This window comes from Nitrospira sp. Nam74 (genome assembly GCF_965152615.1).
In genome coordinates, this window is the sequence record NZ_OZ224220.1 from 4,514,125 (window position 1) to 4,569,747 (window position 55,623).

56 protein-coding genes and 2 pseudogenes (2 of these 58 cut by a window edge) are annotated in these 55,623 nt (G+C 56.0%); 29 read left to right on the plus strand and 29 right to left on the minus strand.

The window, feature by feature from the left end:
- Nucleotides 1-57, minus strand: partial view of a hypothetical protein gene (locus ACWHYZ_RS21245; protein ID WP_447984662.1) — the 5' end (the start) only. The gene continues 972 nt to the left of window position 1, outside the view; 57 of the gene's 1,029 nt are visible here — the first part of the coding sequence; it begins with the start codon at nt 55-57; its stop codon lies off the left edge, out of view.
- A gap of 354 nt (nt 58-411) precedes the next feature.
- On the opposite strand from ACWHYZ_RS21245, the gene ACWHYZ_RS21250 reads away from it, so the two are divergent.
- Together ACWHYZ_RS21250 and ACWHYZ_RS21255 are read left to right on the plus strand one after the other, a co-directional pair.
- Entirely contained in the window at nt 412-753 is a 342-nt protein-coding gene (locus ACWHYZ_RS21250; protein WP_447984663.1) for a hypothetical protein, read from the plus strand.
- Nucleotides 754-917: 164 nt separating this feature from the next.
- Nucleotides 918-1,325, plus strand: a complete 408-nt coding sequence (locus tag ACWHYZ_RS21255) for a hypothetical protein (RefSeq protein ID WP_447984664.1) — start codon at nt 918-920, stop codon at nt 1,323-1,325.
- A 583-nt stretch (nt 1,326-1,908) separates the two neighbouring features.
- Here ACWHYZ_RS21255 and ACWHYZ_RS21260 read toward each other — a convergent pair.
- A complete protein-coding gene (locus ACWHYZ_RS21260; RefSeq protein ID WP_447984665.1) occupies nt 1,909-2,628 on the minus strand; it encodes a YsnF/AvaK domain-containing protein in 720 nt (239 codons plus the stop codon).
- A 460-nt stretch (nt 2,629-3,088) separates the two neighbouring features.
- Between ACWHYZ_RS21260 and ACWHYZ_RS21265 the strand changes: the two genes are divergently transcribed.
- Both ACWHYZ_RS21265 and ACWHYZ_RS21270 read left to right on the plus strand, forming a co-directional pair.
- Complete coding sequence (locus ACWHYZ_RS21265; protein ID WP_447984666.1) at nt 3,089-3,466, plus strand: hypothetical protein; 378 nt, start codon at nt 3,089-3,091, stop codon at nt 3,464-3,466.
- Nucleotides 3,463-3,930: a YsnF/AvaK domain-containing protein gene (locus tag ACWHYZ_RS21270; protein WP_447984667.1), complete on the plus strand. Its 468-nt coding sequence runs from the start codon at nt 3,463-3,465 to the stop codon at nt 3,928-3,930. The genes ACWHYZ_RS21265 and ACWHYZ_RS21270 overlap by 4 nt, the downstream gene beginning before the upstream one ends.
- A 74-nt stretch (nt 3,931-4,004) precedes the next feature.
- Here ACWHYZ_RS21270 and ACWHYZ_RS21275 read toward each other — a convergent pair whose 3' ends face one another.
- Nucleotides 4,005-7,634, minus strand: coding sequence for an SNF2-related protein (locus ACWHYZ_RS21275; protein WP_447984668.1), 3,630 nt, complete (start codon nt 7,632-7,634; stop codon nt 4,005-4,007).
- Between the two features lie 177 nt (nt 7,635-7,811).
- On the opposite strand from ACWHYZ_RS21275, the gene ACWHYZ_RS21280 reads away from it, so the two are divergent.
- From ACWHYZ_RS21280 to ACWHYZ_RS21305, 6 genes are all read left to right on the plus strand, one after another.
- Nucleotides 7,812-8,456, plus strand: coding sequence for a hypothetical protein (locus tag ACWHYZ_RS21280; RefSeq protein WP_447984669.1), 645 nt, complete (start codon nt 7,812-7,814; stop codon nt 8,454-8,456).
- Complete coding sequence (locus ACWHYZ_RS21285) at nt 8,450-8,671, plus strand: hypothetical protein (protein ID WP_447984670.1); 222 nt, start codon at nt 8,450-8,452, stop codon at nt 8,669-8,671. Before ACWHYZ_RS21280 ends, ACWHYZ_RS21285 begins: the two co-directional genes overlap by 7 nt.
- Before the next feature lie 116 nt (nt 8,672-8,787).
- Nucleotides 8,788-9,081, plus strand: a complete 294-nt coding sequence (locus ACWHYZ_RS21290; RefSeq protein ID WP_447984671.1) for a hypothetical protein — start codon at nt 8,788-8,790, stop codon at nt 9,079-9,081.
- A gap of 58 nt (nt 9,082-9,139) precedes the next feature.
- Entirely contained in the window at nt 9,140-10,153 is a 1,014-nt protein-coding gene (locus ACWHYZ_RS21295; protein ID WP_447984672.1) for a phosphotransferase, read from the plus strand.
- A complete protein-coding gene (locus tag ACWHYZ_RS21300; RefSeq protein ID WP_447984673.1) occupies nt 10,150-11,157 on the plus strand; it encodes a nucleoside hydrolase in 1,008 nt (335 codons plus the stop codon). Before ACWHYZ_RS21295 ends, ACWHYZ_RS21300 begins: the two co-directional genes overlap by 4 nt.
- A gap of 332 nt (nt 11,158-11,489) precedes the next feature.
- A complete protein-coding gene (locus ACWHYZ_RS21305; RefSeq protein ID WP_447984674.1) occupies nt 11,490-12,197 on the plus strand; it encodes a response regulator in 708 nt (235 codons plus the stop codon).
- Between the two features lie 841 nt (nt 12,198-13,038).
- On the opposite strand, the gene ACWHYZ_RS21310 is transcribed toward ACWHYZ_RS21305, so the two are convergent.
- A complete protein-coding gene (locus ACWHYZ_RS21310; RefSeq protein ID WP_447984675.1) occupies nt 13,039-13,680 on the minus strand; it encodes an NADPH-dependent F420 reductase in 642 nt (213 codons plus the stop codon).
- Between the two features lie 323 nt (nt 13,681-14,003).
- Between ACWHYZ_RS21310 and ACWHYZ_RS21315 the strand changes: the two genes are divergently transcribed.
- Together ACWHYZ_RS21315 and ACWHYZ_RS21320 are read left to right on the plus strand one after the other, a co-directional pair.
- Nucleotides 14,004-14,399, plus strand: coding sequence for a DUF3597 domain-containing protein (locus tag ACWHYZ_RS21315; RefSeq protein ID WP_447984676.1), 396 nt, complete (start codon nt 14,004-14,006; stop codon nt 14,397-14,399).
- Nucleotides 14,400-14,421: 22 nt separating this feature from the next.
- Nucleotides 14,422-14,546 (plus strand): annotated as a pseudogene (locus ACWHYZ_RS21320) (short-chain dehydrogenase); the annotation flags it as partial.
- A gap of 323 nt (nt 14,547-14,869) precedes the next feature.
- Here ACWHYZ_RS21320 and ACWHYZ_RS21325 read toward each other — a convergent pair.
- The gene (locus ACWHYZ_RS21325; protein WP_447984677.1) at nt 14,870-15,775 is read right to left on the minus strand and encodes a hypothetical protein; all 906 of its coding nucleotides are present in this window, start codon (nt 15,773-15,775) and stop codon (nt 14,870-14,872) included.
- Nucleotides 15,776-16,003: 228 nt separating this feature from the next.
- A complete protein-coding gene (locus ACWHYZ_RS21330) occupies nt 16,004-17,038 on the minus strand; it encodes an IS481 family transposase (RefSeq protein WP_447982970.1) in 1,035 nt (344 codons plus the stop codon).
- Between the two features lie 136 nt (nt 17,039-17,174).
- Between ACWHYZ_RS21330 and ACWHYZ_RS21335 the strand changes: the two genes are divergently transcribed.
- Nucleotides 17,175-18,221, plus strand: coding sequence for an IS110 family transposase (locus ACWHYZ_RS21335; RefSeq protein ID WP_447982971.1), 1,047 nt, complete (start codon nt 17,175-17,177; stop codon nt 18,219-18,221).
- Between the two features lie 212 nt (nt 18,222-18,433).
- Here the strand turns inward: ACWHYZ_RS21335 and ACWHYZ_RS21340 are convergent, their stop codons facing one another.
- The 3 genes from ACWHYZ_RS21340 to ACWHYZ_RS21350 all read right to left on the minus strand — a co-directional run bounded on the left by ACWHYZ_RS21340 (nt 18,434) and on the right by ACWHYZ_RS21350 (nt 21,434).
- The gene (locus ACWHYZ_RS21340) at nt 18,434-18,775 is read right to left on the minus strand and encodes a hypothetical protein (protein WP_447984678.1); all 342 of its coding nucleotides are present in this window, start codon (nt 18,773-18,775) and stop codon (nt 18,434-18,436) included.
- 181 nt (nt 18,776-18,956) lie between these two features.
- Entirely contained in the window at nt 18,957-19,928 is a 972-nt protein-coding gene (locus tag ACWHYZ_RS21345; protein WP_447984679.1) for a restriction endonuclease, read from the minus strand.
- Between the two features lie 36 nt (nt 19,929-19,964).
- Nucleotides 19,965-21,434 carry a hypothetical protein gene (locus ACWHYZ_RS21350; protein ID WP_447984680.1) on the minus strand — a complete coding sequence of 490 codons (1,470 nt, stop codon included), beginning with the start codon at nt 21,432-21,434 and terminating at the stop codon, nt 19,965-19,967.
- A gap of 530 nt (nt 21,435-21,964) precedes the next feature.
- Here ACWHYZ_RS21350 and ACWHYZ_RS21355 point away from each other — a divergent pair.
- Together ACWHYZ_RS21355 and ACWHYZ_RS21360 are read left to right on the plus strand one after the other, a co-directional pair.
- The gene (locus tag ACWHYZ_RS21355; protein WP_447984681.1) at nt 21,965-22,354 is read left to right on the plus strand and encodes a hypothetical protein; all 390 of its coding nucleotides are present in this window, start codon (nt 21,965-21,967) and stop codon (nt 22,352-22,354) included.
- Between the two features lie 181 nt (nt 22,355-22,535).
- Nucleotides 22,536-23,084 (plus strand): hypothetical protein, encoded by a 549-nt coding sequence (locus ACWHYZ_RS21360; protein WP_447984682.1) that lies wholly within the window; start codon nt 22,536-22,538, stop codon nt 23,082-23,084.
- Between the two features lie 223 nt (nt 23,085-23,307).
- Here the strand turns inward: ACWHYZ_RS21360 and ACWHYZ_RS21365 are convergent, their stop codons facing one another.
- On the minus strand, nt 23,308-24,957 hold the full coding sequence (locus tag ACWHYZ_RS21365) for an FAD-dependent oxidoreductase (protein WP_447984683.1): 1,650 nt from the start codon (nt 24,955-24,957) through the stop codon (nt 23,308-23,310).
- 577 nt (nt 24,958-25,534) lie between these two features.
- Here ACWHYZ_RS21365 and ACWHYZ_RS21370 point away from each other — a divergent pair.
- Nucleotides 25,535-25,963 (plus strand): VOC family protein, encoded by a 429-nt coding sequence (locus ACWHYZ_RS21370; RefSeq protein WP_447984684.1) that lies wholly within the window; start codon nt 25,535-25,537, stop codon nt 25,961-25,963.
- Nucleotides 25,964-26,424: 461 nt separating this feature from the next.
- On the opposite strand, the gene ACWHYZ_RS21375 is transcribed toward ACWHYZ_RS21370, so the two are convergent.
- The 5 genes and pseudogenes from ACWHYZ_RS21375 to ACWHYZ_RS21395 all read right to left on the minus strand — a co-directional run bounded on the left by ACWHYZ_RS21375 (nt 26,425) and on the right by ACWHYZ_RS21395 (nt 30,809).
- Nucleotides 26,425-27,138: an MgtC/SapB family protein gene (locus ACWHYZ_RS21375; protein ID WP_447984685.1), complete on the minus strand. Its 714-nt coding sequence runs from the start codon at nt 27,136-27,138 to the stop codon at nt 26,425-26,427.
- A gap of 9 nt (nt 27,139-27,147) precedes the next feature.
- A pseudogene (locus ACWHYZ_RS21380) lies at nt 27,148-27,489 on the minus strand (magnesium-translocating P-type ATPase); the annotation flags it as partial.
- A 42-nt stretch (nt 27,490-27,531) separates the two neighbouring features.
- On the minus strand, nt 27,532-28,752 hold the full coding sequence (locus ACWHYZ_RS21385; RefSeq protein ID WP_447984686.1) for an FAD-dependent oxidoreductase: 1,221 nt from the start codon (nt 28,750-28,752) through the stop codon (nt 27,532-27,534).
- Between the two features lie 184 nt (nt 28,753-28,936).
- Nucleotides 28,937-29,551 (minus strand): hypothetical protein, encoded by a 615-nt coding sequence (locus tag ACWHYZ_RS21390; RefSeq protein ID WP_447984687.1) that lies wholly within the window; start codon nt 29,549-29,551, stop codon nt 28,937-28,939.
- A gap of 664 nt (nt 29,552-30,215) precedes the next feature.
- Nucleotides 30,216-30,809, minus strand: a complete 594-nt coding sequence (locus tag ACWHYZ_RS21395) for a hypothetical protein (RefSeq protein ID WP_447984688.1) — start codon at nt 30,807-30,809, stop codon at nt 30,216-30,218.
- Between the two features lie 308 nt (nt 30,810-31,117).
- Between ACWHYZ_RS21395 and ACWHYZ_RS21400 the strand changes: the two genes are divergently transcribed.
- Nucleotides 31,118-31,942 (plus strand): formylglycine-generating enzyme family protein, encoded by an 825-nt coding sequence (locus tag ACWHYZ_RS21400; RefSeq protein WP_447984689.1) that lies wholly within the window; start codon nt 31,118-31,120, stop codon nt 31,940-31,942.
- Nucleotides 31,943-32,105: 163 nt separating this feature from the next.
- On the opposite strand, the gene ACWHYZ_RS21405 is transcribed toward ACWHYZ_RS21400, so the two are convergent.
- On the minus strand, nt 32,106-32,996 hold the full coding sequence (locus ACWHYZ_RS21405) for a hypothetical protein (RefSeq protein WP_447984690.1): 891 nt from the start codon (nt 32,994-32,996) through the stop codon (nt 32,106-32,108).
- Nucleotides 32,997-33,050: 54 nt separating this feature from the next.
- Here ACWHYZ_RS21405 and ACWHYZ_RS21410 point away from each other — a divergent pair, with 54 nt between their 5' ends.
- A complete protein-coding gene (locus ACWHYZ_RS21410; protein ID WP_447984691.1) occupies nt 33,051-33,401 on the plus strand; it encodes a hypothetical protein in 351 nt (116 codons plus the stop codon).
- A 93-nt stretch (nt 33,402-33,494) separates the two neighbouring features.
- On the opposite strand, the gene ACWHYZ_RS21415 is transcribed toward ACWHYZ_RS21410, so the two are convergent.
- Together ACWHYZ_RS21415 and ACWHYZ_RS21420 are read right to left on the minus strand one after the other, a co-directional pair.
- Entirely contained in the window at nt 33,495-34,139 is a 645-nt protein-coding gene (locus ACWHYZ_RS21415; RefSeq protein ID WP_447984692.1) for a PEP-CTERM sorting domain-containing protein, read from the minus strand.
- Nucleotides 34,140-34,183: 44 nt separating this feature from the next.
- Complete coding sequence (locus ACWHYZ_RS21420) at nt 34,184-34,423, minus strand: hypothetical protein (protein ID WP_447984693.1); 240 nt, start codon at nt 34,421-34,423, stop codon at nt 34,184-34,186.
- A gap of 316 nt (nt 34,424-34,739) precedes the next feature.
- Here ACWHYZ_RS21420 and ACWHYZ_RS21425 point away from each other — a divergent pair, with 316 nt between their 5' ends.
- Entirely contained in the window at nt 34,740-35,606 is an 867-nt protein-coding gene (locus tag ACWHYZ_RS21425; protein WP_447984694.1) for a C1 family peptidase, read from the plus strand.
- 131 nt (nt 35,607-35,737) lie between these two features.
- On the plus strand, nt 35,738-35,947 hold the full coding sequence (locus ACWHYZ_RS21430; protein WP_447984695.1) for a C1 family peptidase: 210 nt from the start codon (nt 35,738-35,740) through the stop codon (nt 35,945-35,947).
- A gap of 110 nt (nt 35,948-36,057) precedes the next feature.
- On the opposite strand, the gene ACWHYZ_RS21435 is transcribed toward ACWHYZ_RS21430, so the two are convergent.
- Nucleotides 36,058-36,342, minus strand: a complete 285-nt coding sequence (locus tag ACWHYZ_RS21435; RefSeq protein WP_447984696.1) for a DUF427 domain-containing protein — start codon at nt 36,340-36,342, stop codon at nt 36,058-36,060.
- A 367-nt stretch (nt 36,343-36,709) separates the two neighbouring features.
- Between ACWHYZ_RS21435 and ACWHYZ_RS21440 the strand changes: the two genes are divergently transcribed.
- A complete protein-coding gene (locus ACWHYZ_RS21440; protein WP_447984697.1) occupies nt 36,710-36,892 on the plus strand; it encodes a hypothetical protein in 183 nt (60 codons plus the stop codon).
- A 100-nt stretch (nt 36,893-36,992) separates the two neighbouring features.
- On the opposite strand, the gene ACWHYZ_RS21445 is transcribed toward ACWHYZ_RS21440, so the two are convergent.
- From ACWHYZ_RS21445 to ACWHYZ_RS21455, 3 genes are all read right to left on the minus strand, one after another.
- Nucleotides 36,993-37,295 (minus strand): hypothetical protein, encoded by a 303-nt coding sequence (locus ACWHYZ_RS21445; protein ID WP_447984698.1) that lies wholly within the window; start codon nt 37,293-37,295, stop codon nt 36,993-36,995.
- 244 nt (nt 37,296-37,539) lie between these two features.
- Nucleotides 37,540-37,692: a hypothetical protein gene (locus ACWHYZ_RS21450; protein ID WP_447984699.1), complete on the minus strand. Its 153-nt coding sequence runs from the start codon at nt 37,690-37,692 to the stop codon at nt 37,540-37,542.
- A gap of 291 nt (nt 37,693-37,983) precedes the next feature.
- On the minus strand, nt 37,984-38,694 hold the full coding sequence (locus tag ACWHYZ_RS21455) for a helix-turn-helix transcriptional regulator (protein WP_447984700.1): 711 nt from the start codon (nt 38,692-38,694) through the stop codon (nt 37,984-37,986).
- 162 nt (nt 38,695-38,856) lie between these two features.
- Here ACWHYZ_RS21455 and ACWHYZ_RS21460 point away from each other — a divergent pair, with 162 nt between their 5' ends.
- Nucleotides 38,857-39,495, plus strand: coding sequence for a hypothetical protein (locus tag ACWHYZ_RS21460; protein WP_447984701.1), 639 nt, complete (start codon nt 38,857-38,859; stop codon nt 39,493-39,495).
- A 101-nt stretch (nt 39,496-39,596) separates the two neighbouring features.
- Here ACWHYZ_RS21460 and ACWHYZ_RS21465 read toward each other — a convergent pair whose 3' ends face one another.
- From ACWHYZ_RS21465 to ACWHYZ_RS21475, 3 genes are all read right to left on the minus strand, one after another.
- A complete protein-coding gene (locus ACWHYZ_RS21465) occupies nt 39,597-40,625 on the minus strand; it encodes a M12 family metallopeptidase (protein WP_447984702.1) in 1,029 nt (342 codons plus the stop codon).
- 140 nt (nt 40,626-40,765) lie between these two features.
- Nucleotides 40,766-42,754: a C1 family peptidase gene (locus tag ACWHYZ_RS21470; RefSeq protein WP_447984703.1), complete on the minus strand. Its 1,989-nt coding sequence runs from the start codon at nt 42,752-42,754 to the stop codon at nt 40,766-40,768.
- A gap of 1,106 nt (nt 42,755-43,860) precedes the next feature.
- Nucleotides 43,861-44,481, minus strand: a complete 621-nt coding sequence (locus ACWHYZ_RS21475; protein ID WP_447984704.1) for a hypothetical protein — start codon at nt 44,479-44,481, stop codon at nt 43,861-43,863.
- Nucleotides 44,482-44,984: 503 nt separating this feature from the next.
- Here ACWHYZ_RS21475 and ACWHYZ_RS21480 point away from each other — a divergent pair.
- The gene (locus ACWHYZ_RS21480) at nt 44,985-45,569 is read left to right on the plus strand and encodes a PAS domain-containing protein (protein ID WP_447984705.1); all 585 of its coding nucleotides are present in this window, start codon (nt 44,985-44,987) and stop codon (nt 45,567-45,569) included.
- Between the two features lie 68 nt (nt 45,570-45,637).
- Here the strand turns inward: ACWHYZ_RS21480 and ACWHYZ_RS21485 are convergent, their stop codons facing one another.
- Nucleotides 45,638-46,492, minus strand: a complete 855-nt coding sequence (locus ACWHYZ_RS21485; protein ID WP_447984706.1) for a DnaJ domain-containing protein — start codon at nt 46,490-46,492, stop codon at nt 45,638-45,640.
- A gap of 444 nt (nt 46,493-46,936) precedes the next feature.
- Between ACWHYZ_RS21485 and ACWHYZ_RS21490 the strand changes: the two genes are divergently transcribed.
- Entirely contained in the window at nt 46,937-49,339 is a 2,403-nt protein-coding gene (locus ACWHYZ_RS21490; protein ID WP_447984707.1) for a Tex family protein, read from the plus strand.
- Nucleotides 49,340-49,363: 24 nt separating this feature from the next.
- A complete protein-coding gene (locus ACWHYZ_RS21495; protein WP_447984708.1) occupies nt 49,364-50,551 on the plus strand; it encodes a THUMP domain-containing class I SAM-dependent RNA methyltransferase in 1,188 nt (395 codons plus the stop codon).
- Between the two features lie 31 nt (nt 50,552-50,582).
- On the opposite strand, the gene ACWHYZ_RS21500 is transcribed toward ACWHYZ_RS21495, so the two are convergent.
- Nucleotides 50,583-50,744: a histidine kinase dimerization/phosphoacceptor domain-containing protein gene (locus ACWHYZ_RS21500; RefSeq protein WP_447984709.1), complete on the minus strand. Its 162-nt coding sequence runs from the start codon at nt 50,742-50,744 to the stop codon at nt 50,583-50,585.
- 670 nt (nt 50,745-51,414) lie between these two features.
- Here ACWHYZ_RS21500 and ACWHYZ_RS21505 point away from each other — a divergent pair.
- Nucleotides 51,415-51,612, plus strand: a complete 198-nt coding sequence (locus ACWHYZ_RS21505; RefSeq protein WP_447984710.1) for a hypothetical protein — start codon at nt 51,415-51,417, stop codon at nt 51,610-51,612.
- 55 nt (nt 51,613-51,667) lie between these two features.
- Nucleotides 51,668-51,991 carry a hypothetical protein gene (locus ACWHYZ_RS21510; protein WP_447984711.1) on the plus strand — a complete coding sequence of 108 codons (324 nt, stop codon included), beginning with the start codon at nt 51,668-51,670 and terminating at the stop codon, nt 51,989-51,991.
- Between the two features lie 59 nt (nt 51,992-52,050).
- Here the strand turns inward: ACWHYZ_RS21510 and ACWHYZ_RS21515 are convergent, their stop codons facing one another.
- On the minus strand, nt 52,051-52,755 hold the full coding sequence (locus ACWHYZ_RS21515; protein WP_447984712.1) for an HAD family hydrolase: 705 nt from the start codon (nt 52,753-52,755) through the stop codon (nt 52,051-52,053).
- Between the two features lie 97 nt (nt 52,756-52,852).
- Entirely contained in the window at nt 52,853-53,866 is a 1,014-nt protein-coding gene (locus ACWHYZ_RS21520) for a methyltransferase (protein WP_447984713.1), read from the minus strand.
- Between the two features lie 201 nt (nt 53,867-54,067).
- On the opposite strand from ACWHYZ_RS21520, the gene ACWHYZ_RS21525 reads away from it, so the two are divergent.
- On the plus strand, nt 54,068-54,925 hold the full coding sequence (locus ACWHYZ_RS21525; protein ID WP_447984714.1) for a class I SAM-dependent methyltransferase: 858 nt from the start codon (nt 54,068-54,070) through the stop codon (nt 54,923-54,925).
- 27 nt (nt 54,926-54,952) lie between these two features.
- A protein-coding gene (locus ACWHYZ_RS21530) for an AEC family transporter (protein WP_447984715.1) crosses the window boundary here: on the plus strand, nt 54,953-55,623 show its 5' portion. The gene runs 244 nt beyond the window's last position; only the first 671 of its 915 coding nucleotides appear in the window; its start codon is at nt 54,953-54,955; the stop codon falls past the right edge of the window.

Here is a 55,623-nt window from a genome sequence, read left to right on the forward strand (position 1 = left end):
GAGATGTTGCCGTGCAATGAAGAGGCAACAACCCTGCCGAATGCGAAACATTAACATTTCGACTCCTAAGTCTATTCCTTCCACATCTGTAGAGACGTATGTAAGTGGGTATTCGAATATACATATAAATATCATTGATGATTCCAATGACAATCGTAGAGAACGTTACGAGAGGACACGTGGAGAAAACTTCTACCAATGCGGTTACTACGCAGACACCGATATCGATGCTACGCCGATCTAATGAAATAGAGTAACGTAACCGGCGGTTCCATACAGGTAGAGTATGTTCGATGAACACGTACGAGCTTGCATGATTGGCGCACACGTTTGATTCAAGTAATGTCGCGACAGCTGATCACGTGGGTTGTGCAGCCCAGACATTCACCGTATTAACTCTTTGGAGGCACCATGAAGAAATTACTTGGAGCAGGACTTGTCGCAGCACTCGCCATGGTCGGTGGACCAGCATTCGCGTCGGATAACGAGGGTTTTCGTGCCCTAGCCGGGCTGAACTCGGTTTCCGAACTCTCCGATGGCCAACTCGCGGCCGTTGAAGGAGCTGGCTATGAAGACAGTAACGGGAATGGGCATGCCTACGCCTACGGCCATGACAAGGATATTGTCGTCCGCGTGGACCAGGACGTGACCAATAGAAGCGCGATCAGCCTTGATGACGTGAAGGTTACCGGTCATTCGACCCTAACTATTAATGTAACCCAAACGGCCACGGCCAACGCCTTTACACGATAACCGAAAAGGGCTGCACATCCTTTGGTGAGAGATGAGTCCGGCATGCACCTAGGGGCGTGCCGGACTCAGTTTGTTTATGGCGGCACTGTCGAGAAGAAGAACGATGATCCGTATCCGGTGTGACGAGGCAGAATCATGGACGACTGATTGGACTGGAGGTCACGATGCGACAACTGAAGGTCGAACGCAAAGCTGAAAAAGCTGAATGCGGAATGGGCATTGCGATGGCATTGTTTTTGTTCTCCGTCCCCACTCCGGCATCAGGGCAAGATATAAGTGCTTTCCATGCGCTAGATGGAGTGGATGCACGAGAAGAGCTGACGGATTCACAATTGGCCGATGTGGAGGGAGGTCAGGCCGGGACATTTGCCGTGGCAGGGCAGCGGGAGTTCTTCTTGCCCAATAACGGAAATGTAGATATCAGCTGTACCCCGGCCTGTGTCGTGAGCATTCAGCCTGGAAGTCTCACGATCACAAGTACGAGCAGTTTTGCAAGCAACACGGTCACGACTTTTAGCAGCTCAGGGAGCAGTCAAGTCAATATCTCGAGCAGCATTTCAATCGGCAGATGATAGTGCTCCATGCTGCACGGTAGCGCCTATAAAAAGGAAGGCCAGCTCTTTGGTCTCGATCCAAGGGCTCGCGAGCCTCCTATAACTCTGCCAAGAGGTCGCATGGATACCCCCGGGACGAGATTTACTTACAGGTAGATATAGCGTGTCAATGCCTGCATGTATCCCACTCCATTCGGTGCCATGCAGCAGCATCAGTCCTTGCCAGTCCAGTCTCCATCGTCCTTTGCACTAGCTGAATTGAAAGGTGGTGATCGCGACCCTCCATCGCCTTCTCTCGCTATTGTTTGCAGGCACCCGAGAGTCAACTTTCCTTGCCGACACCTATGTCAAATGACTGAGCTGAAAAAGAAGCAGAGGCAATTGTCGAACACCGAACAGTAGAGTGGACGTCTTGGAGCTATGGTTGAATTGAATGCATGCAATTGGGCGGGCCTTTATCCAGCGGTCACAGGAAAGAGTGATGAGCGACGGGGAGAAGGCGTATCATGTGGCCAAGATCCTAATCGGCCAACTCGTACTGATAAGTGGAGGAGCGCACCCTTAAGCAGGCGTGCTCCTCTCTGAGCTCCGTTTAGTACCGCTAGGACGCTTCCTTCACATCGACGTCTTTGCGACGGACCGTGTCCTTAATATGTTCAGTCCGCTCCGTCGCCGTCTTATTGACGACGACCTCTTCGACGACTTTCGCTTGTTTGCTGACGACCGGCTCTTCCGCCGTCTCCGTCAACTCAATAGGATTCTCCGAGATCAGATCCGATGCCGTCGCGGCCCGGTCCGCTGGCCGGCGCGTGACCTCCACATGCTCTTCGCGGAGAGTCACGGCTTCCTCCACCGGAGTCTCGGTCACCGAAGTGTAGACCCGCACACCCCCCCGTCGAATGGTACGCTTGCCGATCGCCAGCTGCTCCTCGACGACCGGAATGGCGATCGACTCGTCGGGCTTCCACCCAGCACTCTTCCATTCAACCGCCCGCGTATCGATATCGACCGCATTGTGATCGGCGAAAATGCCGGCCACTTCCTGTTCCCTCCGCTCGTCGCTCCGTACGGTGAGCAGCGTGCCACCACGCCTCAACCCTTCATGGTAGTACGGGACGTCTTCATGATGAACGGCCGATCCGAACATCCTCTTAAGCCGGTCCCCCCATGTCTCATCCGATGAACCTTCGGTGGCAGCCTCCGAGCCGTCATGCTGTGTCATCGACATTTCGGTCGCCGGGATGCCGGACGCCTTCAATGCTTCCCGAGCATTCGCTGCCTCTTGCTGCGTATCAAAAAGACCCATCACGATAGTGGCCATCGTTGCCTCCTTTATGTGTGCCCATTTCAGCATTCATGCGTGATCACTTCCTGTCTGTTCACAGTCTATGCAGTCTAATAGTGGCCTAGCCAGACTTCATATCAGCAGCGTATGGGTTGTCATGTCATTCTTGGGGCAGGGCGACGTGATCAGCGTGCGGACGCAGCTATCCTCATGGAGTTATGCTCTAGCAAAGGCACGCAAGTGGTTGTGAGGTAACAATACGAATGGTCCCTGACGAAGGAAGGAGTACATGCCGGATACTCGTCCGCAAGCAAGGGCATGTAGACTCAGCCCCAGATCGATATATATGGAGCAGCAATATGAATGCAGGTACGGAATCCAAACTTTGACCCTGATTATCGCGTCCCTCATATTGACTTCTCCGCTGTCCGAATCTACGTCCTCCATGGTCCCGACCTCGGCGCGCGTGCCTGGCGCTATCGCGCTGATGAAGGACATGCAACAGCGGAATGAAACCATCCGGGATACGATGTGCAGCACCGATGTCGAAGTGACCAGGCCAGGCCCGGAACGAGCCAGTCTTTACGGGTCGTCTGACGCAGAGTCAGACTTCAGGGAGAATTATCAGTCCGTGTATGCCAATGCGGGCCTCGATTTTGAACAGGTGGAGCCGGCCTATCGCTACGGTTATGAGCTAGCTCGAGACCCGCGAGGCGGCAGCTCGGATTGGAGCGCGGTTGAACCACACGCTAAACAGACCTGGAAAGAACATCATCAAGGCTCCTGGGACCAGTACCGGGGTGCGATCAGGTATGGTTGGGAGCGGGCGCGCCGCGAGATAGGGTCGAAACGATCCAGACAGGCACAACCATGATGGCTGAAGAATCAAGTAACAGCACCCCGACACCTCCCTCTGCCTCGTCAGAAAAGCCTATTGTCGTTCCTGTCGTCCAGGAAGAGCTGCAGGTCGGTCTACAAAAGACAGAAACCGGACGGGTCCAGATCACAAAGTCGGTGCAGGAGCGTGATGTCCTCGTCCAGCAAGCGTCCATGCATGAGGAGATTGAGGTTGAACGGGTATCTGTGAATCGATTTATTGCAGAGCCGGCGTCCATCCGTTATGAAGGCGACACGATGATCATTCCGGTGATGGAGGAGGTCGCCGTCATTGAGACGCGGCTGCGGCTCAAGGAAGAGCTGCGCGTCACCAAGCGCCAGATTACGACTCCTAGGAGTCAGTCGGTTCGGCTGCGAACCGAAGAGGTTCACGTGGAGCGTGTCCCAGCGCAAAGCGACCAGCCTGGGCAGGCTACCTCTACCGACGCCTCCTCGGAATGAGGATGCCGTGCTTAGATGGCCGATTGTTCCGCATGCTCAACGGCCCCATTTTTCATACTGAACCATAATCGCATTTAGCCGGAGCCCGGCGACAACAAAAAGTCGAAGTCGGCTCTGGTCAGCACGCCCTGCCCGGCGCCCCGCACGGTCCCGCGCATGACGGCCTCATAGAGATCGAGTTTCTGCTGCTTGAGCGCAATCATCTTTTCCTCGATGCTATGGCGCATGAGCAGCCGCACAATCGAGACGGTCCGCTGCTGTCCAATGCGATGCGCGCGATCGGAGGCTTGGCTCTCGACAGCCGGATTCCACCAGGGGTCGAGATGAAAGACGTAGGTTGCTTTGGTCAGGTTCAGGCCCTGGCCTCCTGCCTTGAGGCTCAGGAGAAAGATCCCCGGGCGCTCGCCGCTCTGAAAGGCTCTCACACGGGCTTTGCGCGCCGTCAGCGACGTGGACCCATCCAGCCTCTGATAGGGAATGGCATGCCGGTCACAGGCTTCCTGCACGATATCCAGAAACTCGGTGAACTGCGAGAAGACCAGGGCACTGTGTCCCTCGTCCAACAGCATCGGCAGCTTCTCCATGAGGAAGTTCAGCTTGGGCGAAGGCTCCTCTTCTCGTTTCGTCAAGAGACGAGGCGAAAGACAGATTTGGCGGAGTTTGAGGATGGCGGTGAGCGCGATAATCTGCGCCTGAGCCGCCGTCCTTGTCTGATACGCCTCGTCGATGGTGGAGCGGATCTGGGCCACCGTCTGCCGGTAGAGCGCCTTTTGCCGATCGGTCAGATCGAGAAACACCTCGCTCTCGATCTTCGGCGGCAAGTCGTGGAGGACCTGGGCTTTCGTTCGCCTCAAGATGAAGGGCCGCGTCCGGCGAAGGAGCCGGTCCATGGCATCGCCCTGCATACGTTTCAACTCCGTCTTGAAGTCATCATAGTCTCCGAGGAGACCGGGCAAAGAGAGATCGATTACGGAAAAATATTCCCCCAGGTGGTTCTCGAGCGGCGTACCGGTCATCGTGATCGTAAAGCTGCCTTTGAGACGACGGACAGCGCTGGTCGTGTCGGCGTGAATGTTTTTGACGGCCTGTGCCTCGTCGAACACGAGGACGTGAAATGCCGTCCGTTCCAACGCTTCAATGTGCCGCCGAACCAACCCATACGTGGTCAGCACGACTTCGCCGCTTTCGGCATCAAGCACCCGTTCGCCGCGATAGACCCGTACCTTCAAGGCCGGCGCGAATCGCGCCAGTTCCTGCTCCCAGTTAAACAGCAGACTGGTCGGCACCACGACCAGATGGGGCCCTCGCGCAGGCTGTTGGATGAGGTTTTCCTTAATGGCGGCCAGCAGACAGATCACTTGGAGCGTTTTGCCTAATCCCATGTCGTCGGCTAAACAGGCGCCGAACCGATGTCCATGGAGAAACGCAAGCCAGCCATACCCGTCCTCTTGATAGGGGCGCAGCGTCGCGTGCAGACTGCGCGGGAGCGGCGGCGGCGTGATCCGCTGGAACCCCGCGAGCCGGGCCAGCACGGCCTCCTCATCAGCGGGCAGCGTCACCGTAATGCCCTGGTTGCGCAGATGCAGCCAGTCCAAAATTTGCAGCCGCGGTATGTGCACAATTTGCGCTGCCTCGCGCGCCGATGAGGCCTGATGGGCGAGACCGACAATTGCACGCAAGCGTTCCAGTGTCGAATCATCCAGCACGCGAAGACCGCGCTCCGTCTGGATGACCCCACCCTCCTCCAAGGCCCTCCGCCACTCCGCTTCATCCAAGACCACGCCGTCGCACCGGATCTCCGGCCGGATCTCGAACCAGTCGATCTCTGTTCGATAAGGCTCGGCCCCGTCTCCACCTTCACGCGCTACCTCCACTCCGCAGTCCCAATGGGAGCGCTGGATCGGCTTGTCCTGGTAGAGAAGGCGGATGCCCGCGGCGGTCAGTGTTTCCAATAACCGGGGCAGCCCCTTGAACAACACCGCGGCATCGACCTTCATTTCGTCACTGCGCTGCATGCCGCGAAAAATTTCCGGGCCGAGGACTTCACTCGGAATCCGATACAGCAAGGCTTCACGGGCCTTGTTCACCGGCCATAGCTCCCAGCGATCCGCCTGGATGCCGAGACGCACATCCTGACGGGAGAAGGTGTGCCACGTATTCCGCAGAATGCGCTGTGCATCAGTCATGACTGAACGGGCTCTAAAATCGCCTTCATACAATGCAACCTTGATGCATCGGTCCCGCTCCTGGGGATCTGGCACTGAGAGCAACTTGAAGAAGGTTTCATAGAGAACCGTCTTGCGTTTTCGGGCACGGAATGCGGTGGGTAACGTAGACGCCTGCTCCACATGAGGGAACAATCCGAAGACGGAGACGCTGGGCGCCATGCTGAGACTCCCCCACCGGCACTCAGCTCGCAGTGTGTATGGCGCGGCCGGCGCCCCGTCGGACGGCAATGGAGGAATCAGAACCAGTCGGTACGCCGGCTGCTCGGCGTCCGGTTCAGACTTTCGACGAGGAAACGCCTGCATCCGGCCATCCACCGTCAAGATGAGATCGGCCGCCACGTGATCGAGGTGCTCCTGCATGATGTCGATTTGCACGGCCTGAAATTCGCGCAAGGAGCAAGTGACGGCCCGAGTCTCGCTCCGCCTTTGCCATAAGCTCGCCTCAGACTCATCGGGCAAGAGCACCGCGCGGATGTCCTGACTAATAGTCCGCTCGGGGGTAAGAAACGGATGGCGGCTATCCATTCCGCGTTGAAACGCGAACCACACGTTCCATCCCTGTTCGTCTGTCAAGCGCAATAGTCGTCCACCATTCAGGTCAACAATGAATGACCGGAAGCGCACGAAACGCTCCAGTTCGTGGTCATCCGCCAGACAGACCGCACGGGCCGTGACCTGATCTCGGTTCACGTCCAGCGCGGTCTTGTAGAGGCACTTCACGGATGGTTCCCATTGAAGAGGAATTGATTCCTGGTGCGTTTCCACAATCAGGGGGTACGCATGTTTGTCCTGCCGCAGATAGCGGAGCAATGGATCCTCGCCATGCCCACGCACAAACGTAGAGGCATTGAGCAGAGGGGTCAGTTCGGACGGCACGGATCCCTTGGGCACCCATCCGAAGGACCAGCCGACCTTCGTCCCATCGCGGCGGAGAAACAGCGAAGGCTCGTGGTGGCGCGCATCGATGACGATTTCGAAGCCGGTCTTCACACTCACCGCTTCAGGTGACACGTCCCGCGGATGCGGACCGCCGAGGAGCTCACCCTTGAGTGTCTCGCGTGGCGCCTCTTGAGTCCGGGTGAATCCAAAGGCATCAGGCGACAACAGATTTTTGGTGGTGAAGCAGGCGCAGAGGACATGTTTACAGAGCGAGTCGGGGTCCCAGGCCGGACAATCGCACGTCGCGGTGAGGAAGCCACTCTCGATGGAAAAGCTCACGGCATAAGGTCGAGGCCTCTGCCCCTGCACCGACGCCGTCAGCGTCGCGCCGTCCGGACTCCACACATAGTGGTGAAGCCGCTCTTGCCGATAGTAGGCATATCCCCGGATGACGGACTCCTTCGGAGCCATCGTATAGAACTCATTAGGAGAAACGGCGCGAAACGCGGCGAGGAGTGGAGAAGTTCGTGAACCGACCCCGGAAGGGGGCTCGGGCGCAATCAACGGCATGCGATGGGACCACATCTTCCTGGGCATGGACAACCACTATAACGAGAGGCAGTGAAACCCTTCAACCTGCAGCGAGACCTTGATTGCCTTCATGGCGGAACGATTCAGTGGAGAAGAGTGATAGAAGATGACAAGTTTCTATTTGCTCAGCGATGAACCACCCTTCGACCCTCTCCAAGTAATATCAGAAGGAGGGAGTGACCTGTGCCGCCTGCCATGTGCGTGACGGCGTCATTCTCAGGCCCTTTGGAGACTCCGCCGCCCCGCACCCCCACGAAATTCGATCCGAATTTCCGCACGGTGCAATTCGGGTCTCGCTGTCACAATGTCGTCTCAGGACCGGCGCAATTCTATAACGTCGGGCCCTGTGGCACCTATGCCGAGTACGAGGGCAAATTCTTCATGAAAGAACGCGGCTTCATCTGCCAAAATTGCCATATGCCGGAGGTCGAGCGGCCGGTGGCGACCTGCGGACCTATCCGCCAAGGCCGTCAGCATCTCTGGCGAGGTGGGCACGATCCCGAAATGGTCAAGCGGGCCGTGGCGATTCAAGTCAGCGCGAACCCGGCCGAACCGAAGCCTGGTGAGCAAGTCCAAGTCACGCTGACACTCATTAATGCGGGAGCGGGCCATAAATTACCGACGGGCGATCCGGATCGGCATTTTACCGTCGAGTTTCTGGTGGAGGATCGCAATCAGCAGCCGCTGGAGAGCAAGCAGGAGACGATGGGCCGGTGGATTATGTGGCAGCCGGCGATTGTGGAATTGTATGACAATCGCCTGATGCCGCTGGCGAGCCGCGAGTACTCCTTTACCTATCGTCTCCCGAGGTGGACGGCCTCATGTTAAAGGCGCGCGTCCGCTACCACATTCAATCTGAGCGACAACATCAAATGCTGATCAACAAATATGTATTGACCGAGAAGGACCCATATTGGTTCACGGTCTATGAGCGGGATGTGCCATTGACCGGCAACCTCACCGCTGGTCTGGATCCGGGGCCTGATCCTCGTGTCAGTTGTATGGCCCCTCAGCACACCGGCAAGCAAGGGTTAGGGGGATAGACGAGAGGCACCCTGGGTCTTCCTGACTCTCCTATCATCACCTGACTTCTAGACACTCTTCTCCCTATTAGGTGAGAAGACCGTGGAGTATCATGTCGAACACCATGGAGGTGTAGATGTATTTGCATTGGAGCAAGAAACTGGCATGGGGACTGTTGGTTGGCTGTGGAATTCCCATGATTGTACTGGTCATCTCAGGACTCAGCGATATTGGCATCCTCACTCCTTATCTGATCGGCTGGATGGCGCTCAATTATGTTGGGCTGATTGTGTGGATCGTCATTTGGATGGGGGATCAAGCACGGATGCGGGGGAAAGCGACATGGGCCTGGCTCCTTCCGGTCATAGCCGCACCCGTACCAACTTTGATGATGTTTATTCTGTATCTACTCCGGCCTATGAAATCGTGAGCTGACATGAGACCGTGTTTCCTGCGAGAAAGCGACACACACGTCTAGGGCGTTTTGTATGACATCACCGACGCCCTTTGAAAACGGCTTTGCCTTGGATGCTAACGATAGCGGCGGACTCTCCGGGTACATGCACAGACGTGGTTGGCTAGCGGAGTCAGAGCGCATTGTCGCAACTGAACGGGCAGGCGACGGCAATATGAACTGTACGGTACGTGTGCGAACCTCAAGCCGTACGCTGATCCTCAAACAAGCGCGGCCCTGGGTCGAAAAGTATCCGCATATTGCCGCCCCATGGGACCGGGCCTGCATGGAAGCGCAGTTCTATCAGACCATCGCGTCTCAGCCTGTCCTTTCGGCCAAGATGCCGCGACTGCTCGGGTTCGACGCGAATGCTCGTCTTCTCATGCTGGAGGATTTGGAAGATGCCAAGGATCTGACAACGCTGTATCAAAGCGACCGGCTCAGCTCTCATGAGCTTCAGGACTTAGTGACCTATCTCGTTGAGTTGCACTACAGTTTCACAGGGATGGAAAGACGGGACCGGTTTGCGAATGCCGAGATGCGTACCCTCAATCATCAGCATCTCTTTCAGCTTCCCCTTGATCCTGACAATGGGATTGGGCTCGATGCCATCACGCCCGGGTTAGCACAAGCAGCGACGACATTGCTCTCGGACACCAGGTATCGCGCAACGGTCAAAAGTTTAGGGGAGCGGTATCTCAGTGAGGGCCCTTGTCTGCTGCACGGCGACTACTTTCCCGGCAGTTGGCTGCGCGCTCCCTCAGGCATCAAGATCATCGATCCCGAATTTTGCTTTTTCGGTCCCCCAGAATTCGATGTGGGGGTGCTCCTGGCACACCTGTATCTCGCGGCACAACCAGAGCACCTCTGTGCCGAGGCCGTTGCACTCTATCACTCCGCCACCCCGCTGGACGTTCGCCTCATGCGTCAGTTTGCTGGAGTGGAAATCATGCGCCGGCTCATCGGTGTCGCGCAATTGCCGTTCCGCCAAAACTTGCAGGACAAAGCGCGGTTATTGGCGCTGTCGAAGTCCTGGGTCCTTCAATGATCAGTCTCTGGAGCATTCATATCCCGCTCACGCTGACTATGGCCTTCGCGATGATTGGATTTTCCGCTGTGCTGAGCTTGGCCGAGAACGATCTAAGTAAGACCTCCGTATGGATCGATACGGACCCGTCAGTTATGCCGGGCGGTCATGAGGTCGATGATGGCTTCGCCCTCATCCAGGCCTTTCACTCACCGGAACTTCGGGTCCGTGGGGTCAGCGTTGTATTTGGCAATGCCGCCCTACATGAAGCTCTGCCGATCGCAGAAGAGCTCGTCAGGCGCTTCGGCCCCCCGGAGCTTCCAGTCTATTCAGGGGCTGACGGGCCTCAAGCATTTGGGCATGAGACGCCCGCTTCCCGTGCATTGGTCGCTGCCCTGAGACGGGAACCGATGACCGTGGTCGCTCTGGGGCCGGTAACCAATGTGGCTACCGTCATCATGCGACATCCCGAGGTGGTGCCGAAGATCAAACGGATCGTGGCAGTAGCCGGCCGTCGCCCGGGACAGCGGTTTCTTGCTGGACCGAAACAGGAAAGGCCGTTTCGGGATTTTAATTTCGAACTGGACCCTGAGGCGTTTCAAGTTCTCTTGGACTCGAGAGTGCCTGTTGTCCTTACGCCGTGGGAAATTTCATCTCGTGTCTGGATCAAGAAGCCGGATATCGCCGATATGGTCGCGGCCAATCCAGCATTAGCATGGCTCGCTCAGGCTACGCTGGATTGGCTGACGCTCTGGCAGAACCGTTTCGGAGCCGACGGCTTTAATCCCTTTGATACGCTGGCCATCGGGGTGGTGACCTCACCGTCCTGGTTCGAATGCGATCGGTTGCGCATGGAGATAGCACATCTACCTGACGATGATGCGAGCTCAGGAGTGGGGGAGGCCTCAAGAAAGCCGTATTTGCTTACATCCACACAGGAAGCTAGTAAGCTCGTGACCTACTGTTATCGAGTCTCTCCCGTCTTTACCCGTGATCTCTTGCTGCGGTTGACTACATCTAAATAGCCGTGGCGGGATACAGCCGCTACAGAGCGATGTGGCCGCCCCATGAAGATACCTCTTACGATTCGGTGATAGTAAAAGGTCCCAACGGAGAACACGACAGCACTTGAGTGTCAAATTCCACGAGCACGTAGCCATGCATTATAAGAGATTCTTAATGTCTCTTTCATTGGATTCTCATGTTACGGGCTTACTCTAGTTCTATGAACGATCTGCATGTCCTCCTGAAGCTGGTTTTCCTCTCGCCGACGACCTACTAAATGGGACTGACATCGCCCTTCGAAGGCGACCCCATTCACTGGTCATGAGACTCGAAAGGAAAATGGAGTAAGCATATGCACATTCGGGCTGCGATCATTGACGATCGGCAGCTGATTATCGATGCGGTGACGGCGCTCTTAGGCGACACACCGGATATCTCGGTCGTCGCGAGTACGACAGTTGCAAGCGACCTCTTTCAGTTGCTCGCACAAGCCCCTATCGATGTCCTCATCCTCGATTTGCACATGCCGGGGACTTCTTGGCAGGACATCTTGGGTCGCATCCGACAGGACAAACCCGATCTTCCGGTAGTCGCGTTAACCTCTGCACCAGCCGCCATCTTAAGGTCGCGCGTCTTGGCCGCCGGGGCGCGGGGGTATGTGGAAAAAGGGTATGCCGCGGAAGACCTTCCGCTGGCTCTTCGCGTCGTGTCCAATGGGGACCGCTACACTCCCTCTCATGCGTTCGTGGTGAGCCAAGTCGACGAGGGCCGACTACTGGACGTGAACCACCGCTTTACTAAAGTCTTCGGACACTCCCGAAACGATGTGCTCGGCCGGCGCGCGGAGGACCTCGGGTTGTGGGATGATCTCGCGGTGCGGCGAAAGCTGATTACGGCGGCGGTCAGGCATGGAAGAGTTCAGAGCTATGCAGCGTTTCGTACGAATCGCGCGGTCGTTTGGCAGTCGGAGGTGACGATTCGGACCCTGCGCCAGTCGGCCTATCCCCAGCCCGTGGTCCTCGGAGAAGTTGACGGTTCACCAGCCCCTTCTTCGGACTAATGTACCTGAAGCCGAACTGTTGAGGCATCGCTCGCGGGCTTACGCAACTCGACTATCCTCTGCATGTTTATCGTGCTCACATCGGCAATACCCCTGCTGTAAACCCTCATCGTACACCCGACAGGGGAGATGAATAATCAGCGTCGCGAGAGGATGGGCATGAGATCAGCAAGTATCGGAACACTGGCCAGACTCCATGCGATACAATAATTTGAGTAGCGGAGTGTGCCGCGACGGTGACGGGACCTACAGAGTCAGCGAATCCAGCATCGAAGAAGCCGAAGAAAGGACTCAGCATGATTTGTGAGAAGTGCCAAGGAACCGGGCGTCCGCCTTTGTCAGCATCCCGCGTCGAGATCTGCGAAACGTGTGGAGGGAAGGGATATGTAGATGATCCAGCACGAGTCGAAGACGCACCTCTCACTGGTGCCGGAGGGTTAGAAACGACGAAGCCGCCGCATGAAATCAAAGGCGCCAGGGGCCGTTCGGACGATCCCTTGGACAATGATGGAGGACATTGAGAAGCGCGCCCACCCTCAGCGGTTTGCCGTGGTCCTGCTGTACAGGGCTGTCGCCGGACCCGTCTCATCAAGTAGCGGGCGCTTTTCTATTTTGATTCTCGAGGGAAACCCATGGCTCACGACATTGTGATTGAGATATGGCACCACGGCGGTCATTGGTCCATCAAGAAGAGGGATGATCACTATTGGTATAAGGCCAAAGGCGACGCTGAATGGAAGTCTGGACTACCGCCAGGAATGAAACCTCGGGACGCGATAAGAGCGTTCCGAGCCGGTTAAGTACGGCACGCATGGTCCATGGGCTTTTCTTGTTTGCCCAATCATGCCGTCAGCAGCTTAAACGCATGCATCCATTCATTCCGAAGAAATCCAGGGATGCACCGCAGCATGCAGAGCGGCTCGATCGCGCGGGCCGCCTCCATCTGCCCCATGTCCGCCGTTTCCCAGCCGAACTGATCAAGAATGCCTCGCACGGTCTTCTTCGCCGCCTCGTCATTGCCGCAGATGAACATTGTCGGCGTACCCCCTTTGAACGTGGGATTCACCATTCGGGCATGACCGACGGAATTGAAGGCCTTCACAAAGCGTGCGCGTTCAAACTCGCGCTGGAGGCACTCCATCAATGACTCATCAAGAGTGGTGAAGAACCGCAAGACCCCATTTGTAGGTGGATCGTCTGTGATTGGATTCGTCGCATCGATAACGGGCTTTCCCGCCAGATTCACGGCACCGGCGTCACGCAAGACCTGAGACGCGACCTTTCCCTTGACCGCCAACACGACCACCTCGCCAAACTTCGCCGCATCGACAAAGCTGCCAGTCGTACCCGCAGGGTATTGTCTGATCCAGTCCGCCAGTTTGGCAGGCGTACGCGTCCCCATCATGATGTCATGGCCATGTTTCAGAAACCCGCCGGCCAATGCCTTCGCCACATCACCTGATCCAAGGATTCCGACTTTCATGTTGGTCTCCTCTCATGGCTTGCACCGTCGACCTAGTGCGTTTGTGACAATGACGGCATGCAACGTCTCGAATAATCGTGGATATCATGGCAACTAACTTGCCTTTCGGCAAGATGGGTTTGCGCCTAAGTAGTGGCCAAACACACCTGCCGCGTGGACTCAGGAGGTGAGGAAATCCCGTCAGTAAGAACTCCGCCGCTCCAGCAAGAGCCAACAGAACCGAGTAACGACGACTGACAGAAACACCGATCGTAGTGGATCAGGATGGATCGGGCCGTTCGCTGTATTCAACCCTTCAATCTGCAATGGAAAGGGAGGTCATCATGGGTCTCTTCGGCACAATCCTTGAGAAGCTCGGCTTTGGCGATTCCGCCGCACAGGCTGCTCCACAGGCCGCACCGGCGCAAGAACCGACGGCCCCTAAATCTACGGGACCTGCGCCATCCAATGAGATCGGCGCGGTCGATGTCGTCGCCAAGCTTGAAGGGCTGGCGGCCCAACATAAAGACAAGCTGAATTGGAAGGTTTCGATTGTCGATCTGCTTAAGCTTCTCGGAATTGACAGCAACCTTTCTGCACGAAAGGAACTGGCCACAGAACTCGGATGTCCCCCAGAGAAAATGGGAGATTCGGCGCAAATGAACATGTGGCTGCACAAGACAGTGTTGAAGAAGCTTGCCGAGAATGGGGGCAACATTCCGAAGGACCTCTTAGTCTAGTCGAAAGAGAAGGAGCAATGGGATCACGGACTCGCTGGGCGGCATCCCGATCGGACGCCCGGCCGATCGAGCGAAGTAGCGGATCTCGTCGCCTTTCTCGCCTCTCCGGGCGCCACCTCCATTACCGGCCCCGAATACGTCATTTAGGGCGGCACTGTCCCCACCATGTGATGGTAAGCGGCTGATCGTCGCGCAGTGCGATCTTCTCAAGTGCGCAAGGCATTTTCCGAAAAAAGGTGAGGCTGGATTTCACGCTGAGGTCGTGGAGGATGCGGGGGACCGAGATGCCGATGCCCCATCTCCACCTAAAATGCCGTGCAACCAGCAGGGTGGCTGACGATGGCTTCCACCGTGATCTCGTGTATCGGATCGCGGGGATGAGAGGCGGTGACTGGTTCATGGGGCGTGTGATTCGTAAAGGGACGGTCCCGGCTCTTCTTGTTTCTTCCGGCTCTTCTTGTTTCTTATTGTTAGATTTCCACTGTTGGGCTTTCTATTGGCTCAGCCTTTACCTCAGGTTGGGCCTTGCTGATCTCCGTCAAATCTCCAACACAAGCTGCTTCTGCCACTGCTTCGCCTTTTAATTCAGTAGCCTTTTCAATCTTCGCGAACGGCTCGCCAAAAACTTCCTCATACGTTCGTAAAAATTCATGTGATTTGCGCAATTCCCTAAATAGGGGCCAATCCCTATAGTCGGAAGCTGTTACGTTGCCGCTTTTCCCAATAGCTTTCATACTGTTGCATGCTAATTCGACCTTATCTAGCAACACGGCTACTGAGAGGTGGAACCTGGGATCACATGCACTCCAGTCCTCTGCGTTGAGAAGTTGTTCACAAAGGTCCTGCTGGCCAAGCCATTTATAAGCCTGAGCTCTGTTTATGACGAATGCTCTTCTGGTGACATCACTAGAATGTTTTTTTAGGGTAACGGTGGCAAAGTCTAGAAGAATAGCAGCCAATGTAAATTCTTCTCTTTTAAGAAGATCGAAAGCTATGTCGAGTAAATTATCATCTGCGTTTTCTAAATCCTCCTTCTTAGCCTTTCTCCATAGGACATGGGCAAGCTTTACTGCAATCTCAAATATACAGAGATAAGCTTTTTCGAAATACTCAGGGGTTGCATCGAGCGATGTACCGACACTTATGTTTTGATTCATTACTACAGAATGCTTATTGCAAACAGATAGATATTGATTTGAGACTATGCCGTCACAATGGACGAACAAGTTTCTTCGCTCTGTCAGTTCGATGAAAACAGGCCATACAGAAAGATCTTTTGTAAGGGGGATCTTAAACTTGGCTTGAAGCCATTCAATTTGATCTGCATGGCTAGTTCTAAGGACAGATTCAACTTCTGTTTCGACTATGTAATCCATAGCCTTCTGCAATGAATTCAATTCGACCAAATTTGCAAAGGAAAGACTTCGTTGGCACTCATTTAGTAGTCCTGGTTGAATGTAGAAAAGGCACTTTATAAGACGCCCTAAAAAGGCATCATATTGGCTGATAAGCGAAACGATGAAGCTGCGAGGTAGGATGGTTAGCGCAGTGGTTAAGTGTATAGCTCAAGACTTCATCGGACAGACAGCAAGTCCTCACCGGGTTTAGGCTGCTAACATTTTCTCCTTCGCCAGCGGCACACTGTCCCCAAACGTTTGCATCGGCGTTTTGCCGTAGCACCAGCGGCCTTGATGGGACCGCTGTTCGTTATACTCCCGCAGCCACACGTCCAAATCTGCCTGGAGTTCGTCGAGCGTCCGATAGATCTTCTTCCGGAACACCACACGGTAGAACTCGTTCAACATGGTCTTGTGGAACCGTTCGCAGATCCCGTTGGTCTGAGGATGCCGGGTCTTAGTCCGCGTATGATCGATGTTCTCCACGGCCAGGTACAGTTCATACTCATGGCGTTCGGGTGCGCCACAATACTCCGTGCCGCGATCGGTAAGGACCCGATTCAGCGGAATGTCGTGCTGCTCAAAGAACGGCAAGACCCGGTCATTTAGCAGTTCCGCCGCCATCACCGGTGTCTTGCGGTCGTACAGCTTCGCAAAGCCCACCTTGCTGTACGTGTCGATGAAGGTCTGTTGATAGATCCGGCCCACGCCCTTGAGGGTCCCGACATAGAACGTGTCTTGCGCGCCACAGTAGCCGGGACATTCGCTCTCAAATTCCCCATGGGCTTCTTTGTCCGCCTTTGCCCTCTCCAAGGCCACCACCTGGGCTTCCGTCAGCACCCGCCCGTCTTGGGCGACCTTGGCCTCCAACGCCTTCAGGCGTTTCCGCGTGGTCTCCAGGTCATGCCGCAGCCAGATACCCCGGACGCCGGCCGGTGAAATCGTCAGGGCCTGCTGGCGCAGTTCGTTCGCGACGCGGACTTGGCCCCACGCGGGTTGGTCAATTGCTATCTGGACGATGGCCTGCTCCACCTCCGGGGCGACGCGATTCTTGAGTAGCGGTTTCTGCCGGGAGATCTCTTGTAACGCCGCCTCACCGCCCGTCTCGTACAGTTCTTTGAACCGGTAGAAGCTATCTCGGCTATACCCCATCAGCTGGCAGGCCTTGGAGACGTTGCCCAGTTGCTTCGCCAGTTCCAATACACCCACCTTGGTCTTGATGATCTTCTGCTCCGTGGTCATCGTCCTCGCTCCTTTCTTGAAGGCGAGGACTCTATCTGACTGTCAGTCACTATGCTCTGGAGAGAGTATTGCCTGCAGTGAGAAGGATCAGTACTTCCTGGAAGTCTTCGTTCTACTCATTATGATGGAGGCTTCTATGGCGACCAAGAAAAAGCAGCAGGACGTGGGGCAAGTGCTCTTTGTTGGCATTGATCTTCACCGAAAGAATTGGCATGTCACGGTCAGAACAACGGAGGTAGAACTCTTCCACGGCACGATTCCCGGTCGATGGGATGCGTTGCAGGCCCTCCTCAGTCGTTACCGCCGTGCCGTGCTGCACGTCGTCTACGAGGCGGGATATTTTGGGTACTGGCTTCACGATCGGCTGGTGGCGGTGGGCGCCACCTGTATCGTCACGCCGCCCAGCTTGATTCCTCAGGAGGCGGGCAATCGAGTGAAAACCGATCGGAAGGATAGCCGAAAACTGGCCCTGCTGTTAGCGAAGGGGCTGCTGAAGCAGGTCTGGGTACCAGACGAAGAGGGTCGGATGCACCGACAGGTCATTCGGCGGCGCCGCCAGCTCATTGGCGATCGTGTTCGCACGCAAAATCGCATTAAAGCGGAACTCCGATTCTACGGCATTGAGCTTCCTGAGCCCACAGGGCCATGGACCCGTATTTACCTACAGAACTTACAGCGTCTCCGGTTCTCTACCGCGTGGTTGCAGGACAGTTTTCAACGGCTCTTAGAGGAGTACGAATTCCTCACGGGTCAGATCGTCAAGCAGACCAAATTGCTCCGATCACTCGCAGAAACGGACCGCTATCGATCGCAGGTTCAATGGCTCCGAACCATTCCGGGCATTGGTCTCATTGCGGCGATGGAGTTGCTGTTAGAATTAGGCGACCTGCACCGATTCAGGCACGGCGATCAATTGGCGGCGTATGTTGGGCTGACGCCCTCACAGCACTCCAGTGCGGACAAGGTCCGTATGGGCCGCATTACCCGGTCCGGCAAAAATGCGCTCCGCGGGACGCTCATAGAAGCCGCGTGGCGGTTTCTCACAAAAGATCCCGGGATGCGATCCATTTATGACCGATTGAAACTACGAACAGGTGCGAAGCGCGCTGTGGTCGCTGTGGCCCGTCGTCTGCTCCTGCACGCCAGACGCGTGGTGATCCTCCGGCAGCCGTACCCTGCGTAAGTCCATGGCGCCGAGAAGCCAACTGTGGATTCAGAGGACGGAAGGAGCGTGACTTTATCTGCCTCGTCGGCAGTGACGGGGCGTCTGTCAGTATGCTCCTTCTTCTCATCGATATCCCTCGAATTGATGACCTGTGGTCGGCGTTCCGATCACGAATAGCAGATTGGGAGGGCTTCTCAGGGACCTTGACCTTTGACATAGCAGATTAAGTTCTAGCTTTCACAGGTTAAGTTATCGTAGATTCTCTCGAGTTTATCAGCTGTAGGTGTCGCTTCTCCATTTACTACAAAAGTAGCGACCATCTTACCGTCCTTCTCTTTACTTCCCTTTAGCGTGGCGTGCCTGTGCAAGAACTCAAGAAAATCTGCCCTCGCTCGCTTCCGCGCTTTTTGCATTGTGCCAATTGTAGGATTGACAGATATTCTTAAACTTTCGATCCGCTGAATGAATTTCGAAAGTTCTTCTGCAATTTGGGCACGAGATGGGGTAGGAGAAGACTCTTCGGATTTATCGCTGCCCATTGCATTTGGTACGGGACTATGTTCATCAGCCAAGATGCACCTCACTTTGTACCAATCAGTTTTACCTACTCATGTTATGGCGCGCCTTGAATACGCTCAGATCTTCCGGAGGCGGACGAAGCCTTGGATGCAAGTCATAAGGCTCGAAACAAGGGATCGGATCCTTCTCTTGTTCTCAAAGTTTTCTTGTTTCACAGCCTAGAAGCTCCTGCGCCTATTCTTCTGTGAAGTAGTCGGAGTCAATGCGCTTGAGTTGGTAGGTGGCAGTCGTGGTCGTTCCCAGACAGTGATCTATCATCAACTCGGCAAGCAACCGTCCATCGATCAAAATAACCTTGGGATCTATGGTCTCGACATATCTTTTGGCATCATCTGAAAACTTTCCAGTTGTTATGAAGACTCCCTTCTTGGCTCTTTTGCCGTGCAGCGCGCCGACGAATTTCTGGACGTCGGGTCTTCCGACTGTGCCCTCCCAACGTTTGGCTTGAAGATACACAAGATCAAGTCCGAGTTTGTCTTCTTTTATAATGCCGTCAATTCCCTCATCCCCACTTCCACCGATTGACTTGCCAGCATCTGCACGTGATCCACCGTAGCCCATAGCTACCATTAGATCGACAACAAGCCGTTCAAAGAATTGAGGAGAATTACTGCCAATCCGCTGAACAACCTGGCCAGCAAGATCACTACGAATGCTTTCATATGACTTTTGTAGTGTTTCCTCTGGAGTTTCACCCGGCAATTCCTGTTCATCTTCCTTCGGCAGTCTTGCTTTACTGAACTCAACGAATTCCGGGTACTGATTAAGGATTTTTTTGTCGATGCGTTTATGCCCTACTTTATGAAAATCCAACCCGCGCTGTGTAATATGGAAGTAACCGCGGCGTGAAGATTCGAGGATCTTTGCCTGCACGAAGTAGCTTTTTGCCCAGGCAACGCGATTATCGAACTTCGTTTGAATCCCGCTCGGCAACAGTTCCTTCATATCTGATTCACTGAGGGCCATGGCTTTGGCGATAGCTTCTCGAGCTTCTTGTATAGAATGCTCTTTCCCATCTGCTGAGAAATCAAGCAACGGTCTAAAAAAACTCTGGAAATCTGGCACTGCCATTGACCACTTCCTTTCTGATTTCTGGAACGCAGTAGTCTTGCCAATGATAGCTGTGCTAATGCCGAGCGCCGCCATGTCCCCTGGAACACTTAATACCTTACAACAGCATCGCTATGCCTTCGACCCTGAGGGTTTGTTGTCGGCTCTTGCATCTACTAGAACAACGTCCTTGCATCCAACCAATTTGATTTCTTTTAGTATCCGATTCACCCTTGCAAATTCTTGTTTGGAAAAGTAGACGATGACTTTAATAGATCGACCAGCATCGCTGGCTTTTTCATATACCTGGGTCTGCTTTTCTAAGTTGCGTTTCAGTTGGCTATTTTTCGCAAGCTTAAACTCAACCAGCGTCTTATCCACACTCCCTCTCGATACTTTGAAGTCTACTGGACCACGGCCGTCATTTGCTTCTCTGGTTAAATTTGAGGGAGTTCCAAACCATGTCAATCTGTACATCACATGGAGATCTTCTTCACGTTCAATAGGCCGACCATTTACATAGAAGATGCGATGCCCCCCTTTGTTCTCAACTACATCCTTCAGAAAGGCGACTCTCTGATGAGCCTCATCATAAGTATCGCCTCTAAGATGGTAAAACAGGGTATAAAGTGAGAGGCTTCTTCGTAACTGCTTAAACTGCTCAACGTAAAGTTGCTGTGAGTACGCTACTTTCTCGCTACTAATGCTTTCGGCCTCATCGCCGTGATCCTCTTTGTAGCGGATAAAGACATCTATTAGCACAGGATACTTAAGGATGGTTTCAACGGCAGCCTTCTTCTCTTCTTCTTTCGTCGGAGGTTTGTCTTTGTGCTTTGGAAGGATCCGTTGGAAGTAATTATTAATCTGCGCTCTTAGTTGGTCGTTTGGAATGGCAGCCGGCAGCCGATCGAATTCTTCGATCAAGTCAGTCTTATTAATCCAAGTATCGTCTTTCGTGAAGATGTCTGAGGGTGTTAGCAACACGTAGTCATCGCCTAACCATGGGAGCTCATGTTGCACAGACATCCATGTTTCCGTACCGTAATTGAAGCGAACTCTCTGAACTGTGATGGTTTTGCAAAGACTCCGATCTATGTTTTTCTTGGCAAAGGCCTCGGTGTATTCGCATAGGAAGCCCTTGATTAGATTTGTGGTGAAGTCACTGATATTGTCTCTGCCTACCCTCTCTTTAATGAGGCACAGTTTTTCGAGGTGACTTCCTTTGGTGACTTGTTCCTGACCAAAATTGCTAAAAATCTTATGCAAATTCTCATGGAGTGCCGTGGCGAAGCGAGGACCAAGCCCACTACCTCTGTTTCCAGACTCTGTGAATCCAAGCCATGTCTGTTTGACTTCTGGAAAGGTGAACCAAGCTTTGAGTAAGCCAGGCTCGATTCGATCGCTATCCGACTTCTCTCTTAGAAGTTTTAAGTACTTAATGATGTCATCATGTAACTGTTGGTACGTCGGCTTCGTGCTAGTAAACAGTAGGAACGGATCAATGAATAATGGCAGATCAGTAAGAAGAGACACGTTGAAGGCTCCATACTTCTGGAGCAGCTGTGGGGAAACTTCGAAGTAGTCTGAGAAGTAACCGTCCATTACAATCTTAAGTAGAAATATGGATAGGCTACTGGGCGTGGCGCACTGTGTCAAGCTGACTCAAAGAACCAAGAGAAAAACGAAAAGTATCGAGAGTCCGGTCTTGTCTCTCGAAGGCTTCGGAGGAAAATGAAGGGGTCGACAGCTTTTTCTCATGAGTCTTTCGACCATCCGCTGGACCGCATCGTAGATTCCAAGCGCCCAGTTTCGTCAGCCTACAACCCACGCCTACGCCCCAAAGAATGTTCATAGTCGGTCGCATCATTCATGACGGTGCATTGCAAAATCGCCAACCGCGTCGCGAGGCCCGCAACGCGACGAACAAGTCGCGTCATTTTTGGTGAGGCGTCAGTGTCCTGCGTACGGACTTGCGAGAGGGCGAATGAGAACTACATGTCAGGTTGAGGTTCTCCCAGGATGGACCTACGGGATTCAACTTTCGCTATCAGGGCTCCTCGCGGAACTTGATTTTATCTCGGCCAGCTTTATATCGTCGTTGTGACGATGCGAGGGCAGTGCGACGACCTTCAATGAACAGGACAGTTAAAGCCATTGTTCTGATACTGATCCTGCTCGGCAGTGGTTGCTCATCGCAGGGACGTGTGGGCATCCTTTCCCGAGGGTTCTCTCTTGAGGCGGATGCGGGCGCCTTACTTCAGAACGGCAGGGTTTTTGATGAGTTGGGTGCTGTCCAAGGAGAAGCGTGCCGGCATCTCATTCTTCTCGCGATCCCATGGGGTGGGGGTTCTTTCGGCTGGGGAACGGCCACCGTCTCATATGCGCTTGAGGAAGCCTTGAAGGTCAAAGGTGGTGATGCGCTGCTCAATGTCCAGGTCTCCACGAGCTTATACAACTTTCTCGTCTACGCCTTCACGTGCACAACGATCGAGGGCACAGCCATTCGACTTCATTCCCCCTAAATGCGGATCGCATGGTCGCTCAGACTCGTCCGCAGTCAACTTAAAATTGTCGCCTCAACCTCCTTAGAATAAATACATGTATTTGACCCCTATTAATACTTAATTATAGTGGACTATATAAGCTATCTGGCCCAAAATGGTTCGCGGTTATTGATAACCGATGCCGATATGGAGGGCAGATATGCAGCATCACGGATTTCAGCGGAATTGCCTGTTGCTTGTGGTTCTACTGTGTACGAGTTGTTCCTCTCCGCCCTCCTACCATGATGCCTTCTCGTCTTCGCATCAGGTCCCAGGTAGTTCAGGCGCCGTTCCGGTTGCTCTGGATATCGCCTGGGGGTCCACGCTGGAGGTCCTCTCGCAACAAGGCTTTCTCATTCAGCAGGCCGATACTAAGAGTCATATCATTCTGGCAAATAGAGAGATCCGTGACCAGCAGGATACCGATTTGTCGTATTCGGTCACGTCCACCATTACCCTGGTGCCACAGGCCGAGCAAATCACGCGCGTGATCGTCGCAGCCAACCAAACGACCGAACTCCACAAAAAAGAGTATCGCTGGTGGAAGCTGCTCTGGCTCGTTCCACTGATCCCCTATGGCACGGACTACACGACCGTTGTGGTGAACCGCGATACGGTCCGCGAGCCGCAGTTCTATCAGCAGTTTTTTAACGCACTGAAAAGTACATCGGAGCAGAAACAGCCTGCCGCTCTACGGCCCACTCAGTAAACAACTCGATCAGACGTGGACAGCGCGCCTGCGAGTGTCATGGAAACGGCACGGGACATGGACCCGCTAAGGGTCGCGCATCGTTACTCTTCACGGCCAGCCCGGTCACGGGATAGGCGACAAAAAGCACTTTCTTCGTAGCGGATCGTGATTTCGTTCCTCAGTTCGCCTTTAGACCGTTGATCGAATGCGCCGTACGGATAACCCAAGCGCCGGTTCGACATCACATCTCCTTGAGATATTCGTGCACGAATCGGACCGCCATTGCGCCTTCGCCGACCGCCGACGCGACGCGCTTGACAGAATCGGACCGCACGTCTCCGGCCGCGAATACGCCGGCGCGGCTTGTCTCGAGTAAGAATGGCTGCCGGTGCCCGCTCCAGTGAGAAGACTGCGCCAGCGCTGCCCCGGTCCGGATGAATCCCTGGGCGTCCCTCTCGATCTCCGAGGGCAGCCAGTCGGTCCGCGGCACGGCACCGATGAAACTGAACACCGCCGGTGTCTCGACAGTCCGCTCCTGTCCCGTCTTGCTGTCGAGAATGTCGACCGCGTTCAGGTGGCCGTCGCCGCGCATGCGCTGAATCGTCGCATTGTAGAACACCTTGATGTTGCCGGTCTGTTCGATCCGCTTGGCCAAGTAGCTCGACATATCCTTGTACAGATTATCCCCACGAATCAGGAGCAGCACCTGCCCGGCGTGTTGGGCCAGGAAGACCGCGGCCTGGCCGGCGGAGTTACCGCCACCCACCATCACGACCTGCTGCCCCTGGCATAGCTGTGCTTCAGTCACAGTGGCCGCATAGTAGACGCCCCTCCCCTCATACTGCTCGCATCCTTCGACAGCCAGCCTGCGGTAATCGACCCCGGTCGCAATTAACAGACACTTGGTGGTGACTGTTTCGCCTCCTTCGAGACGCACAACAGGGTAGGTCTTGTCGAACATTAAGCCGCTTACCGGCGTGGCGATGGCGAGGCGTGCACCGAACTTGTTCGCTTGGATGATGGCGCGGTCGGTCAATTCACTCCCGGTTACACCTGTCGGAAACCCCAGATAGTTCTCGATCCGCATGCTACTCCCCGCCTGGCCTCCGGGCGCTGTGCGTTCGAGCACCAGAGTCCGGAGCCCTTCGGACGCTCCGTAGACCGCGGCCGCGAGTCCGGCCGGGCCGCTCCCCACCACGGTCAGGTCGTACACCGCCTGCTCAAGTGGTTGGCGAATCCCGATTCGGTCGGCCAGTTCACCGTTCGAGGGGTTCCGGAGGAGCAGCATGGTGCTGCAGGCCACGACGGGTGTGTCGGCTTCGGTCACGCCGAATTGCTTGAGGAGCCGATCCACTTGTGGATCGGTTTCTATGTCGACCCAGGTGAAGAGCACGCGGTTCTTGGCGAGGAAGTCGCGGACCCGGAAGGTGTCCGGAGAGTACCGAGAGCCGATGACCCGTAGGCCGGTAAAGTCCGGAGACTTGCGCAGCAGTTGTCGGCGCGCGATGAACGCTTGGAGGATGATGTCGCTGAGAGCGGGGCACTGGTTCAAGACCCGCCTGAGCACATCCCCTGAGATTTCGTACACCTGAACATCGCCTCGCGCCACCCCACTGACCACGGATGGATTGCCGGTCAGGTGCGAAATATCGCCGGTGAATCCGCCCGGGCGATGGACCGTGACTGTCTTTGGTACGTCGCCGGAGTAATCGACGATCTCGACCTCGCCCGACTTGATGACATGAAATTTGAAATCTCGTTGGCCGACCGCGAAGAGTGTTTCTCCATTCCGGTACGATTGCACGGTGGTCGAAGTACACCGGCTCAGTTGGGCAATTTGATCGTCGTCGAGCGTCGGAAAAGCAATGGATTGAAGATCATGGTCCGCCATAGCTATCCCCTTTCATAACATTGCTACGGTGAGCACATCGTCGACACCTCTTCGCCAAATATCCATGTGATTCTAATCCATCAGTGTTGGGTCTGCATGCATGATAATACAACCGGTGCCTCGACAGAGGTCAATCCTTGCCTCTTGTATCGGGCTGGTTTGCCAACCGGCTGACCATTGCGTCATGCAAATAAAAGAGGTCCACCCCTTTGTTCCTCCCAAGCAGAACTAGCAAGCGCCGTCGGCGGTCCGCAACTGGCGCATCGACTAACCACAAATACCAATTTACAACGACACCGAATGTGGGATTCTAAAGTTAAAGAATTTGTAAGTGATGAAAAAAAGAAAGACCATTGCCTGTCCTAATGTGAAATGCACGGTCCTATTTTGACAGATTGGACTCCGTCCTAATTTCAGTGCATTCGAGAGAGGCGGATCAACGCCCTTAGAGGTCGCACCGGATTTTTGAACAGGGGGAGGTGTACTTCGGCGAACGGGCCGTCGAGACACCGATTGTGGCGTAGATTACAATGACCGCCAAAGGCTTCATCACGGGATATTCGGGGAGTACCGAACCATGAAAGTTGAGAGAAAGATAAAGGTTCTGTTCATCGCAGGTTTTGGTCCAATTGTTCGCGAGACGGCCACAAGTCGCAAACTCTACAGCGAAGCCCTCGGCATTCCTTTCACAGAGGAGAGTGGTGGGTATCTTCATACCGAAGCTCTTCGGGGCGCAAAAACTTTCGCCTTGTGGCCTCTTTCCCAAGCGGCGCATTCGTGTTTTGGTAACGATTCATGGCCTGCAGACATTCCTGTCCCACAAGCATGGCTGGAGTTCGACGTTGATCACGTAGAAAACGCAACGGCAGATCTCGAATCGCAGGGATATCGAGTTCTTGTCAAGAACAAGAAAGAGCCCTGGGGCCAAACTGTCACTCGTCTCCTCTCTCCCGAAGGATTACTGGTCGGCATCACTTTCACTCCTTCGATGCGGAAAGACACATAATGCATGACGCAAATGCGGCGGCAGACCGAACTCGAAGACCATTGACGAAAGACGCAGAGCAGGAGGCCATCGTTATCAACCGCTCAGGCAGATCCATTTATCCCGAAGAGCAACCTGTCCAAACAAGCGGAGCCACCTCTCTCCCCCGTACGAGGACGAGCTATGTGACGAGTCACTGGACGAGTCGGAGTCGCAATTGAAGAGGAGGAGTGAGCACTATAAGCCGATATGCGGGGCGAGACACCAGACATCAAGGAAAAGCCCGGACGTTTCCAATTTTGGGTACTGCTTTTGGACTGGGACGGTATCCATAGGAGTCCCTTTGAGGCTATTTATCTCTTCCACCGCTGTGCTAGCCATTGGATAGGTCCCTCGATCAGTTAAGGAGTAATCTTCACGATAAGGCTGATTCCTTTTAGGATACAGCTCGCAGGCATAGGCCGTCCCATTTTCTTAGCAGCTTAATCATGTGTGCGCGGGCTCCAAAACGCTTGGCTAATCAATGGTGACGCGGCAAGCCGCCTCACGACGGCATCCAACTCCTCACGATCGACTGACGTCGCGGCTAGAGTCGCTTCCATTTCAACTTCTTCGTGACCGAACGCATGGACATGGAGGTTCTCCATCGGATGGTTGCTTCGCTTGAGTTCTGCTTCCAGCAGCGCCAAGGCTTCCTTCTGACGCTCGTAGTGAGCAATCACGTAAACCACGTTCGTAACTTCGACCGACGTATCCAACGGCTCGCGGTTGATTGCATGAACGATGGGGCGCAAGAACGTATTGGCCGCGAGCACAAAGCCTGTGCCTGCGGCAGCCTCCAGTATCAGATCGGCCCCCGCACAGGCGCCAATTGCCGCTGAACCCCACAGCGTGGCAGCCGTATTGAGACCGCGGACATTCCCTCCCTCCCGCATGATGACACCAGCCCCGAGAAAGCCGATGCCGGACACCACATAGGCCATCACATGAACGGCACCATCGTGGCCGTGCAGCCGGTTCGCCGTATCGACGAACACCGCTGCGCCCACAGCCACAAGCACATTTGTGCGCAGGCCTGCCGTGCGCTGCCGATATTGGCGTTCCAATCCGATCAGTCCGCCTAAGACAAAAGCCGTGGCGATACTGAGCAGCGTGTCCAATAAGGATGTCAGATTGATGTTTTGGATGGCTTCCATGCGCGGTCCTTACTGCCAGCCAAAGCGCCGGATGGAGAAGTCTTTGATCGCCTGCGTGAGACTCATGTAGCCCACAAGAATCACTGGCAGGCAGACAAAATAGAGCGGCCGGCAATGGTTGCAGCTTAAAGTACCCAGCCTATGGTCCATCGGGAGGAATACCCCCACGTCATGATGGCGATCGGCATGGCGATCAAGGCATGGCCGAGCGGCTTTGGATCAACGGACGTTTGGCGTCCGAATCATGTGCACGATCAGCGTCTGGGTTAAGAGCCCGATGAGAACCCGACCCAACTGAAACCAGCTTTGGGTCTGCACCGTGTTGGCGTGAAACAGAAGCCACATCATAGCACAACTGCGAGGGGGCAAAGGAACGCGCTGACCAGGGTGGGTCTATGCGCTGCGCGTATTCACGTGCTCGGGTCGGACTCCGAGCCCGATCAGGCGAGCCGGGATGCGTGTGAGAAGTGGACATCGCGCGAGGAGCCGAATGGGAAGTGGCGGTGAAAACCTCTCCGTAGCGCGAAGCACGCGCTTGATGACGCGATCCTGAATGAAGAGCTGCGCGCGTTGCGTCACACGAGTCGGCCATTCGCGCCGTTCCTGGACCCGGCGCAAGTCCTCAGTCGTGGGCCGACCCGCGCGCAGCGGCGCGGCCAACAGATTTGCCGCAGCCACCGCGTCTTGAATAGCGAGATTGATGCCGACGCCGCCGACCGGCGACATGGCATGCGCCGCATCACCGAGACAGAGGAAGCCCGGCAGATACCAGCGGCGCAATCGATCCACCTGAACGGTGAGCAATTTGATCGCCTCCCAGTCTTGGAGTTCCCCAACACGATCGGCCACAAACGGCGCGAGATGCGCCACGCCCTCGCGGAAGGCCGGCAGCCCTCGTGCATGAAGTTGCTCCCGGGAGCCCTTCGGAATGACGAACCCACACTGCCAGTACTCGCCCCGGTTCAGCATGATGAAGATCCGGCCGATGTCAAAACGGCCTATGGGATCTTCCGGATCGCCAGATCGCCGCGGGAGCCGGAACCACAGCACGTCCATCGGCGCGCCGAACTCCTCCACGGGCAAGCCGGCCCGTGCCCGGACGACCGAATGCCGTCCATCCGCCCCCACGACCAGGCTCGCGCGTATCTCCAACGGGCCGTCCGCCGTCTGCGCCCGCAATCCTACGATGGAGCCCGCGCCTTCGATGAGGTCGGTAACCTCAGCCCGCATCCGCAACTGAAAGGTGGGATACCGCGCACCCTCCTCGGCGAGAAAGTTGAGAAAATCCCACTGCGGCATGAAGGCGATGAAGCGGCACCGCGTCCGCAAGTGTGTGAAGTCCGCCACCGTCAGTGCCAGATCGCCGAACTGCCCCTTGATCCGTGTCACTTTCTGGTGCGGCAACCTCAGCAATCGCTCCAGCAGCCCCAGTTCATGCATCAGCTCCAGCGTGGACGGGTGAATCGTGTCTCCGCGGAAGTCGCGGAGGAAGTCGGCATGTTTCTCCAAGACCAGCACGTCGACGCCGGCGCGAGCCAACAGCAATCCCAGCATCATGCCGGCCGGACCGCCGCCCGCGATGCAGCAAGGCACCGACACCGTCTTCACAGTCACATGGACCTCCACTTGGAGGAGGAAGAACGACCAAGAGGAAGGCTACTCTTTGCTGAGGCACTCTACAAGAAGTCCTGGGAGAAGGCTCGCTACACGGCGCGACATAGTTGCAGGAAGCTTTTCATTTCTGAAGACCCCGACGTCGCCGCGAGGCAGTCAAAGCAGCAGGCGACGGACCCTTTTATCATCGCCGATTCAAGGCAAGTTTGCGTGTCCTTCTCATTCTCAACGACAACGAGGCAACTAGAACGAGAACCCCGCTGCCCACTAGCATGGCGCTTGTTGGCTCTGGTACGGCCGTAATCGAAAAGTCTTGTGGCGCTCCAAATGTGCCGTCGGGGAATATTGGCCTGGCGGTGCCGATCAGTAGCTCGTAGCCGCTTCTGCTGCTGTACGGAGCCGAAAACACTATCTGCGAGCTCACGCCTTGTCCCGCCACGGGTATTGCGAGGCTTCCGCCATTTTCTGCGATGTAATCATGTGCCAACGTGCCCGTAGCAATGGCCGCTGGCAAATTAAACGTGGTGTCATGAAAAAAGGCGCCGCTGACGTCGGTGTATAACTTCAGAGCGGTCAAGTCATAGCCAAATTGAGTGGAAGTATTCGTGATACTGAACTGCGCGTAGACATTTCCAGCATCGGTAAAGACGAAGGGCCTCACCGTAAATGGTAAAGCGGCCGTATTTCTTAAAAATGAAAAACCCCCGAGCTGCTCTTCATTGCTTTGGTAGTGGCTTGTCCCAGGCGTCGCGACAATATTGAAATGCTGCGTCAATGATGAACCAATCAGGATAGACAAACTGTCTGCATGGGTCAGCGGAGCGCTTGGAGCAAACGATGCCCTGCCGGTCGAATCCGTTGTCCCTGTGCCAATGGGAAGCGACGTCGGAGGGTATCCGGCCCTGTTTGCAAATATGTCGATGCTGTTTTGCGGCCTGAGGGGATCGATAACGGTGACTCCAGAGACCCCCGGACCGTCGATGGTGACAGCAATTCGATCAGCGAACACAAGAGAGGGCATGCTGACAAGGGCAAGTCCGATGGCAGTCGCTAAGGATCGTAGAGCCCCTGGGACCCATACGGTTCTTAACCGAATGCGAATACGCTCACCAGCAATCATAGCCTTCCTCCATGATTGTGATCGCGGTGCAGGCAAAGTTGAACATCGATCCTTTGGCTGGTTGCAGAATTAGTACCAGCCCCGTGAAACCTTTCCATGATCATGGAAATCAAAGAGATGGACAAGAGGACGCCGAGAAGGTGTCAAGACAGCATGCGTATTAAGCAGTACTGTACGATTGCAAATGCGCTTGCTCTAATCAACGATTTTCCATGGTTTTCAATATGAATATAGAGGGAGGGCCTGGTCCGCGTGCGCAGATCGGTTGCTGCTTCGCCGTCAACTTTCCTGACATGCCAACATGGCATCAAATGTATCTACTAGCGTGAATCTTCTGCGATGACTAAGGCAGGAAAGCATGCTGAAGATCACTCGCCGTTTGCGCGATGGCTTGATCCAGGGCCAGCTGGGTGGCCCAGCGTTCCAGAGTTCCAGGAGTTCGGCCGGCACGACTCAGGACCACTGATTGAAATAATACTTCCCCGCTCTCGAGGTTCACGAGCTTACTTGTGATCGTGATCTGCGCCGCCTCGGGATCATTGCGGTATGAATGGATCTCGAAGAACAATAACGCGTCCAGACCGAGCAGCCGCGCGACTCGTAATGCGCGCTCTTCGATCAGACCGGCACGTAGTTCCTGTTGCTGAACGAGTAGCAGGTGATCGAGTTGCTGCCGCTCCAGAATATGCAGCGCAGGGCGGATGTCCCGGAGGCGAAAGACAATCCCTTCAAGTCGGAGGTAGCCATCGACTATGGATCGGACCGATACATTCGGGTGGAATACGGCAAGGTATTGCACATGAGCGGGAATCGATACGGTATGGGGGGCGCTGCTCCAGACCTGACTTGTCGGTATAACGGAACGAACCTGGCAGGCCATCAGTGGCAAGGTTATGACCAGGCAAGGCAGGAGTTGTCCCAGCCGTCGAGGTTCCATCCCTCAGCCTTACTTCTTTAGGCAGAGGCTAGAACAGAACCAGACTCCGAGCAATCAGCCATGCACGGACGTACTGATCCCTAGAAAGTCGGTGTCCCGCAGTCCCTTCTCTATGGAACATCTTTGCTCTATGGAACATCTTTGCAATCGGTCGTGTTCAGTGAGCACGGCTACACGAATTTTCACAGGGACTACACATCATTGTCCTTGTCGACCGAAATACCCGCTCGTCAGAAACCAGCGGCCGTGACTCAGTGCATCATAAGGTTTATCATACTGACAGGGTAACCGTCCCTGGTGCACTCATCATGCGTTCCCTACGGTCATTCGGCAGACAAGCTCCGTTACGATCCACTCTCACTCGGGCCCTGATGCTCTTGATCGCCATACCGATTCTCACGGCCGCCGCTTCGACTAGTACGGAAGTGGTGGGCCGCGATGGCGCTCCGATGGTCCGTGTACCAGCCGGAGAATTCCTCATGGGAACCGACGTCGGTGAGCAGGACGATGAGAAGCCCCTGCATCGCGTCTCTCTGTCGGCATTCCTGATCGATACCTATGAAGTGACGGTCTCGCGCTATGCCATGTTCCTCGAGGCAGAGGACCGTGAGCCGCCATTCTTATGGGCACAGGCCATGGATGGCGACCATAGAGACAGGCCTGCCATCGGAGTCGATTGGTATGATGCGTCGGCATACTGCCGGTGGGCCCACAAGCGATTGCCGACGGAAGCCGAATGGGAAAAGGCCGCACGAGGAACTGACGGCCGCATCTATCCATGGGGCAATGCCGCGCCTACCGCGTCCCACGCCAAATATGGTGGTGGGACGTGGCAGGGGTATGCGAGCCTCGCTCGTGTGGGTAGACATGCAGCGGGGAAGAGTCCGTACGGCGTGCACGACCTAGCCGGCAATGCCTGGGAATGGGTGGCAGACCGGTACGAGGCGAACTATTATCAGAGTCATGATGCGCGAGATCCCAAGGGGCCTTCCACCGGCCCTCTCCGCATCCTACGGGGCGGCTCCTGGAATAGTGAGGCCTCGATCTTGCGTGCGGCGAATCGAAGCGCCTATATTCCCTCTGCTAAACGCAGCGATTTCGGCTTCCGATGCGCCAGTGACGTTTCGGCGTAACACTAGTCCAATAATCATGGACGGCTCCTACAGAGCGACCAAGACCGGACAGGGTTTGGAGAATCGACGACATCATTACATCAAGGACTGTGTGCCTCGTTACAAAGGCGGGAATGCGAGCAGTGAGGATGACGAACGCGCCAGGGACGGGTCCGCTTCTAAATCACGACGGTTGCCGGAGATCGATCACATGGTCGCCCTCATCAATCTCTAGCGTCACCTGATGTCCCTCCTGCAGGCCGACAGCCATCTTTACCTGGGCGAGGGAAAATGTCTTCTCTCCCTCCGGTGTCCATAGCTTGATGTGCACTCGTGTTTTATCGGCATATCGGACCGGGCCGGTCACGAAGCGTCGATGAGAGATTTCGCCTGCTCGATAGTGATCCAACACGACATTGTTTTCGTTGACCCATAGCGTCATCTCATCGCCGGGTGCCGTGCTCGGAGAGGCGACACTCGTAGGCAGTTCATATTGGACCATCGGAGTCTTGATGAAGATCATGCCCTGCTCAATTCTCAGCACAACGCCATGTAACATCACTTTACAGTGATGCCGTTTGTCACACGCTCCCACTTCAGTTTCGACGGGATGAACATCAATCACGTGCCCGGATTCATTGATCTCCACCGTTACCATCGTCCCCTCCGCAAGATGCGTAGTCTTAGCTTCGTGCTCCTCTAGCGAATAGAGTTTATCGCCCTCGGGTGTCCAAAGCTTGATCTGCTTCTTCGATTCTGCGTCGAGTAACGTCCCCGTAACGAAGCGATGCCGCCGGCCGGTCGCTTCTGGATGGTGGTCGATGACGACATGATCAGGCGTCACCCACAGCGTCACCGTATCTCCTATCTTCGCTCTTAGCGGGGCGGCTTTCTTATCCAACGTGTAGCTGGCCGTGACGGTGTCGATGACGATGATATCCGACCCAATATCCAAAACTTTACCCTGGACCCTCATCTGGGATTCGCCCACTGCCCCTTCTATCTGTACGGCGAACACGACAACCGAGATCAGGAATATTGAGAGCAGGCGAGAGATACGGGCAAGAGGCAGCATGTCTGACTCCTCTCATGATGGAAGCGTGCTTCTGCGAGCGTTAGTATTCAGTATATGGATGATCCCGGAACCGGACTCAAGATGGCGATTCATCCTAGGTGGTTTCCAATCGCCCGAGAACTGGCAGAAGTAGGGTTCGGGTTTATTTCCTTCGGAAATTTCGATAGGCAGCTCACCAATCAAACGATGTGGACGCACATGAGAATACTGCTCGATGTGCTACATCGCGACAGCCATTCGCGAGCCACGAGGAGTAAACTTTGGTCGGTGGAAACGCGACGCCGGCATGAGGACGATTGCGGCGAACCGGACTATCGAGCAGTTTGCCGAATGCCGGGGAATAAGATCCCTGTCGCCACGGCAGATGCCAAGAAGTTTGTCGTGCCCAAAAACATCCGCATTTAGCGCAGTAGCTTAACCGCGTGTGGTGTCCTGTGGCGGGTTTGGCAGTGGGGGCTACGCACCAACGATATTGCGCAGCCCCGAGTGCGAGTGGTATCACGCAGCCTTGCGGTGGCGAGCTAAGCCGATCCCGGCTAGGCCAATCCCGACAAGAGCGATCGTGCTCGGTTCCGGTACAGGTGTGGTCCCGGAAGGTCCATTAAGCCCGACCGTAAATCCATAAAAGTTCTCAAACGTGTTCGTCCATGATAGCGAGCTGAATGTTCCGGTGAACTGAACCACCCCGTTTCCCTCTCTGCCATTCACGCTATTGCCTGATACCGTGATCGGTAGGCCGCCGAATTGGCTGTTCGGTCCACCGGCTTCAAACGTCGGGCTCGCATTGAAGTTGAACGATGCTTCTAGCCCGGGTTGCCCGAGACTCCAGATCGCGAAAACCGGGTTCACCACTGGCGAGGCAAAGGTGATCGTATTGGTGCCTCTGAAGCTTCCGTTGAGGAAGATGGCGTCGCCTACGGTGCTGGGCGAGGCCGTGATCGTGCCGCCGGTAAACGAACTATTGGGTGCCCAGATGGGGCTGGTGCCATTGATCACCGCGCTGCCTAACTCGCCTGAGTAAGACACCGCCACGCCACCGAGCGAGCCTGACGCGGACCCCGGCGCGCCGGCAGTGGCGCTGGTCCAGTCTGTCCATGTCGTCACGGCAGATGCCGGTGCTGCAGACAGCAATACGGCGCTCATCAACGCGCACATCAGTGCGCAGCTTGGGACTATCCTTTTGAGGATCACGTTATTTCCTCCTTGGTGTGTGGTTTGTCGTCGGTGCAATCATAAGACAGTTTATGGTTAGTGACAATACCTAAGTGTATGTAGGCCTCTTCTTTGAAAACGGCCGCCCGCTGTAGCGCCACGCTGGTTCCAATCCACACCGTTTCACCAAACGCACCACCGACGGTTCCGCTGGCCATCTCAGGCCGGTTCACCCGCGCCACCAATTTCTCAGCGGCAAGCCACCTTAGCGCCAAGTGAATCAACTCCCTTAGATTTGTGCTGTACCTAGTGACATCTACTCGCGAGAATAATAACATTGCTCTGACTTGATGAGACCGGATCACTACTGGTAGCCCGACGATCTTAGGAACCTAAGGGCGATGTCAAGCTCCTACCATCAATCGCACGCCAGACCTCATGAACCTTTCCATGGAGGTCGCCGGCACACTGATCAGATCATCTGCGGGGTACTGCGTCTCTTTCAGCGCCGGCCTCTACGCAGACGAAGAAGAACACCATTGCTGTACTCTTCCACCTTCACTCACACCACCGTCAGAAAGGAGTCTGCCGATGACGCGTCTTTCTGTCACGCTCGTTTGCGCAGTGGTGCTGCACATTGCGTTATGGTTCAGTGCGCTGCCATCCTTCGGTGCAGACCGATCGCTCGACACCGCTGATGATACGGAGGCTGAATCGCCCATCGAGGTGTTCGCTGCGCGCGAGGCCCTGGCTCCGCCGCATGTCAAGGAACGGCTCCAGCGGCACCGGCAATTCGTCCAGGAAAACAATTTGCCGTTTTCTGTCGGCTTCACCTCGGCGACGGAGCGCCCGCTGCCGACGCTCCGCACGATGCCAATCGTCAACACTCTAACAATCGAAACGATGCAGCGGCAGAATGAAGAGGCGATGCGCGTGCTGCAAGCCCAGAACATCCCTTCGGTCGAGCAGATTCTCACGCAACGGGCACTTCAGCCTATCAAGCCGACACTGCCCATCAATTCTCGGCTTCAGATTCGCCGGCGAGGCACCCCCGGAAAAGAGAGTCAAGCAGAGGCTTCGACGGAAACAGAAGTTACGTTGCGAGCCGTCTCGACCCCTTGCGCATCGCAACCGTCGTTCCTGTATCGGCAGGGCAGCGGCCAGGCTCTCTCACCCATCAGGGATCAGAAACAATGCGGCAGTTGTTGGGCGTTCGCCGGAGCATCAATTGTGGAGAGCAGCAAGCGGATTCGCTATGGCGGGGTGTCGAATATTGCCGAGCAGGAGCTGATCGATTGCGCAGGAGGACTGGTCAACGGAATGATCGACGGCTGCAACGGATTCTTCGTCGAAGAGACGATGCTCCACATGCAATTTGACGGAGTGGCCAGGGAGAGCGCCTACCCGCTCTACCAGGCCAAGGACCGCGGTACCTGCTTAAATCACGTATCGGTATAAAGTTGCAACATGGGGATGGGTCGCCATTGGCTATGCGAGCGTACAACAGATCAAAAACGCCCTCTGCCAGTATGGGCCGGTGGCTACATCTATTGAAGCCACGAGTCTCTTCCAAGACTATACGGGGCGGGGTGTTTCAGCAAAGATCACAATCCAGCTACGGACCGATCCCCGCCACCAATCACGCCGTCGTCATTGTAGGCTGGGACGATGAGAAAGGCGCGTGGCGTGTGCGAAATTCATGGGGCACGGGCTGGGGAGAAAGTGGCTACGCGTGGGTGAAATACAACAATAATGCGATTGGGTGGGACACCGTGTGGGCTGTGGCGAAGAAGCCATAACCATCTGTTCGCTAGATACGACGTCGGGATGCTGGACGCAGGAAGGTGAGGGGGTTGATCTCCCTCCCTGCCAACACGGCTCTCAATGACTTCGATCACGGCGATAAAACCTATCGTTCGATCTTGACCCCTTTCCAAAACGCCACGTGATCGACAATCTCTTTGGCTGCCGGCTTCGGCGCTGGATAATACCAAGCGGCATCCTTATTGACCTGCCCTCCTACTTCAACATCGTAATAGCTGGCTTCGCCTTTCCACGGACAGGTCGTATGGGTGTTACTCGGTTTGAGGTACTGGCGTTTGACGGCATCGGGAGGAAAATAACAATTGTTCTCCACCGTCTCGCAACGATCGCTTTCCGCGAGAACCGTTCCATTCCAGATGGCTCGAGGCATGTGGTCCTCCTTCGTTCCAACCGGGTCTGTGTAGGTACGCCCCTGGGCGTGCTCCTCCTCCTTTTCGGTCCTAAAGTTTTGTCCGCCAATGGCAACGGCATTTTAACAGTCACAGAGATCATGCAATAGAGGAATAGTGGCCTTCTTTCCGAGGAGGCAGTCTGACACAAGCATGCCCATGCTCGCGGCCCGCCGCCTGAATCGAAGCGAAATCCGTCCATTGATTTTGGGTTAGAAATCAGCGTCCCGTCCTGCTCGATCCGCAACTGCTAAGGATCGAGAACGACGCGCTCCATGAGTTCATCTTACGAACGACTGAGGACGGCGGGATAGCAGAGAGGGGGACGAGACGCTCCTCGGTGAGCCCATGACAGACCGCATCAAGCCGGCGTCGACAAACCTGATTGCACAAGCCGAGGAGCTGCTCGGTTCAAGCAACGCGACCATGGCAGAATGCCCGCTCTTGCAATCGCTGTTTCCACGCTGCAATCTCGTCAATCGATTCGACCTCGATCCCCAAATGATCTACCGAGCTGACCTGGCCGATTGAGGACACCAGCGAGAAGTTCAAGCCGGGAGCGGATAGATCGAACTTGGCCTAGTCTGCCGTCTGCTTCTGTGGGACGACACCGATGCACAGGGAGGATGCCTTACGCTACATCGCTATACGTTCCCGGAACGGCCTCAGTCAGATTCGTCAGTGTCTCGCCGAGCTTCTGACCTATCCGGGTCTCACCTCGGATGATCCCGAGGGGGGCGGGCAGCTTTAACTCATTCAGAATCGCCTCGGCTTTCGCGGCATCTTCTTCCGTCAACGTGTCTATGGACGCCAAAACCCCGTGGATCGTGCGGGCCAACTCAACGGATGTGACATGGCAGCCGCTCAGTACATCTCGTATTTTCGACGCACTAAAAAAATAAGGGAGGTTGAGGACAAACAGGCGAGGCGGCATGGGTCCCTCCTTTGCTGAGCGCGTGACGCTAAGGCGATAAACGACATCAAAGGACAGGGTTAGTATATAGAACTAGAGGCTAATGACAATCGGTCTGCGGCGGACACTGGGACGGCCTCAACGGCATAGGGGTGCAGGAGGCAATCAGCTCTAGTGTTAAAGAGTTCCGCAACGACTCTTTAAAAGAATCGAAGGAGCAGCGGAATTCCTTCCGTCACATCCTTCAATCCGTGCATGGATTCCTTTACAGGTCGTCGTCTTCATCGTCATCATCGCCTTCAAGCTCGCTGACCAGGTCCATGACTACTTTTACGGCATGTTGCCCGCCCTTGGCTATCTTCTCCAAGTTCGTCTCATATCGTTCTTCTAGGATCTCGTCGATCTCCGCTTTGTCCACGCGCCCCTCCTTAGTTTCAGTCAACGACTGGATTCCACCACAGCCCTCCAGCACGTCCAAAGGAATTTGAGTATGTCGGACATGGATCAGAATTCGCAATAGGCGGTTAATCGACAGACCGATGGCATGAATGGTCGAGAGTAATCAGAGCCCTTTGGTCTGGTGTTGTCCAGAAGCCATTGAGGAGCAAGGACAATTATGCACCGCTTTTTGAGGTGGGCCTCCCTGTCTGGCAAAGGACAGAATCGAGAGAGGCTTAAGCGGGATTACCCGGCTTCGTGGCGTGGATGGTCAGGAACGTTTCCGCAGCGTGGGCTTCTTCGAGGGTTTCGTGCTTCCTTGGGAGCGCGGAACGAGTTGCATGAGAGGGGCGCGCTCTCCTGTCTGAAATTTGAACCGACAGGCAGTCCCACCCTTCACCATGCACTCTTCGTGGACGACAGGACGTTGAACAGCCTGTTCTAAGAGGGCGAGGTCGAACTGGCAGACGTCAGGAAAGCGGCTCGCGAGATGATGAAAGACACAATTCGTCGCCTCGATCGTAGGCCACGCCTCGCCTGATCCTTCCCGCAGCGTCGATTCATACCCGAGATCGCGCATCACGCCCGTCATCTGCTTGATTCGCTCAGCCGGTCCACCTGCGATACCGGGCAGATGCGCCCCCACGCGTTTCCCCATCTCTATAAACCGTTGTCGTAATTCATCGGGGCTCGACTCCTCACGGAGGGACTCGATCAGGAGTTCCGAGAACCACGAATACTTGCGTGGAAACAGCTCGTGCCCTTTTGCCGTGAGCTCATACAACTGCTCCGGCCTCCCGCCGGTGGGATGCGTGACGCCTTTGGTCACCAAGCCCTCCAGCTCAAGCGCCGCCAGATGCTGACGCACCGCATTGCGGGAAATATCGAGGTGTTGGGAGAGGGCCTCCACGGTCATCCCACGTTTGGTTGCGAGGAGAAGTTTGAGCAGGTGTTGTTGGCGATCGCCGTACGCTGAAATCATGGCCGGGCCTCAGAGACGTGGAAATCTCTGATGAGATTATCATGCAGTTACCACTATGTCTAGTTTAGACATATTTATATTGACAAAGTGATGTAAGACCCTTATCCTTTTCTGGGGTTGCAGGAGGCAACCTCCATTCACTTACATTTAATGGAGGGCTTTATGAGTCGGATGCGTCAGTCGGTAGCCATTCTGCTGTTTATGGTCGTGGGCCTGGGCGGCTGCACACACGAATCGCGGGCCGTGGGAGACGCGAACCCCGCCCGCGTGGCGGATACGAAGGCCGCCTTGCGTGACCTGTGGGCCGGACATATTTTCTGGATTCGGAATGTCGTTCTGGACAACGCGACGAACAATCCCGCGGCACGGGATGCTGCCGAGAAGGAAGTCGTGGCCAACGCAAAACAGATTGCCGGCACCATTACGCCGTTTTACGGCGAAGCGGCATCGGAGAAGCTCTTTACCCTCCTGGCAGGTCATTATGGCGCCGTTAAAGAATACTCCGACGCCACCGTTGCCGGCAGCAAGCCTCAGCAGGATGCGGCCCTGGCGCACTTGGCGTCAAATGCCGACGAGATTGCCGTATTCCTCAGCGGAGCCAATCCCAACCTTCCGAAGGACACGGTTCGGGGACTGATCGCAGCGCATGGGGCTCACCATGTCGCCCAAATCACCGAGTTTCAGGAAAAGGATTATGCGCACGAGGCACAAACGTGGGAGGTCATGCGACAACACGTCTACGTCATTTCCGATGCACTGACAGCCGCCTTGGCAAAGCAGTTTCCGGGGAAGTTCGCATAACGGGCGTGGTCATCAGTTCTGCGGGCGCAACACATGGCAACGGTCCGCGGCTCATCCTGAGCCGCGGACCGTCTGCAGTTCTCTGCTGCAACACGATTCCGTCACATCTTACGGACTTTGATCGAATACTTTCCGATCCCCTTGGTCCGGTTGTAGTGCCGCACTTGCACGAAATACTCGCCGGCGACTAGATCCGCCGCGATCAGCGCGTTCGTGTCGATGCCGGAATCGTCGTCTTCGGCAATGAGTGCCGTTTCGCTGTTGGGACCGAATAATTTCATGACGATGTCTGTCGGGCCGGTCGTGTCGATCACATAGCGGCCGTCTGTCGCGGCCGTGAAGCGGTACAGATCCTCCTCGCCGATCTTGCCGATTGAGGCCGCCGTGCGGCGACCGGCGTTGACCTTGAGTTCCTTCGCCGCGGACACCGTCCCGCCGGTTTTGGGGTACATTTTCGCACCGGCAATGAATGCCTTAACCATGCTCGAGAGGACGTCGTTCGCCTTGGTCCCGATGCCGTTAAGGGTCCAGGACGCCGGGAAGAAATAGAGCATGATGGAATCAGGATCGAACGCCGTGCCGTTAATCTGATCCATCTTGTATTTGTTCAGGATGTTGTGGCGCACTGTTGCCTCATCCCAGAAGTTGGGCGATTTGGCCGCTTCACGAATGACGACCTGCTCATTCCATTGAATGCCGCCGGCCGGGTTCTGATGCTCGTGGGCGAGTCCGATCGCGTGGCCGAATTCGTGTCCCGCCGTGCCGCCGTCGAGAAAGCCGAGATTCATCGTAGCCTCGTTCACCGGAATGCCACGGCAATCGGTGCCGACATAGGACCACGCCCCGTCATTCGCATCGAACGTGATGCGGATTTCCGCATTTGGCGCGTCATTGAAGTCAAACTTCAGGTTGGCGAACTGGGTCCACCACGCCGCCTGCTTGCGTGCCGTCGCCTGCTGGGCCGGCGTACCGTCCATGAACCGCACCCGTAACGTCGAACCATTCATCCACGTCTTGCCGATCGGCGAGATGGCACGCACCCGGCCTTGTGGCCCGCGTGTGGTGGGACGGAACCGCATTAAGTCTCGAGGCAGAATGCGATCGATACAAACCTTCGGTCTAGTAGCCATCTGTCGTTCCTCCATTGTTAGTCACACTGCCTACTCTGCGCCTCTTCGCGTCCCCCCACTCGCGCTGCTTCCCCTCACACATAGTCGAGCTCGTTAGAAAACACTCGTCTCGTTGCTCGGTTCATTTATCAATCGCCGGGCTAGAATTGCAGATCTCGCTCGGTGAACACGATCTTCGGCAAGGTCCCGAGAATCCGGACAAGCACTGAGTTCATGGTGTTCGGGTCGTTGTCAAAACCCCCGTGGCTGTCACTCTTCGCCGTGGCGCCAGGGTTGCCTCCCTCGCCGGAAACGACGATGCCGGGCAGACCATCAATGTCGGCATTCAATAATTTCAGCATCACCGGGTCATCGTTGAGAAACTTTTGCATCCCGAGCAACGGCGCTTCCCGCGTGTCTTCGAAGGCATTGCTGACCAGATACAAGAGGGACTTTCCATAGGGACCGACATCATCATCCAACTCGCCGACCTTGCTCAAAATGTAGAGGCTGGGTTTAGGGCAGATGCCCTTCTCTATCTTCGGAACCATCGCCTTCTTAAAAAGGTCCATCCGGATCGCCGGGGCCATGAACTGAAGTGTCTTCCAGGACACGCCCAGACCGGCGAGTTCATCAACTGCATAGGCGGTGAGGATAGATCCGGCACTGTGGGCGACCATATGAAGCTCCCAATCGGCCGCTGCCGCTCTCCCCCGTTGGGCTATGACCTGCTTCACGTACTTCACGATAAGTTGCATTGCGCCGGTCTTCGCCTCGGAGGCGAGCCGGGCGTTTTCCTTCATCTCTGCCCACAAACTGCCGACCGGGTAGGCGACGGTTAACTCCAGCACGCGATCCCTCGCTTCACGGAGGTGATCAAGAAAGGCGCCCGCGGCCCGTTCATCCGCGGCGGTGAAGTGATCCTCAAGGATGCTTCGGGCAGAATTGAACCAGTCGCTCTCCCACATAAGGTGAAGAGGATAGATCTCGTTGGCGAGGCACACGTCGCGAAAGGCCACGATTCGTTTGGCCACATCTTTTTCGCTGTTCAGACCCCCGTGGACGTACAGCATCACACGGCGTTTCTTCCACCCTTTGGTTCGCTCTGGAATGGTTTTCAAAAACAACCGTTCAAGATCGTCTTCTGTCGTCCAATAGTCGCCCCGCTCGGACAATTTGCCGTTGTTCCCCACGTCGATGACGTAGGGCCGTATCTCGTTTAACGGGATGACGCGCCCTGCGCGGAACGTCCCACTCGTCACATCCGCCGCGCCTCCAGCCCAGAGATCCGCTACCACCGGCACGCCGAGCTGCGCGACCCACACGTCGGTGGTGTGGATCATGAAGTCTTCATAAGGCAATAAGGCAAATCCGTTCTTGCCCCATCGCCGCCCCCATGAGTTTTGAACCACGAACCCTTGGCAGGTATATCCGACGAGTGCGACCGCATGACCACCGTCCGCGTTGCCCTTCCGCTGGATCACGGGAAGAGTGATGGTCGATTTGTTACCGACGCCCGACTTGATCGTGACCGTCTTTGGACCAGGGCGTTCCCATCCGGCGTGCACCATCAAGGTCACATATACGATGCCGACTTCATGAATGGCTGCGTGAAGATCGCGGACTTGGCGGAAATTTACCCGATAGTACGTCCCCCCCGGCGTGAAGACGGCCTGGTCGGCACGCGCTTGATTAAAGTGTTGTGAGCCGTGCAAATTGTCAGGCCACAGGTCACGTGTGCATACGCCATGACGTTCCCACCCCTTCATGGCGCCTCGTGCCGAAGACCCCTCATACCTCTCACCCGGCCACTCGTCATAGCGGCGCGCGAGTTCATACAGCATGCGGGGACTCACCCGACGCATTGTTCGCCGCTGATGGAGTAGGTAATTGATGACGGCCGCAAGGGCAAAGCCGGTGCACGCGCCTTCGGTGCCCTGGTCGAGGATCTCCGGCACAAGCGCACAATTGATGATCTGATCAGGCAGAATCTGCAGTGTCGGGCGGTATAGCCAGTCGCGAAGGTCGATCTTATCCGGAAAGGCATCCAGCGTCTTGCCGATCTTTTTTTCTACACTGCGCTCATCACGCTCCTCGCGTCTGGACGGCGATTCCGGCCGGGTCGGTTTTGGCTCTGATCGTCTAGCCACCGACCCCACCGATGGTCCCTTCCGGGAAGGGACACGTTTCCTTACCACGGGGTTCCCCCTTGCTTAGATGTCAGCGGTTCTATTCACCTAGTTTTAAGTACTGCGGCGACGAATTTTAGAGATGTCCTGTCTAAGAATCAAACGCCAGCACACACCGGAAATCACTTTTCACTAAAGCAATACATCTGCCTAACCGACACATTTCTGCCAGCGGCCTAGCACGGTACGACGCGATTCTTACGGCATCATATTCTGCAAACACCATTCCGCTTGGTGATCGCATCGGAACGATCGATTACGGCCACATGAGTTGCGGAGTTTTCGGGTTCTAGGGGCTGAACTTTCCTTAGGGCTGGATCGACTCGAGACGGTCGGCATTGTAACGGTCAGATGTATCCGATCTGGCGCGCTTAGTATCTAATTACGTACTAGGCACCATACGCGTACAGCGTGCACCTGCTCGAACAAAAATGCAGACCCTGCACGTGACGCTCATGCCCGACGGATCGCGAAAACCTACGGAAGCGGATTATACGGAGGACAGAAGTAGTCTAGTCGCTGAGATGACAACGCCCGGGCGACACACCCTCGCTTGTTCAGCCACTTGGGCTGCCGGCGGGTCTCGATTTGCTGCTGGATCAGCAGGTATCCTAACGTACCCTACCCGCGCAGGAAGAACTGACGCATCTGATCTGCAAGTCTCGTCGGATCCTGCCGTATGAGTCGAGTGCGCAGGCGCCAGTCCCGGTGATGCGCTTCGTCGTCGACAATCGCGCATGAAATTACACACAGAACGGGCAGGCCAACGAGTTACCTTTACGAGAGGAAGGAACGTGGGGCACGGGCTGAGAAACTACCGCATGCTGTCCATATTGATGAAGAGACAAACCACCCCGGAGCCCGCAGATGCGGTCCTCTTCTTTATCCGCATCGTTCTGCCGAATGTAACCTCGTCGATTATCGGATCAGCGGGCATCTTCAAGGGATGCTTCCTGTGTAAAAAGGCTCCAGCGGTTACTGAAAGCCATCGAAACCAGAGTGTGGAAGGAGTTCTCAGCTAAGACGGTGTTTGGAGGACAGCTCGGCGGGAAGATCCAGGACCATGGTCACGGGCCATGCTTATGTGCACGGTCTTGCACCTCGCTCTGAAGCCTCTGACTTTTCTCTTGCACCGCCTTCGCTTTGTTCTTGGCCACAAGGTGGTTGTCGGCTTCAATGGCTGTCTCCACCTCGGCTAAGGTACGGTTAAGTTCGCCGGCCTCGGCCCTCAGTTCATCGGGAACCTTTCCACTCAGAGAACCTCCGCTGTGCTCAACTCGCTCGACAAGCTCCCGCACCTCGTAGACCGCCTCTTCCGCCTGTTTTCTCTCCTGCAGCGCAGCCGCCTTGGCATCATCCTTCCGCTTTTGAGCCTCCACAATGATACGATCTCCTTCAGCTCGGGTCTCCGTCAACAGACTGTTGGCCCGGCTGTAGTCTCGCCGAAATTCAGAGAGCTTGTATTGTGCCGAGATTTCCTCTTTCGCAGTTTCCAGTTTAGTCTCCAGGGCGTTAAACTCCTCGGGTGCATAAATCGGGGCGCCGGCGGTTCGCGCCTGTTGAACGGCCTTCTCTGCAGCTTGCAGCCTATCGTAGGGGGGCTTGGCACAAGCAACGATGAGCGACAGTGCTGTGAGGATGAAGCACAGAAGCCACGTCCTTCCTTGAACTACCGGAGTCTCGTTCATGTGCGCGCGTGCCCCAATAAAAATACTCCTCGCCTCATTTGCGCGCGACACCCTTGTGCCGTCCAAGTCACGGCCCCTCGGACCGCTAGAGCAGGGATGCCGGTGCTGGCCATATCACTGTCCACCTCAACCACTTTACCGTCGCCCGATTTGTGGGTGCAACAGCCTACAACAAGACCGACAACACTGCGGCATGAAGGATGACATCTTGGTGGACTGAGGGCAGAAATAAAGTGAGCGGTACTGCCATTGCGGTAGCGAGCAGTAAGCGAGTCCTCATGCCGACTATGCGGCATCTGCTTCCGCGCACAACTCCGAACGGGGCCGCAAGAGGCAAGGTTTCCTCTTCTTCACGATATACGCGCTACGAACAACGCTCTACAGCAAGAAGACGGCACAGAATAGTTAAAAGAACTTTCACAATCGTCTCTGTTGTGCCTTCTTACGCACCGACGACTTTTTATCCGATACCACGAGGAATACGGCATCACTATTATTCACGTATGGAGCTGGGCGGCAATGCCGAACTGTTTGACCTGCTCGTCAAGAACGCCAAGGGCTTGGCAATCTTTACGCTGGATGCCGAAGGTCGAGTGGCGAGCTGGAACGCGTCCGCCGAGAAGCTGCTGGGGTATGCACCGCATGACATTCTTGGCCAATCAGTGGGCGTGTTTTTTACGCCTGAGGATCGGGCGAACAAGGAACCAGAAAACGAATTGAAGACCGCGGCGGAAGTTGGGCAGTCGAGCGATGACCGATGGATCGTGCGGAAGGACCAGTCTCCGTTTTGGTGCAGCGGGTTGACGATCGCTCTCAAGGATAGCGAGCTACGTGGCTTCGCCAAGGTCATGCGTGATCAAACCGACATGAAGGAGGCTCTAGACGAGGTCACCCGGCTGAATCAGAAGCTGCATGAAACCATACGAAAGCTGAATCGGAGCGAAAGCGATCTGCAAGACAAGGTGCGCGATCTGGAGAAATTCGAAGACGCTGTGGTCGGCCGGGAACTCGAAATGATCAAGCTTAAACGTCAACTAAAAGATACGGAATTCAAGGTAGAGCGGCTCCGGAAAAGCGAGGACCATTGACCGCAACGGCAACCAACAAACTTCCACTTGGGATCTTCTGATTGGCGGGACTTCCAACCCTGCTTTGCTTATAAATCATCCTCAGTGAGACAGCGCCCCAGTCCCTGTTGTTCCGCGAAGTAGTAGGCATAGTGCAGGACTGCAAGATTGGCGACCCGTTCTTCGGCCTCTTCACGAGTATCCGCCTGAACCATCTGGATCGCATATCTCGCCCTCAGCTCATCCAGGACATCGGTCAATGCATTCTTGTGATATTGTCCTAAGCGCCCTCCAGCTATGCTCTGCTCGATCGTGCCTTCAATGACAAAGAACCGGTGAGTGAAGGCAAGTAATCCTTCGAGTTCTCGCAGCAATAGCAGGCGTTCGGATGGATTGGAGACCATTGTGTGCAGTTCCTCCGCCCGTCTACGTTCTACGCACAGTAGGTCCGGTGCCTCAGCGATGGCATAGTCGCCCGCTGGAAGGGTATGTCGAATGGTGCCGGCGATTCGAACGAGGCCGTGAAAGTCGTACGGACGTTGTTCTTTCGTGTCGACCAGCAATTGAATGGCAGGCACCACAACGTTCGGTTGACCTTGTCGAGTGAGAGTCACGAGTGATTGAGGCCCTCGCACATCCCGGCGGGGTCGCGGAGTGGGTGTCGGGCGAGGTGACGGGGACGGACGCGAGGGTTGCGCGGGCGAGGAAGGGGTCTGTGCCGTATCATATCGAGCGCGTGCGGCGGGGTCACCGAGCACTTGATAGGCCTGGTTGATCAGTTGAGTTCGGGCTTCCGCTTTACGGTGCAGCGCGGGTGCATGATTAAAGCGATCCGGATGCCAGATCTGCACCTGTTCGTGCCATGCGTTTTTGATGTCGGCCTGCGTTGCAGTGGGTGAGAGCTCGAGCACCGTATAATAGTTGATGGTCCGTTCGTTCCGCATCAGTCTCCTTCAAGGCATCGCAGTGTAGCGGAGTATATCAGGCAGATCTAGATTGAAATGAGAAGGCGACATGCCTCACCCCCGATACAAAAGGCTGAACCTTTTTCTCTTGCGGCTTTTGTGCGTCTAGAACGTCATCCTGCATTCAACATTCTGCATGAACCTCCCACGATACCCCGGCGAATCTGGCCTCGACACACCGTCCTGGAAGTTGAACGATTCTTCTGATAGAGTCGTCGCTCATCGATGCACGCGATGGTCCCGTCTTCATGGCACAGTAGATCCGAGCTCATGTCATCTTCGTGAAACCGGCGAATCATCGTCAATCCTCAACGCAACACGTACGAAATCCTCTGATAGAAAGCGCGTCTGCCGCTAAGTCGGTATGGCTCTCATGAGCGGCGCTTTCGGAAAGATCGGTCACAAACACGCATGGTTCCTCCCATGACTCCACCTGTTTCAGAAGCAACGCTGCTGAAGATTAGTCAACTCATCGCCCAGGAACTTGCCGTCGGATCCCCGCAAGTCGCCGCGGCGATTGCACTACTGGATGAAGGATCAACCGTGCCCTTCATCGCGCGCTATCGCAAGGAAGTGACCGGCAACCTGGATGACACGCAGCTGCGCCATCTGGAAGAACGACTACTGTATCTGCGTGAACTGGAAGACCGGCGCGCGACGATCGTGGCCTCAATTGATGAGCAGGGCAAGCTCACCGAGGAATTGCGAGCCACCATCGAGGCGGCCGCCACCAAGCAAACGTTGGAAGACATCTACCTGCCTTACAAGCCAAAACGCCGCACGCGCGCGCAGATTGCGCGTGAGGCCGGGTTGGAGCCGCTGGCTGATGCATTGTTGGCCGATCCCACGCTCGATCCGCAGCTGGAAGCATCGAAGTATGTGAAGGTGCAAGCTGCCGCAGAGGGCGCCGAGGCCATCAACGTTCCAGACGCGAAAACGGCGCTCGACGGTGCGCGCGATATTCTAGTCGAGCGTTTTGCCGAAACGGCCGAGCTGCTCGCCAAACTGCGTGCCCGCCTGTGGGAAGAAGGCGTCGTCACGTCCAGCGTCATACCAGGCAAGGAGACCGCCGAGGAAGAGAAATTCGGCGACTACTATGCGTATGCCGAGACGATACGCACCATTCCCTCGCATCGCGCGCTGGCGCTGTTCCGGGGCCGCACTTTGGGTGTGCTGACGATCGAATTGGGCTTGGGAAAGGAACTGGACGGCGTTATACCGCATCCGTGCGTCACCATGATCGCCTCACACTTCGGCATCGAAGACCGCGGTCGTCCCGCCGACAGATGGCTGGCCGATGTCTGCCTCTGGACCTGGCGCGTCAAGGCACACCTGCATCTCAGCACCGAGCTGCTGATGCAACTCCGCGAAGCCGCGGAAACCGAGGCCATTAAAGTCTTCGGCCGCAATCTGCATGATCTGCTGCTGGCGGCACCCGCAGGCCCTAAGGCAGTCCTGGGCATCGACCCCGGCATCCGCACGGGCTGCAAAGTAGCGGTCGTTGATGCCACGGGCAAGCTGCTGGAGACGGCTACTATCTACCCCCATCAGCCGCGGAATGACTGGCAGGGATCGTTGGCAACATTGGCACATCTGGTGGAGCAACATGGCGTCGAGCTGATCTCAATCGGGAACGGGACCGCGAGCCGTGAGACGGACAAGCTCGCCGCCGAGGTGATCAAGCTGGTCGCGACCAAGAAGCCGGAACAAAAACTCACCAAGATCGTGGTCAGCGAAGCCGGCGCCTCGGTCTATTCAGCGTCGGCATTCGCTGCGGCTGAGTTTCCCGACCTGGATGTCAGTTTGCGGGGCGCCGTTTCCATCGCCCGACGCCTGCAAGACCCCCTCGCCGAACTGGTGAAAATCGACCCCAAGTCGATCGGCGTCGGTCAATATCAACACGATGTCAACCAGCGGGCGCTTGCCCGCGCGCTCGATGCCACCGTGGAAGACTGCGTTAACGCGGTCGGCGTGGACATCAATACGGCGTCGGTTCCGCTTTTGACAAGAGTGTCGGGCCTGAACAAAGCACTGGCCAAACACATCGTCGAGTACCGCGATGCGAACGGCCCGTTTCCGAATCGAACAACGATTCTCAGCGTCCCGCGACTCGGCGACAAGACGTTCGAGCAGGCCGCAGGGTTCCTGCGCATCAACAATGGCGATAATCCGCTGGACCGCTCCTCCGTCCACCCGGAAGCCTATCCGGTGGTCGAGCGCATTTTGGCGCGCCTCGGCAAAAGCATCACCGATGTCATGGGACAGTCTGCGGTGCTGAAATGCCTATCACCCGCCGAATTCATCGATGAGAAGTTTGGCGTGCCGACGGTGCGCGACATCCTCAGTGAGTTGGAAAAACCAGGCCGCGATCCACGCCCCGAATTCAAAACGGCCACCTTTCAGGACGGCATCGAGTCGCTTTCCGACCTGCAACCCGGCATGATCCTCGAAGGCGTGGTCACGAATGTCGCTGCCTTTGGGGCATTCGTCGACATCGGCGTGCATCAGGACGGCCTCGTGCACGTGTCCGCGCTGGCAAACACATTCGTCAAAGACCCGCACGATGTCGTCAAGCCGGGCCGGATCGTCACAGTGAAAGTTCTCGAGGTTGACGTGAAGCGCCAGCGCATTTCCTTGACCATGCGCCTCGACGACGCCGCCGGTCCCTCGTCACCCGGCGCGAGCGTCACCATGGATCCTCAAGCTGTAACGCGGGGCCGGCGGGACAGGCGTCCTCCAGAATCCACACGCGCCCCAGAGCGTGGGCCACAGCCCAGCGGCGCACTCGCCATGGCGTTAGCGCGTGCCAAGCTGAAGGTGAAATAAAGATCCGAATCACGGACATGATTAGTGACACCCACACTCCACACGTTTTTTGCCCCCTGCCCCCGAGGACTTGAATCGATCCTCCACGATGAACTGCTGGCGCTCGACGCCGTCGATCCACTTGTCACCCCAGGGGGCGTGCGGTTCAGCGGCTCCCTGGACCTGTGCTACCGGGCCAATCTGGAGTCCCGGATCGCGAGCCGGATTCTCTGGCGCGTTGCGCATGGCCCATATCAGTCGGAGGACGACCTCTACCAACTTGCGGCCGACGTTCCTTGGCACCAGTGGTTCATGCCGACGCACACCATTAAAGTCAAAGTGAGCGCTCAGCAGTGCCCGCTTCAGAGTCTCAATTTCGCCACGCTGCGCATTAAGGACGCCGTCTGCGATCGCTTCACCACAGCCTGCTCACGCCGGCCGAGTGTGAACACCAGCAGGCCCGATATTCTGATCGTCGCGTTTCTTGATGAGCAGACCGCCACGCTCTATCTCGACACGTCCGGAGATCCTCTCTTCAAGCGTGGCCTGCGCCGGCGGATGAGTGAGGCGCCCTTGCGGGAGAACCTGGCCGCAGGCATTCTCCGACTGGCCGGCTGGCAGCCGGATCAGGTTTTGTTCGACCCGATGTGTGGCGGCGCTACGCTGCCGATGGAGGCTGCCATGATCGCCCACAATATTGCACCCGGACTGGGTCGACCGTTCGCGTTTGAGAAGCTGCAGACGTTTGATAGGAAGATGTGGGCCGATCTCTGTGACCAGAGCCGGGCTCGGCAACGGAGACGCGCGCCGGCTCCGATCTTTGCCAGTGACTGGAGCATGAAAGCCATCCAAACCGCCGAAGCGAACGTGTCGGCGGCCGGACTGGCGGTGAGCATTTACTTCAAGCGAGCCGATTTCTTAACCATCTCCCCGCCGGCTGACGCGGGCATCCTGATTGCCAATCCGCCCTACGGCCACCGCATGGGTCACGATCAGGAGATGGCAGAGTTCTATCCCCTGCTCGGCGATTGTTTGAAGCAACGCTATGTCGGCTGGACGGCCTACCTGTTCACCGGCGATTTGAGATTACCGAAATTGATCGGGCTCTCCACATCGCGGCGCACGCCGCTGTTCAATGGCGACATTGAATGCCGTCTATACCAATTCAAACTCGTTGCAGGGCGACACCGACAGCGGGGAGCTCTCGGACAGGCCGAAGAAGACAACACATAAGGCCATAGAGCACGGTCCGGACGCTCGCCGTCTAACTGACCGAATGCTTCAGGGTATTCGTCAGTGCCCTGTCTTGCACCCTGCTGAGTGACGCAATCTCACCCTCTACAACCGCGAGTCTCAACGACAGCCCCGTCAGCGTCTGCCCCGTACTGTCATGAAGCTCTCGCGCGATGCGGCGCCGGCTCGTCATCCTGAAGTTGCAGCAGGCGACCGGACAGCTGGCGAAACTGCGAGTCGGCCTGCCTCCGTTCCGTGGTGTCCATGGTCGTCCCGCGCGATTCCGAGAATGAAAAACTATTAATTATATTTCCGACGCTCGTCCAGCACTATTACAGCTGATTATGTATTTCGAGCAGCAAAGGCCTTGTATGACGCAGTGAGGGAGGGTCGTCCGATTACGAAGGCTAGCAGCGCCATCTTCGACATGTAGAACAAACTACGATACACATTTCAATGCAACTGGGATAGAACAACATTAGTTTTCTGTGTACAAGTCACCTCGTTATTCCTGAAGACAAGGGCGTCGTCAGGATACGCTTTTCAGTAGATCGCTCGCGAGATAGATACCGGACAATGAGGTCCTCAGCAAGCAATGAGCGGGGACCTTTTTTTTTGGCACATGGAGCCCGTGAAGATTATGAAAAGACTGCTGACCATAGATGCCCCTTCGTCCCAATGGACCAATGACACCCTCACCTTCTTATCCGGCTTCTCGGGCGCCAGACGCAGCCATGCCATAGCGAATAAAGATCGCCGATCTCAGGAAGTTGCAATCGTGGAAGCAGCGCATCCCCATCAACGGGAAGCCATTATCCAGGCAATCGTTCCACCTATTGAGAGCCGCGCAGGAGGACCAGTCAATGAAACACTTCTATAGTCACGCACTCATGCTACTCGTTCAACTGCCGGACAAAGCAGCTTCATGTCGGATGATGGAGAGGGAGATTGATACCAAAGCGATGGATCGACACCTGAGCAGATCAGAGGTCGGCGTTGGCGACCTCCGGCCGGTCAATGATCTTGGAGGACTATCGATTCTTCTCATGATGCCCACTTGAGCAGGCACGAGTGCTGTGCGTAATGGTTTCTTTCTCTTACAAGGAGAACATAGCAATGGCAACCCCTATGGCCGATGGCGACAAGCCAAAACAAAGCAGGCGTCAGAAGGCAACGGATCCGAAACGCAGTGCGGAGCGGCCCCCACAAAAGCCGGCGCTTGAGAAGCAGACGCCGCGTGCCGTTAAAAAAGCAGAGATGATCGCCAGCCCTCGCCAAGTCGTCATCACGGAAAGCGAATACCGGACTCTCGTGGCGCAGAAAGCCTATGAGATTTACACGCAACGATGCGCACTCACCGAAGTGGACGACTGGCTCCAGGCGGAACGGATCGTAAAAGAGGCACTTCTCGCACAGGGACAGACCGCCGGCTTTGTCTAATATCCCAACGGGGGAGAAAAGACAATGGAGGCGGTCAGAGGTATCACCGGCTCACATTCTCAGTCTGTTGTTCGAAGCCCGACCTCATCCAAGTGCCGAAGCAAATCAAGCGGATCTTGGTACACCCGGTAGGCACCGGCCCGTTCAAGCTCATCCTGCCCGTATCCGCCCGATAAGAGTCCCACCCCGAGGGCTGAAGCACGCCGGGCCGCGAGAAGATCCCAGACACTGTCGCCGACGACAACGGCGGTCTCTATGGGTACTCCGAGGCTCTCAGCGGCGGCTAAGAACAGGTCGGGATCGGGTTTGGCATGGCGCACCTGATCACGGGTAATGATTGGGACCCGACGATCGAGATCAAGCACCTGCACGGTTAAGTATGCGAACTCCAGGCGGCCGCTGGTGGCTATCGCATACGGAACACCCGCTTGTGAGAGATAAGTCAAGAGGTCGCACGCTCCCGGTAGCGCACGGACGGTTTGCACTTGCCGCTTAAAGGCGTCCGCATGGATCTGTTGAACGCGCCCGACCTCTTCCGGCGTCAGACAACGATCCGTCTCTCTCAGCAGAGCATTCAGGAAAAGGCCGCCGCTCATGCCAATCCGGCGGTGGATACGCCACACCGCGAGTTCGATTCCGGCTGCTTCGAGTGCTTCTCGCCACGCCAAGACATGTTGATAGACACTATCCACCAGCGTGCCATCAAGATCGAATAGAAATGCGGGGCCGCGATCCAGAGTCGTTCCGTTCATATCCTCAGGCATGGTTTACCTTCCCGCGACGATAGCCGAGAGTGGTGATCCTTGTGTCAATTGTGTCTTGCCTGATCCGAACCCATCGCGTTGAATGCCGCCAGCGCCATTACTTGATGCCGACGACCATGGAATCCGGTCCGGCCAGCACCTCCACTGTTGCACGTTTGAAGCCGGCCTCTTTCATCCACCGCTTGCAGTCCGCTCCGGTGAAGTCGAAGCCGCCGTGCGTCTCGATGAGCATATTCAGGCTCATGAGGAGCCCGAATGCGTTTCGCTTGCGTGCATCGTCAATAATGGCCTCATGCACAATCATCGCACCGCCGGGCGGCAGTGCGTCGTACGCCTTGCGCAAGAGCATCATTTTCTCATCGAGCATCCAATCGTGCAGGATGTGCCCCATGATGATGACATCGGTCTTCGGAAGAGGGTCTGTAAAGAAGTCCCCGGGATGGAAGCGAAGGCGTCCGTGCACTTTCTTCGCTCTGGCGTAGGCTTCGAACACCGGCTGCACCACCGGGAGATCCATCCCGCCGCCGAGGAGATGCTTGTGCGCACGCGCGATTTCGACCGCCACGCCGCCTTGTGCGCAGCCGATGTCCGTGAAGGAACGGTACTTTCGCCATGGAAACTTTTTCGCGATGGCCCGTGCGGCTCCTAGGCTGAGGCCGGTCATGGCCTTGAGAAATCCCTCCAGCCGTTTCGGATCCGCGTAGAGCGTACCGAAGAAGTCTTCACCGGTCTTCACTTCATTTTGCGGCTTGCCCGTGCGCAGGGCTTCGGTGAGCGAGCCCCAGAAGCGATAGAGTCGGGCGTTGGCCATTTCAAGCATCCCGCCCACGTAGGACGGCTTGGCACGATCGAGGAACAGGGCAGTCTCCGGCGTGTTCGCATACCGCGTACCGGTACGGCGCAGCATCCCTAAGGCTACAAGGGCGTCAAAGAAATCCCTGGCGCTCCGTGGATGGAGTTGCAGCCGCTTGCTTAAAGCCGTGGCATCGAGAGGCCCCTTGACCAACTCCGTGAACAGTCCGAGCTCGACCGCACTGAGCAGCGTCTTCGATCCCCAAAATCCAATGCCAAGTTGCATGATTGCTTCAGGGGTCGCCTGCCGTGTCGCCATCGTCTGCTCCTTTCGAAGGTAGAAGAAAGCAGCAGCGTACGTTCCAGCAGCGGCCGTGTCAATGTGCGACGAGGACGGACAACCGGGATAGAAGGATGTACTTTTCTCGCACGCTGACGAGGCAACATCTTGCCAAGATCGCCCCAAATCAAGCATGATCGCCCTTCTTTCATAGTAAACACCGTCACGGGAGGACATAGGATGCCGCAACCAACGCCGCAGCAAGTTATCGAGTCTCAGCGCACTGATTGGAACCGTGTCGCCTCCGGGTGGGAGAAGTGGGACCAATTCTTTGACGACAATATGGCGTTTCTCAACCACCGGCTCGTGAGCGACGCGCGCGTGCGACGCGGGATGCGGGTCCTCGACCTGGGTTCGGGCACAGGCTATCCTGCGCTGCTGGCTGCGCAGGCCGTAGGGTATGCCGGCAGCGTGACCGGCCTTGATCTGGCCGAATCCATGCTCACCGTGGCCGAACGAAAGGCGAAGCGCCTCGGCCTCAACAATGTCGCCTTCCGTACAGCGGACGTAACCACGTTGCCGTTCGAAGCCGCTTCATTCGACGCAGTGATGAGCCGCTTTTGCTTGATGTTCTTGCCGGAGATTCCGAAAGCCATCGCTGAAATCGCGCGCGTGCTGAAATCCGGGGGGTACGTCGCGGCTGCCGTCTGGTCAGCACCGGACAAGAATCCCTATCTCCGCATTCCAATGGACGTCATCAAAGAATTCATTGAACTGCCGGCGCCTGATCCCACCGCGCCGGGGATCTTTCGCCTGGCGAAGCCCGGCGAACTAGCCGGCATGCTCCAACAAGCGGGACTGCATGATGTGGCCGAACAGGAACTCCTCAGTGAAGTGCAGTTCCCGTCGGCTCAGGAGTACGTTGCAAGTCTGATGGACATCGCGGCACCGATTCAGAACCTCTGGGCTAAACTCTCCGCTACGCAACAGCATGACGCGGAGAAGCGCATCGTCCAGACAGTCGAATCGCACCGGCGCGACGGTATCATCACGCTTCCGATCGCCGTCCGGATGGTGGCCGCACGCAAGCCCGTGTGATGCGGGAGAGTAGGACACTCCCTCTCCATGCCGGCACCCCTTCAAGCGTTCCTCGCCATCTTCCTCGTGAGTGCCATACTGCGATCATTCGGCGTGTTGACGAAGACCCACGCGGAGCAGTTATCCACAGTGGTGTTTTCGGTGAGTCTTCCGGCGACGATTCTCATCTCTCTCAATCAGATCACGTTTGACGCGGCCGCCTGGAAAATGCCGATTGCCGCCTGCCTCGTCACCCTGCCGCTGCTCGCGTCATCGTGGCTACTCGGCCGAGTACTCCGACTTCCTCGCCCGACGCAAGGCGCCTTCCTAGTCGCGACCGGCTGCATTAACTCTGTCTATTTTTCTTATCCGGTCACGCTCGCGACGTTTGGTGAAGCAGGCTTGGCCCAAGCGGTGCTCTTCGATCTGGGCCAGACCTCGCTCACCTTCACGGTGATCTACGGCATCGCTCTGTGGTATGGAAGGACTCCGCCGAGCGCTCGATCACCTGGCGCCAGGTTCTTGTCAGCTCCTCCACTGTGGGCCCTCTGTATGATTCTGATGCTCAAGGCGGTGGGCCTGACCCTGCCTTCATGGTTGCAGTTTTTGCTGACGCCGATTCATCTCACGACCATTCCACTGGCGAGTGTAGTCCTCGGGCTGTCGATCAATCTGACCGCCGTGCGTCATCACTTCTCAATGGCCATGCTCGGCGTGGT

Excerpts from the sequence above, each read along its gene's own strand:
- ACWHYZ_RS21250 (WP_447984663.1), top strand. The coding sequence starts at position 412 with ATGAAGAAATTACTTGGAGCAGGACTTGTCGCAGCACTCGCCATGGTC.
- ACWHYZ_RS21435 (WP_447984696.1), bottom strand. The coding sequence starts at position 36,342 with ATGCCTCGAGCCATCTGGAATGGAACGGTTCTCGCGGAAAGCGATCGT.
- ACWHYZ_RS21335 (WP_447982971.1), top strand. The coding sequence starts at position 17,175 with ATGGCGACCAAGAAAAAGCAGCAGGACGTGGGGCAAGTGCTCTTTGTT.
- ACWHYZ_RS21310 (WP_447984675.1), bottom strand. The coding sequence starts at position 13,680 with ATGAAAGTCGGAATCCTTGGATCAGGTGATGTGGCGAAGGCATTGGCC.
- ACWHYZ_RS21475 (WP_447984704.1), bottom strand. The coding sequence starts at position 44,481 with ATGAACGAGACTCCGGTAGTTCAAGGAAGGACGTGGCTTCTGTGCTTC.
- ACWHYZ_RS21440 (WP_447984697.1), top strand. The coding sequence starts at position 36,710 with ATGACAGACCGCATCAAGCCGGCGTCGACAAACCTGATTGCACAAGCC.
- ACWHYZ_RS21455 (WP_447984700.1), bottom strand. The coding sequence starts at position 38,694 with ATGATTTCAGCGTACGGCGATCGCCAACAACACCTGCTCAAACTTCTC.
- ACWHYZ_RS21410 (WP_447984691.1), top strand. The coding sequence starts at position 33,051 with ATGGATGATCCCGGAACCGGACTCAAGATGGCGATTCATCCTAGGTGG.
- ACWHYZ_RS21365 (WP_447984683.1), bottom strand. The coding sequence starts at position 24,957 with ATGGCGGACCATGATCTTCAATCCATTGCTTTTCCGACGCTCGACGAC.
- ACWHYZ_RS21355 (WP_447984681.1), top strand. The coding sequence starts at position 21,965 with ATGAACAGGACAGTTAAAGCCATTGTTCTGATACTGATCCTGCTCGGC.
- ACWHYZ_RS21315 (WP_447984676.1), top strand. The coding sequence starts at position 14,004 with ATGGGTCTCTTCGGCACAATCCTTGAGAAGCTCGGCTTTGGCGATTCC.
- ACWHYZ_RS21350 (WP_447984680.1), bottom strand. The coding sequence starts at position 21,434 with ATGGACGGTTACTTCTCAGACTACTTCGAAGTTTCCCCACAGCTGCTC.
- ACWHYZ_RS21520 (WP_447984713.1), bottom strand. The coding sequence starts at position 53,866 with ATGGCGACACGGCAGGCGACCCCTGAAGCAATCATGCAACTTGGCATT.
- ACWHYZ_RS21325 (WP_447984677.1), bottom strand. The coding sequence starts at position 15,775 with ATGGATTACATAGTCGAAACAGAAGTTGAATCTGTCCTTAGAACTAGC.
- ACWHYZ_RS21405 (WP_447984690.1), bottom strand. The coding sequence starts at position 32,996 with ATGCTGCCTCTTGCCCGTATCTCTCGCCTGCTCTCAATATTCCTGATC.
- ACWHYZ_RS21465 (WP_447984702.1), bottom strand. The coding sequence starts at position 40,625 with ATGGCTACTAGACCGAAGGTTTGTATCGATCGCATTCTGCCTCGAGAC.
- ACWHYZ_RS21330 (WP_447982970.1), bottom strand. The coding sequence starts at position 17,038 with ATGACCACGGAGCAGAAGATCATCAAGACCAAGGTGGGTGTATTGGAA.
- ACWHYZ_RS21500 (WP_447984709.1), bottom strand. The coding sequence starts at position 50,744 with ATGACGAGCCGGCGCCGCATCGCGCGAGAGCTTCATGACAGTACGGGG.
- ACWHYZ_RS21275 (WP_447984668.1), bottom strand. The coding sequence starts at position 7,634 with ATGCCCAGGAAGATGTGGTCCCATCGCATGCCGTTGATTGCGCCCGAG.
- ACWHYZ_RS21445 (WP_447984698.1), bottom strand. The coding sequence starts at position 37,295 with ATGCCGCCTCGCCTGTTTGTCCTCAACCTCCCTTATTTTTTTAGTGCG.
- ACWHYZ_RS21505 (WP_447984710.1), top strand. The coding sequence starts at position 51,415 with ATGAAACACTTCTATAGTCACGCACTCATGCTACTCGTTCAACTGCCG.
- ACWHYZ_RS21345 (WP_447984679.1), bottom strand. The coding sequence starts at position 19,928 with ATGGCGGCGCTCGGCATTAGCACAGCTATCATTGGCAAGACTACTGCG.
- ACWHYZ_RS21485 (WP_447984706.1), bottom strand. The coding sequence starts at position 46,492 with ATGCGGAACGAACGGACCATCAACTATTATACGGTGCTCGAGCTCTCA.
- ACWHYZ_RS21375 (WP_447984685.1), bottom strand. The coding sequence starts at position 27,138 with ATGGAAGCCATCCAAAACATCAATCTGACATCCTTATTGGACACGCTG.
- ACWHYZ_RS21285 (WP_447984670.1), top strand. The coding sequence starts at position 8,450 with ATGTTAAAGGCGCGCGTCCGCTACCACATTCAATCTGAGCGACAACAT.
- ACWHYZ_RS21525 (WP_447984714.1), top strand. The coding sequence starts at position 54,068 with ATGCCGCAACCAACGCCGCAGCAAGTTATCGAGTCTCAGCGCACTGAT.
- ACWHYZ_RS21360 (WP_447984682.1), top strand. The coding sequence starts at position 22,536 with ATGCAGCATCACGGATTTCAGCGGAATTGCCTGTTGCTTGTGGTTCTA.
- ACWHYZ_RS21270 (WP_447984667.1), top strand. The coding sequence starts at position 3,463 with ATGATGGCTGAAGAATCAAGTAACAGCACCCCGACACCTCCCTCTGCC.
- ACWHYZ_RS21510 (WP_447984711.1), top strand. The coding sequence starts at position 51,668 with ATGGCAACCCCTATGGCCGATGGCGACAAGCCAAAACAAAGCAGGCGT.
- ACWHYZ_RS21295 (WP_447984672.1), top strand. The coding sequence starts at position 9,140 with ATGACATCACCGACGCCCTTTGAAAACGGCTTTGCCTTGGATGCTAAC.
- ACWHYZ_RS21395 (WP_447984688.1), bottom strand. The coding sequence starts at position 30,809 with ATGGAACCTCGACGGCTGGGACAACTCCTGCCTTGCCTGGTCATAACC.
- ACWHYZ_RS21400 (WP_447984689.1), top strand. The coding sequence starts at position 31,118 with ATGCGTTCCCTACGGTCATTCGGCAGACAAGCTCCGTTACGATCCACT.
- ACWHYZ_RS21490 (WP_447984707.1), top strand. The coding sequence starts at position 46,937 with ATGACTCCACCTGTTTCAGAAGCAACGCTGCTGAAGATTAGTCAACTC.
- ACWHYZ_RS21480 (WP_447984705.1), top strand. The coding sequence starts at position 44,985 with ATGGAGCTGGGCGGCAATGCCGAACTGTTTGACCTGCTCGTCAAGAAC.
- ACWHYZ_RS21255 (WP_447984664.1), top strand. The coding sequence starts at position 918 with ATGCGACAACTGAAGGTCGAACGCAAAGCTGAAAAAGCTGAATGCGGA.
- ACWHYZ_RS21415 (WP_447984692.1), bottom strand. The coding sequence starts at position 34,139 with ATGAGCGCCGTATTGCTGTCTGCAGCACCGGCATCTGCCGTGACGACA.
- ACWHYZ_RS21460 (WP_447984701.1), top strand. The coding sequence starts at position 38,857 with ATGAGTCGGATGCGTCAGTCGGTAGCCATTCTGCTGTTTATGGTCGTG.
- ACWHYZ_RS21425 (WP_447984694.1), top strand. The coding sequence starts at position 34,740 with ATGACGCGTCTTTCTGTCACGCTCGTTTGCGCAGTGGTGCTGCACATT.
- ACWHYZ_RS21265 (WP_447984666.1), top strand. The coding sequence starts at position 3,089 with ATGCAACAGCGGAATGAAACCATCCGGGATACGATGTGCAGCACCGAT.
- ACWHYZ_RS21370 (WP_447984684.1), top strand. The coding sequence starts at position 25,535 with ATGAAAGTTGAGAGAAAGATAAAGGTTCTGTTCATCGCAGGTTTTGGT.
- ACWHYZ_RS21290 (WP_447984671.1), top strand. The coding sequence starts at position 8,788 with ATGTATTTGCATTGGAGCAAGAAACTGGCATGGGGACTGTTGGTTGGC.
- ACWHYZ_RS21515 (WP_447984712.1), bottom strand. The coding sequence starts at position 52,755 with ATGCCTGAGGATATGAACGGAACGACTCTGGATCGCGGCCCCGCATTT.
- ACWHYZ_RS21305 (WP_447984674.1), top strand. The coding sequence starts at position 11,490 with ATGCACATTCGGGCTGCGATCATTGACGATCGGCAGCTGATTATCGAT.
- ACWHYZ_RS21260 (WP_447984665.1), bottom strand. The coding sequence starts at position 2,628 with ATGGCCACTATCGTGATGGGTCTTTTTGATACGCAGCAAGAGGCAGCG.
- ACWHYZ_RS21300 (WP_447984673.1), top strand. The coding sequence starts at position 10,150 with ATGATCAGTCTCTGGAGCATTCATATCCCGCTCACGCTGACTATGGCC.